49 protein-coding genes and 1 pseudogene (1 of these 50 running past the window's edge) are annotated in these 57671 nt (G+C 45.5%); 36 read left to right on the forward strand and 14 right to left on the reverse strand.

What is annotated here, in order from left to right; genetic code table 11:
* The 5 genes and pseudogenes from NBH03_RS15920 to NBH03_RS16270 form a co-directional block, all read left to right on the forward strand.
* On the forward strand, positions 1 to 274 hold a 274-nt coding region (locus tag NBH03_RS15920), incomplete at its 5' end, for a phage holin family protein (protein WP_284703465.1).
* A 633-nt stretch (positions 275 to 907) separates the two neighbouring features.
* Positions 908 to 1579, forward strand: a complete 672-nt coding sequence (locus NBH03_RS13020; protein ID WP_250799836.1) for a hypothetical protein — start codon at positions 908 to 910, stop codon at positions 1577 to 1579.
* Between the two features lie 266 nt (positions 1580 to 1845).
* Positions 1846 to 2166, forward strand: coding sequence for a hypothetical protein (locus NBH03_RS13025; RefSeq protein ID WP_250799837.1), 321 nt, complete (start codon positions 1846 to 1848; stop codon positions 2164 to 2166).
* Positions 2167 to 2206: 40 nt separating this feature from the next.
* On the forward strand, positions 2207 to 2626 hold the full coding sequence (locus tag NBH03_RS13030; RefSeq protein WP_250799838.1) for a hypothetical protein: 420 nt from the start codon (positions 2207 to 2209) through the stop codon (positions 2624 to 2626).
* 71 nt (positions 2627 to 2697) lie between these two features.
* Positions 2698 to 3480: pseudogene (locus NBH03_RS16270) on the forward strand (ATP-binding protein); the annotation flags it as partial.
* A gap of 104 nt (positions 3481 to 3584) precedes the next feature.
* Here NBH03_RS16270 and NBH03_RS13040 read toward each other — a convergent pair.
* Together NBH03_RS13040 and NBH03_RS13045 are read right to left on the reverse strand one after the other, a co-directional pair.
* Positions 3585 to 4289 (reverse strand): DUF6320 domain-containing protein, encoded by a 705-nt coding sequence (locus NBH03_RS13040; protein WP_117539696.1) that lies wholly within the window; start codon positions 4287 to 4289, stop codon positions 3585 to 3587.
* Positions 4289 to 5617 carry a condensation domain-containing protein gene (locus NBH03_RS13045; RefSeq protein ID WP_250799839.1) on the reverse strand — a complete coding sequence of 443 codons (1329 nt, stop codon included), beginning with the start codon at positions 5615 to 5617 and terminating at the stop codon, positions 4289 to 4291. The genes NBH03_RS13040 and NBH03_RS13045 overlap by 1 nt, the downstream gene beginning before the upstream one ends.
* Before the next feature lie 101 nt (positions 5618 to 5718).
* Here NBH03_RS13045 and NBH03_RS13050 point away from each other — a divergent pair, with 101 nt between their 5' ends.
* The gene (locus tag NBH03_RS13050) at positions 5719 to 6612 is read left to right on the forward strand and encodes an alpha/beta hydrolase (protein WP_117539692.1); all 894 of its coding nucleotides are present in this window, start codon (positions 5719 to 5721) and stop codon (positions 6610 to 6612) included.
* A 75-nt stretch (positions 6613 to 6687) separates the two neighbouring features.
* Here the strand turns inward: NBH03_RS13050 and NBH03_RS13055 are convergent, their stop codons facing one another.
* Positions 6688 to 8148: a nicotinate phosphoribosyltransferase gene (locus NBH03_RS13055; RefSeq protein WP_250799840.1), complete on the reverse strand. Its 1461-nt coding sequence runs from the start codon at positions 8146 to 8148 to the stop codon at positions 6688 to 6690.
* A gap of 78 nt (positions 8149 to 8226) precedes the next feature.
* Positions 8227 to 8706 (reverse strand): nucleoside deaminase, encoded by a 480-nt coding sequence (locus NBH03_RS13060; protein ID WP_015513075.1) that lies wholly within the window; start codon positions 8704 to 8706, stop codon positions 8227 to 8229.
* A gap of 370 nt (positions 8707 to 9076) precedes the next feature.
* Here NBH03_RS13060 and NBH03_RS13065 point away from each other — a divergent pair, with 370 nt between their 5' ends.
* The 22 genes from NBH03_RS13065 (at position 9077) to NBH03_RS13170 (ending at position 29468) form a co-directional block, all read left to right on the forward strand.
* Entirely contained in the window at positions 9077 to 9778 is a 702-nt protein-coding gene (locus tag NBH03_RS13065; RefSeq protein ID WP_015513077.1) for an MgtC/SapB family protein, read from the forward strand.
* A 253-nt stretch (positions 9779 to 10031) separates the two neighbouring features.
* The gene (locus tag NBH03_RS13070) at positions 10032 to 11198 is read left to right on the forward strand and encodes an ABC transporter substrate-binding protein (RefSeq protein ID WP_117539688.1); all 1167 of its coding nucleotides are present in this window, start codon (positions 10032 to 10034) and stop codon (positions 11196 to 11198) included.
* Between the two features lie 195 nt (positions 11199 to 11393).
* Positions 11394 to 12245: an ABC transporter permease gene (locus NBH03_RS13075; protein ID WP_117528894.1), complete on the forward strand. Its 852-nt coding sequence runs from the start codon at positions 11394 to 11396 to the stop codon at positions 12243 to 12245.
* Positions 12242 to 13042 (forward strand): ABC transporter permease, encoded by an 801-nt coding sequence (locus NBH03_RS13080; protein WP_250799841.1) that lies wholly within the window; start codon positions 12242 to 12244, stop codon positions 13040 to 13042. Before NBH03_RS13075 ends, NBH03_RS13080 begins: the two co-directional genes overlap by 4 nt.
* 14 nt (positions 13043 to 13056) lie before the next feature.
* On the forward strand, positions 13057 to 14064 hold the full coding sequence (locus NBH03_RS13085; protein WP_215690430.1) for an ABC transporter ATP-binding protein: 1008 nt from the start codon (positions 13057 to 13059) through the stop codon (positions 14062 to 14064).
* Between the two features lie 307 nt (positions 14065 to 14371).
* Positions 14372 to 15094 (forward strand): glycerophosphodiester phosphodiesterase, encoded by a 723-nt coding sequence (locus NBH03_RS13090; protein ID WP_117528885.1) that lies wholly within the window; start codon positions 14372 to 14374, stop codon positions 15092 to 15094.
* Positions 15087 to 16529, forward strand: a complete 1443-nt coding sequence (locus tag NBH03_RS13095; protein ID WP_250799842.1) for an ethanolamine ammonia-lyase reactivating factor EutA — start codon at positions 15087 to 15089, stop codon at positions 16527 to 16529. Before NBH03_RS13090 ends, NBH03_RS13095 begins: the two co-directional genes overlap by 8 nt.
* Before the next feature lie 18 nt (positions 16530 to 16547).
* Entirely contained in the window at positions 16548 to 17927 is a 1380-nt protein-coding gene (locus tag NBH03_RS13100) for an ethanolamine ammonia-lyase subunit EutB (protein WP_117528887.1), read from the forward strand.
* Positions 17927 to 18940, forward strand: coding sequence for an ethanolamine ammonia-lyase subunit EutC (gene eutC, locus NBH03_RS13105; protein ID WP_215690432.1), 1014 nt, complete (start codon positions 17927 to 17929; stop codon positions 18938 to 18940). The genes NBH03_RS13100 and eutC overlap by 1 nt, the downstream gene beginning before the upstream one ends.
* A gap of 15 nt (positions 18941 to 18955) precedes the next feature.
* A complete protein-coding gene (gene eutL, locus NBH03_RS13110; RefSeq protein WP_227082377.1) occupies positions 18956 to 19615 on the forward strand; it encodes an ethanolamine utilization microcompartment protein EutL in 660 nt (219 codons plus the stop codon).
* A 29-nt stretch (positions 19616 to 19644) separates the two neighbouring features.
* Positions 19645 to 21243 (forward strand): acetaldehyde dehydrogenase (acetylating), encoded by a 1599-nt coding sequence (locus tag NBH03_RS13115; RefSeq protein ID WP_117539680.1) that lies wholly within the window; start codon positions 19645 to 19647, stop codon positions 21241 to 21243.
* A 193-nt stretch (positions 21244 to 21436) separates the two neighbouring features.
* On the forward strand, positions 21437 to 21733 hold the full coding sequence (gene eutM / locus NBH03_RS13120) for an ethanolamine utilization microcompartment protein EutM (protein WP_015513086.1): 297 nt from the start codon (positions 21437 to 21439) through the stop codon (positions 21731 to 21733).
* 34 nt (positions 21734 to 21767) lie between these two features.
* Positions 21768 to 23207 (forward strand): phosphate propanoyltransferase, encoded by a 1440-nt coding sequence (pduL, locus tag NBH03_RS13125; RefSeq protein ID WP_015513087.1) that lies wholly within the window; start codon positions 21768 to 21770, stop codon positions 23205 to 23207.
* Between the two features lie 83 nt (positions 23208 to 23290).
* On the forward strand, positions 23291 to 23968 hold the full coding sequence (locus NBH03_RS13130) for a hypothetical protein (protein ID WP_117528890.1): 678 nt from the start codon (positions 23291 to 23293) through the stop codon (positions 23966 to 23968).
* Positions 23969 to 24052: 84 nt separating this feature from the next.
* Positions 24053 to 24343: a EutN/CcmL family microcompartment protein gene (locus tag NBH03_RS13135; protein ID WP_015513089.1), complete on the forward strand. Its 291-nt coding sequence runs from the start codon at positions 24053 to 24055 to the stop codon at positions 24341 to 24343.
* A 14-nt stretch (positions 24344 to 24357) separates the two neighbouring features.
* Positions 24358 to 25740, forward strand: a complete 1383-nt coding sequence (locus NBH03_RS13140; RefSeq protein ID WP_250799843.1) for a 4Fe-4S dicluster domain-containing protein — start codon at positions 24358 to 24360, stop codon at positions 25738 to 25740.
* A 4-nt stretch (positions 25741 to 25744) separates the two neighbouring features.
* A complete protein-coding gene (locus tag NBH03_RS13145; protein WP_015513090.1) occupies positions 25745 to 26293 on the forward strand; it encodes a BMC domain-containing protein in 549 nt (182 codons plus the stop codon).
* Positions 26294 to 26624: 331 nt separating this feature from the next.
* Positions 26625 to 26972 (forward strand): BMC domain-containing protein, encoded by a 348-nt coding sequence (locus NBH03_RS13150; protein ID WP_015513091.1) that lies wholly within the window; start codon positions 26625 to 26627, stop codon positions 26970 to 26972.
* A gap of 13 nt (positions 26973 to 26985) precedes the next feature.
* A complete protein-coding gene (locus NBH03_RS13155) occupies positions 26986 to 27435 on the forward strand; it encodes a EutP/PduV family microcompartment system protein (protein ID WP_015513092.1) in 450 nt (149 codons plus the stop codon).
* Positions 27436 to 27579: 144 nt separating this feature from the next.
* Entirely contained in the window at positions 27580 to 27915 is a 336-nt protein-coding gene (locus NBH03_RS13160) for a helix-turn-helix domain-containing protein (RefSeq protein ID WP_015513094.1), read from the forward strand.
* Positions 27916 to 28187: 272 nt separating this feature from the next.
* Positions 28188 to 28997: an Rpn family recombination-promoting nuclease/putative transposase gene (locus tag NBH03_RS13165; protein WP_250799844.1), complete on the forward strand. Its 810-nt coding sequence runs from the start codon at positions 28188 to 28190 to the stop codon at positions 28995 to 28997.
* A gap of 210 nt (positions 28998 to 29207) precedes the next feature.
* Complete coding sequence (locus tag NBH03_RS13170) at positions 29208 to 29468, forward strand: hypothetical protein (protein WP_250799845.1); 261 nt, start codon at positions 29208 to 29210, stop codon at positions 29466 to 29468.
* Positions 29469 to 29600: 132 nt separating this feature from the next.
* On the opposite strand, the gene arcC is transcribed toward NBH03_RS13170, so the two are convergent.
* The 4 genes from arcC to dpaL all read right to left on the reverse strand — a co-directional run bounded on the left by arcC (position 29601) and on the right by dpaL (position 34622).
* Positions 29601 to 30545: a carbamate kinase gene (gene arcC, locus NBH03_RS13175; RefSeq protein ID WP_015513113.1), complete on the reverse strand. Its 945-nt coding sequence runs from the start codon at positions 30543 to 30545 to the stop codon at positions 29601 to 29603.
* A gap of 105 nt (positions 30546 to 30650) precedes the next feature.
* The gene (gene ygeW, locus NBH03_RS13180; protein ID WP_015513114.1) at positions 30651 to 31847 is read right to left on the reverse strand and encodes a knotted carbamoyltransferase YgeW; all 1197 of its coding nucleotides are present in this window, start codon (positions 31845 to 31847) and stop codon (positions 30651 to 30653) included.
* A 113-nt stretch (positions 31848 to 31960) separates the two neighbouring features.
* Positions 31961 to 33274, reverse strand: a complete 1314-nt coding sequence (locus tag NBH03_RS13185; protein WP_250799846.1) for a YgeY family selenium metabolism-linked hydrolase — start codon at positions 33272 to 33274, stop codon at positions 31961 to 31963.
* 94 nt (positions 33275 to 33368) lie between these two features.
* Positions 33369 to 34622: a diaminopropionate ammonia-lyase gene (gene dpaL / locus NBH03_RS13190; protein ID WP_250799847.1), complete on the reverse strand. Its 1254-nt coding sequence runs from the start codon at positions 34620 to 34622 to the stop codon at positions 33369 to 33371.
* A 403-nt stretch (positions 34623 to 35025) separates the two neighbouring features.
* Between dpaL and NBH03_RS13195 the strand changes: the two genes are divergently transcribed.
* From NBH03_RS13195 to NBH03_RS13220, 6 genes are all read left to right on the forward strand, one after another.
* Positions 35026 to 36411, forward strand: coding sequence for a uracil-xanthine permease family protein (locus NBH03_RS13195; RefSeq protein WP_215690447.1), 1386 nt, complete (start codon positions 35026 to 35028; stop codon positions 36409 to 36411).
* A gap of 213 nt (positions 36412 to 36624) precedes the next feature.
* Positions 36625 to 37956: a putative aminohydrolase SsnA gene (gene ssnA / locus NBH03_RS13200; protein ID WP_117528476.1), complete on the forward strand. Its 1332-nt coding sequence runs from the start codon at positions 36625 to 36627 to the stop codon at positions 37954 to 37956.
* 101 nt (positions 37957 to 38057) lie between these two features.
* The gene (gene ygfK / locus NBH03_RS13205; RefSeq protein WP_250799848.1) at positions 38058 to 41039 is read left to right on the forward strand and encodes a putative selenate reductase subunit YgfK; all 2982 of its coding nucleotides are present in this window, start codon (positions 38058 to 38060) and stop codon (positions 41037 to 41039) included.
* A gap of 380 nt (positions 41040 to 41419) precedes the next feature.
* A complete protein-coding gene (locus tag NBH03_RS13210) occupies positions 41420 to 41992 on the forward strand; it encodes a carbonic anhydrase (RefSeq protein ID WP_015513120.1) in 573 nt (190 codons plus the stop codon).
* Positions 41993 to 42007: 15 nt separating this feature from the next.
* A complete protein-coding gene (gene cls, locus NBH03_RS13215; protein WP_250799849.1) occupies positions 42008 to 43549 on the forward strand; it encodes a cardiolipin synthase in 1542 nt (513 codons plus the stop codon).
* A gap of 197 nt (positions 43550 to 43746) precedes the next feature.
* A complete protein-coding gene (locus tag NBH03_RS13220; RefSeq protein WP_227082388.1) occupies positions 43747 to 44097 on the forward strand; it encodes an HD domain-containing protein in 351 nt (116 codons plus the stop codon).
* A 48-nt stretch (positions 44098 to 44145) separates the two neighbouring features.
* On the opposite strand, the gene NBH03_RS13225 is transcribed toward NBH03_RS13220, so the two are convergent.
* Both NBH03_RS13225 and NBH03_RS13230 read right to left on the reverse strand, forming a co-directional pair.
* Positions 44146 to 48534 carry an acyl-CoA dehydratase activase gene (locus NBH03_RS13225; RefSeq protein WP_250799850.1) on the reverse strand — a complete coding sequence of 1463 codons (4389 nt, stop codon included), beginning with the start codon at positions 48532 to 48534 and terminating at the stop codon, positions 44146 to 44148.
* A 19-nt stretch (positions 48535 to 48553) separates the two neighbouring features.
* Positions 48554 to 49018, reverse strand: coding sequence for a MarR family winged helix-turn-helix transcriptional regulator (locus NBH03_RS13230; protein WP_250799851.1), 465 nt, complete (start codon positions 49016 to 49018; stop codon positions 48554 to 48556).
* A gap of 531 nt (positions 49019 to 49549) precedes the next feature.
* On the opposite strand from NBH03_RS13230, the gene NBH03_RS13235 reads away from it, so the two are divergent.
* On the forward strand, positions 49550 to 50716 hold the full coding sequence (locus NBH03_RS13235; protein WP_250799852.1) for an aldo/keto reductase: 1167 nt from the start codon (positions 49550 to 49552) through the stop codon (positions 50714 to 50716).
* Between the two features lie 2 nt (positions 50717 to 50718).
* On the opposite strand, the gene NBH03_RS13240 is transcribed toward NBH03_RS13235, so the two are convergent.
* Genes NBH03_RS13240 through NBH03_RS13255 form a run of 4 tightly spaced genes read right to left on the reverse strand, consistent with a single transcriptional unit; the run spans position 50719 to position 54742 of the window.
* Entirely contained in the window at positions 50719 to 51852 is a 1134-nt protein-coding gene (locus NBH03_RS13240; RefSeq protein WP_250799853.1) for an aminotransferase class V-fold PLP-dependent enzyme, read from the reverse strand.
* A complete protein-coding gene (locus tag NBH03_RS13245; RefSeq protein ID WP_215690452.1) occupies positions 51849 to 52628 on the reverse strand; it encodes an acyl-CoA dehydratase activase in 780 nt (259 codons plus the stop codon). The genes NBH03_RS13240 and NBH03_RS13245 overlap by 4 nt, the downstream gene beginning before the upstream one ends.
* Positions 52629 to 52635: 7 nt before the next feature.
* A complete protein-coding gene (locus NBH03_RS13250; RefSeq protein ID WP_117539643.1) occupies positions 52636 to 53784 on the reverse strand; it encodes a double-cubane-cluster-containing anaerobic reductase in 1149 nt (382 codons plus the stop codon).
* 58 nt (positions 53785 to 53842) lie between these two features.
* A complete protein-coding gene (locus tag NBH03_RS13255; protein ID WP_227082393.1) occupies positions 53843 to 54742 on the reverse strand; it encodes a selenium metabolism-associated LysR family transcriptional regulator in 900 nt (299 codons plus the stop codon).
* Between the two features lie 257 nt (positions 54743 to 54999).
* Between NBH03_RS13255 and carB the strand changes: the two genes are divergently transcribed.
* Positions 55000 to 57671: the 5' portion of a carbamoyl-phosphate synthase large subunit gene (carB, locus tag NBH03_RS13260; RefSeq protein WP_250799854.1), read on the forward strand. Its footprint extends 553 nt past the window's final position; the window shows 2672 of its 3225 coding nt (coding positions 1-2672); it begins with the start codon at positions 55000 to 55002; its stop codon lies off the right edge, out of view.

Below are 57671 nucleotides of genomic sequence, written 5' to 3' on the forward strand. Positions count from 1 at the left end.
AAATAACATTTTTATAGAAATCCTGATGCTGGCTATCTGCGCGGATACACTGCTGGGGGTTCTTCGGGCCATCAAGTTTCGACAGTTCAACAGTTCTGTGGGTATCGACGGAGCTATCAGAAAACTGGCAGAGAAAATGATCGATGCCATTGTCAAAGTCATGAAGCCATCCACAGGCATCACTTATAACCGGGGAGTTGTGACAAAGACCCAGAGCAACGGCGCAGACTGGTATGGGGTTATCCGCGGGGCAGTATCAGGGGCAGCTTCATAGGGACAGGCGAAAAATGGCCCGGTTCGTTATGATTATATAGTTGAGCATGGCTTTCATGATAATCCCAAGGAATGTCTTTTCCTGTCGAAACAGGAGAATTTAAAAGCTATAGCGGAGGCCAAGGCGGCTGCAATAGCAGAGTATTTTGGTATTGGGAATAAAAAACAGTCAACAAATCAAAGCGGGCAGAGCAGTCAGAATGACTGGAATAATAACAGTCATCAGACAGATCAAAATACTTCGTCAGATAGTACGACATTAAATAAAAAGACAGCATATCTGGTAAGAGTTTCTGTTGACGATCTGAACATCCGGCAGGCACCCACGATTCACTCAAAGGCTGTGGGATTTACAGGCAAGGGGGTATTTACCATTACAGAAGAAGCAACGGGAATTGTCAATGCAGCCGGAGAGAAAAGCCGATGGGGAAAACTGAAATTAGGGCAGGGGTGGATATGCCTTGATTATGCCGAGAAAGTGACTTGAAAAGTTTGAAAAGAGTTTTAACCGGTTCAAGATCAGGGAATGAGATGCTATAATGAAAGAGACAGCGGAAGGGAATGAGCCTAAAACTGTCTCTTGAATATTAAAGGACATGTAAGATACTGTAAGTGTAATGGTAAAGGATGAAGTATGCAGAATATATTATTTGTTTTGGAAATTGCAGCAATATTTTTTCTAATGTCAAAAGGCTGCATATCGGTTTTATTGTGGGTTATGTCTCTTATATTATTTCAAATGTCATATGAAAAGGGAAATGAACACATTTATCTGGAAGCAATAGAAGACTATCCCGTTCAGGATTGTGTAAAGCCGAAAAAGTTTAGATTTTTATATAAGAAACTAGATAAGTTATCTTATAAAGGTATACCTAAAGAAATGTATTACTGTGAAACAATCAAAGTATATGGATTTATCATCTATTCTATATTGGCTTTTGTAATGCTTTTTATAGATATACAGATGACATATTGGCTTGGCGGAGCTTATATCACACTTTATGTAGGATTAAGTCTTTTGAGTGCAGGTATATTGAAAAGAAAAAGTTTTATTGCCAGATATAAATTATTGAACAGGTATAATTTAAAATACTTGTTGGGGCCAGAGGATGAACCTTATCCCAAACAAGTAGGAAAATGCCGGATAGAGAGCGTGTTTCGGCGGGGAAGAAGAGTTTTTGCGGTTGTCAGGATGATAGATACAGGAGAAGAAAAAAACAGAGTATTAGTGCTTGGAAAAAAGGAGCACAATAGAGATACGTTTTATATTCTGTACGAAATTTGTAATGTGTATTACATTGTCTGACACAAAAGCAGTATTTATGCGGGTAGAAGGGACAGAAAGGTTTATATAATTAAGAGTCAGCAGAATTGGCTGCTGCCTCAAAAAGATTTGGTCATGCCAGGGGGAAGAAAGTCGTGAAAGAAATAAGAGGCGGTTTGCCGGAGCAATATTCAAATAAGGGATTTTGTTGGTTTTTTATTGGGTTATTTATAGTTTGTGTTTTTTTTGGTATTCTGTTATGCAGGGAAGGAACAGGAATTTGTGAGACTGTTATAGGAATCGGGTTTATGTATTTGGTTGTGTTGTATATTTATTTGAGATTTTCAGTATCATATGTTATAGATGAAACGGGGGTTACAATCACGTATATTAATTTTAAAATATGGACAGTTCATTTCAACTGGGATGAGTACTATGAAGTGGAATTTGGAACAACGAGAAAAAATGAGGCTGGTGTAGATTTTGTCATGTCTTTTAAGAAAAAGAAGAAATGTCTGAGTGATTTTATATTTTCAGGAACGGTAGGATGTGAATGTACAGAAGAGACGTATGCATTGGTGAAAAGCTGGCTGCCGGAGAGTGTGAGGATGCCAAAGGTGAAATTCTGAAGGAGCATTTGTTACTGAGAGTGAAGGGGATGCATATTTTATGGAATATGTAGTTGAAACAGAAAAAGAAATTGTTCAAAACTATATCATAAAAAGTAAGCAGGAAAGAATTGAGTGGGAATTAAGTCATTCAAAGAAGCGAAAAGATATTATATGGCATTTCCATAAACCAGATATTTTTAAAGAAGCTTGTCTGCATGCGGTTGATTATATGGATAAAGAAGCGATGAAAAATTATCTTCATAAGCTAAGTGGTGCGGAAAATGTTTATTTTATTGGTGAAGATTATATAGGGGAAATGCTGTTGGAGCAAGCAGCAGAGAGGGCCAACGAAGGAGAAATTTGTATTATATATTGTGGAAACGGAATTGGATATTATCAAGGAGAGCAGGAAAAAGGTGCACCGCCAAGGTTTATGCTTTTGAAAGAAAAATGTTGCAAAATACCCTCTAAAACTTAAGAAAAATGTTACAAACAGCATTGAATAAAGCAGAAAAATGTTACAATACTTGTATCAGGAGGGTGAATCCGATGCTAAAAAGAGAGATATCAGAGCGTTTATATTCATGGAAGAATGAGAATAAGAAGAAAGCACTGTGCGTGATTGGCGCAAGACAGATTGGCAAAACGACGATTATCCGAGAATTTGCCCGGAAAGAATACGAGTATTTTGTTGAGGTAAATTTTATATTGGATAAGGGGGCCGGTCAGATATTTGATGGCAAATTGGATGCAGATACAATTATCGAGAATCTGACAGCTTTTAAGATGCAGAAACTGGAACCCGGAAAGACTTTGATTTTTCTGGATGAAATACAGGAGTGTCCGAATGCCCGGTGTGCCATTAAGTTCCTTGTGGAGGATGGAAGGTTCGATTATATAGAATCAGACTCTTTGCTGGGCGTCAAGTATAAAGAAGTTCCGTCTTATGCAGTGGGGTTTGAAGAAATTGTTTATATGTATCCTATGAATTTCAGGGAGTTCCTTGGAGCGAATGGCGTACAGGAGACGACATTTGCAGCTTTGCAGTCCTGTTATGAAAAGCACGAGAAAGTTCCGCAGGTAATGCACGAAACACTATTAAAACTATTTGCGGCCTATATTGTAGTTGGCGGTATGCCGGATGTTGTCCAGACTTATGTTAATACCCATGATATTGGAAAAGTTATTCAGGTTCAGAGAAACATTCTGGAATTATACAGGCAGGACATAGCCAAATATGCAGAGGGTTCGGATAAGAAAAAAATAAAAGTGATTTTCGACAGTATTGCCTCTCAGTTGGATGATAAAAACAGACGATTTGTTCTGAATCATATTGATGAAAATGGAAGAATGAACCGTTATGAATCAAAAAACAATCGTAAAAATTTACGATTGTTTTTTGACGTTTTTGAACGCGTAATTGTATGTGCGTATTTTTATATATGCATCCTTCTCCGGACTTCCTCCCTCAACCGGCTTCGCAGCAGGATAGTCACCAGTGTCACGTCGATGATAATAGCGCAGGTGAGGACAATGGCGGACCAGGAAAGAGCCATTGGCACGGCGTAATAACGGCGCGTCAGCAGTTCTACACAGACAGAGTAAATGCCGATTTCTGCCACGAGGATGACAGCCTGGGAAAGTATAGAGCTTCTTGGATGGCCCATACTGATGGCGAAGAAGAAAACTGCCAGTGTGCCCAGAATAATCAGGGGCAGGGCGATAGCTGTGTACCAGCCGTTGCCGGGATGGAGCCAGGCAATGATGCCGAAGTACATGGCGATGCCCAGACCGTCCAGAAGCAACGTGATTCGAAAGACGGCCTTGGTCGGAAAGAAAATCGGCAGGCAGAAAATCCACAGGACGATACAGGTGCCGATGACATAGAAGGACCAGTGGGAAAATGTGATAAAAAAAAGGTTCAAAAGTCCGCAGACAACTGCTGTTGTGGCCAGACAGACGGCCATGAGAATGGCGGTTTCCTTGCGGATGCCTGAATCCACATAGCCTTTGTCCACAGGATAGGGCTTTGGTGAAACAGTATCCACCGGTTGGTTGGGATTGATAACCTTGGTATTACACAGCGGGCAGACGGAGCAGGTTTTGTCCAGTTCCACACCGCAGTTGACACAATATGACATTAAAATTCACTCCTGTTCATATCACGGTTGGTTTCAATTTTGACATGCAGGCCTTCTTGGACTAATTTCCTAAAGAAAAAGCGTTCCACGTCGGTTTCGATAATAGTACTTGTAAAGTTGATGCTCAGGGTATCGCCGAAACTTCCTACAGCGCAATTGGTTCTCAGGGAGAAAGGCTGCCCCATCAATACGTCAAAATAATCGACAAATTCACGCATTTCTTCCGGCACATCAATGACACCCAGATTCGTCAGGCCGGCGGTGGACTGTTTGTCCTGCACACGGATATAAAACTGTTTCACAACGATATCTTTGACAAAAAGCGGCACAATACGGATCAGCGGGCTCTGCTGGGTAGAGGCGTTGGTGGTAATGTCGGCATTTAGAAACTTGTCATTAATGTAAAAACGCATGTAGTTGTGGACATGGGTGATGATTTCCTCAAAGGTATAGTCCCCCATGCGCGGGTCCACAGAAGGGTAAACCATGGCAATAAAATTCCGCAATGTGTCTGATGGAAAAATATTGCGCAGATTCACGGGAAGCGCCAGTGCCACGGGATGTTCCCTGAAAACATGGTCCGCTTTCTGTTTTTCTAATAAAGCATACAGAAGTACCGCATTCAAATATTCCGTCAGGGTCACATGATAACTGCGGGCTTTCTGCAGGACTTCCTGTACAGACAGCAGGCCATGGATGATATTCAGTGTGTAAAAGGGCTCCCTGTGGCCGCGGATGCGGTAGGCTTTGCCCTGACTGCGGGGGCGTTTGACTCTGGAGGAAGCATATTTGATATAGGCATCCTCCATTTCCTCCGGCCGAGGCGGTTCGTTGATATCCAGAACGCCGCAGGTGTTGGAAATCTCATGCCCTTTCAGACGGAGATAAACGGCTGTGATGGTTTTCAGCAGTTTCAGGGCACCGCTGCCGTCGGAAAGAGAGTGAAAGACTTCCAGCGAAATACGGCATCTGTAATAGTAAATTCGGATTAAATATCTGTTGTTAGATTTAAACAACATTGGCATGCAGGGATTAATGATATCCGGCATCACAAAGGGACCGGGATGGTCATTGGGTTCCAGATACCGCCAGAAAATACCCTTATGAAGGGCAACTTTGAAGGCCGGAAATCTCGGCAATGTCAGATCCACAGCCCTCTGCAGTGTGTCAGGGTCTATTTCCTCCTTTAAAACAACCGACAGACGGAACACATTGGAGAAGTTCCGGCGCTGAAGGGTCGGGTAGACATTGGCGGATAAATCCAGTTTATACCATGTTTTATGCTGTTTTTTTTCGGAATGATTCTCATATTTATTGATTGTTTTCATAATTTTTATTATAATGTTACTCATCATCAATAGCAAGAGTAAATACGTATAGATGTACAGGAATTAAATGTTTCGCATATAGAGCGGGAAGGAGAAAGTGAATGGCGATAAGTGAAAAATCTAATCAGGGGCTGATGAAAGCCATTAAAAGAATGCATACCCTTGTGGAGAGTGATGACCTTGAGAGAGTCCGGGCGTCCCAGGAGAATATCAGCGCCCTGTTGAAGCATAGAGAGTTGAATTATGAGCCTTTTCAGGTGGGGGAGATTCCGTCGGAATGGGTCAGTGTGAAGCGCAGCCATATGCGGAAGTTTGTGATTTTCTATTGTCATGGCGGCGGTTACAATACAGGCAGTTTTCATTATGCCAGAAGCATTACCAACAAATTGTCGAGTACCACTTCCATGGATGTGCTGAGCTTTGACTATCGGCTGGCGCCGGAACATCCTTATCCCTCAGCCACGGAGGATGCCATGGCAGTGTGGGATTATCTGATGCATCTGGGTTATGGTGCCAGGGATGTCATTGTAGCCGGGGATTCTGCCGGAGGCAATCTGGCCCTGTCCCTTGTCCTGAAGCTGAAAGAGCAGAAACGAATTTTGCCAAGGGGACTGATTCTTTTTTCACCGTGGACAGACCTGACAGGCAGCGGCAAGTCTTATGAGACAAAGGTGGACGTGGACCCGATCCTAAACCGGGAATATCTGGACAATGCCATTGCGGCCTATGCTTCAGGACAGGATTTGAAGAATCCGTTGATTTCCCCGCTTTTCGGCAATTTCACAGGTTTCCCGCCAACTTATATCCAGGTGGGCAGCAACGAACTGCTTTTGTCAGATTCATTATTGCTCAAAAAAAATCTGGAAAAATACCATGTCCCAGTACGTCTTGAAGAGTACAAGGGAATGTGGCATGTTTTCCAGATGTCACCCTTTAAAACTGCTTATGATGCTATGGACCAGGTTGCGGAATTTATCTTCGATATCTGTCGTTAGTACCATCGGACAAGAGCTATCTCCTGTCCGATACAGGCGGTTTGGCAAAAGTGTATGCGCAAACAAATTCTGCGGCTAATCTTTGATAGTGTGAGCGTCGTCTAACAACTGGTTCTTCAGGTCGTACAGCTTGCGGGAAAGGTCCACATAGACTTCCTGGGGATTGATGAGTCGTTTGGATTCATCCCAGAGAGTGGCCTTTTCCTGTGTGCAGTAAGCCTGAATGTCCATAACAGACGGAGATTCATAGACACACTGACCGTTTTTGAATATCGGAACAAGCAGTTCACGAATCGTATAAGTGCCGGCTTCCAGTCGGGTACGCTTCCATGTGGCCAGCGGATCGAACAGAGTCAGCGGCTGATCTTCTGTGAAGACCTCATCTTCCAGGGTGATCAGATCGGCTTTGATCTTTCCGCTGGCTTTGTCATAGATACGAAGAATTTTCTTGTTGCCCGGATTTGTGACTTTCTCAACATTCTCGGAGACTTTGATCTTCGGTATCTCTGTGCCGTTTTCATCGATAATGCAGGCCAGTTTGTAAACACCGCCGAAGGATGGGCAGTCTTTGGAGGTGATCAGGTTTGTGCCGACACCCCATGAAGTGATCTTGGCCCCCTGATTCATCAGACTATTGATCAGGTATTCGTCCAGATCGCTGGATGCGGAGATGATAGCATCCGGGAATCCGGCTTCATCCAGCATGATACGGGCTTTTTTGGTGAGATAAGCCAGGTCACCGCTGTCAAGACGGATACCGAAGAGCTTGGAGTGGATACCCTTTTCACGCATTTCCCTAAAGACCTGGATGGCGTGTTTGACACCGGAGTTCAGTGTGTCATAGGTGTCCACCAGCAACAGGCAGTTGTCCGGGAAGAGTTCTGCATACGTCCGGAATGCTTCCAGTTCGGATGGAAAGCTCATGATCCAGCTGTGGGCATGGGTGCCTTTGACCGGAATATCAAACATCTGTCCGGCCAGGACGTTGCTGGTGCCGATGCATCCGGCGATCACGGCGGCTCTTGCACCGTAGATACCGGCATCCGGACCCTGGGCACGGCGAAGACCGAACTCCATGACTCCGCCGCCAGCTTCCTGAACGACACGGGCGGCCTTGGTGGCGATCAGGCTCTGGTGATTGATGATGTTCAGCAGAGCGGTCTCAACAAGCTGGGCTTCCATGATTGGCGCGATGACTTTGACCAGCGGTTCCTTCGGGAAAATGATTGTTCCTTCGGGAATGGCATAAATATCACCTGTAAACCGAAAGTTTTTCAGATAATCAAGGAAATCTTCCTGGAAAAAGCCGGTGCTTCTCAGATAGTCAATATCTTCCTGTTCAAAATTCAGGTCTTTGATGTAATCAATAGCCTGGTCAAGACCGCAGGCAATGGCATAGGCACCGCCGCACGGATTCTGGCGATAAAAAACATCAAAGACAACATGTTCTTTGGAGTGAGTTTTAAAGTAGCCCTGCATCATGGTCAATTCATATAAATCTGTCAATAAAGTCAAATTTCTGCTATTCGTATTCATATCTCTTCCTCTATTTATTCACATGCTGCATGCCAAACCGCTTTCCGGGATCAAAGAGAGTGCGGTGCAGCAGGATGCTTATTTATTCCAGTAACCTTCGTGAACTTTGGCAGCGGCAGGTGCCAGTTCAGGGAAAGGCCCTGTGACTTCAATGGCCTTCTGACCTTTGGCGAAGACGTCGCGGCAAGGCAGATCGAAGGTCGGGTTCTGAGGATCGGCACCTGTCAGGGAGAGCAGATCCTTCTCTGTCATAGCATACACAACATGGCCGATGTTGCCCCAGTAAATGGCACCGGAACACATGGCACAAGGCTCTGCCGTTGTGTAAAGTGTGCAGTCCCAGAGAAATTCTTTGCTGTAAGCGTGGGATGCACGTTCTACCAGCTGTGTCTCTGCATGACCGGTACATTTATGCTCTGTTATCTCATTATTCATCTGTTCCATAATAATATTCCCGTCTTTATCAACAAGGAGAGCCGCAAAAGGTGTATTGCCGGATTCTCTTGATTTGACGGATAATTCAATTGCGCGTTTTAAGTAAGCTTCATGTGACTGCATGAGGTACCTCCCGTATTTTATTAATTGAAACTAGTATACTGCAATTTCAGGGAAAACGCAAATTTTGTACTTTTTCCAGTCCATTTTTGGAAAAAGATGGCAGATAATTAAACGAATATAAATGGAAAAAGAAAGGATATTTGGTTATAACTGGAATATTATTGAATAATTGCGGAAATATTTATGAATTTTTTTGAAAATTCATTTGATTTTCCTTTGGAACCGTGCTATCATGGCGACATAATAGATTGCTGTTTGGAACAGGACCTTATGGATGTCAATACCGGACATTTTGTCAGTCGGATCCGAACAGCTGCCAGACAATCAGGAAAGGGCAGGGTGAATCTACAGGAAGAAACGGGTGAAGTAAATGAAAGGGTTAGAGGTGATAGGTTCCTATCTGGATGAATGGAACATCGTGACGATTACCGTCAGACTGATTCTGGCGGTCGTATGTGGAGGTGCCATCGGTCTGACCAGAAGTGTCAAGCGTCGGGGAGCGGGTTTCAAGACTCATGCTCTTGTCTGCCTTGGCTCGGCACTGGTCATGATGACGGGTCAGTATATCTATGTGGACTTCGGTGCCATATCAGATATTGCAAGACTGGCGGCTCAGGTTATCAGCGGTGTTGGTTTTCTTGGGGTTGGAACGATCATGGTCACAAGAGATAACCATGTCAAAGGATTAACAACTGCAGCAGGGTTGTGGACTTGTGCAGGCATCGGGCTTAGTATCGGCATCGGCTTTTATAGTGGTGCAGCGATCACGACGATCCTGGTACTGGTGATCTATCGGTTTATGGGAAGGGTCGATGAGATTGCCTATGAGCATTCAAGGGTTCTTGATATTTATATTGAATTTGAATCAAGACGTTCAATCGCGCCATTTATCAGTGTTCTGAAACAGAATAACTACAAGATCGTGCAGATGGAACTGAACAAATCCAAGAAGAATAAGGAAGAGCTTGTGAATGCGACACTGGTATTGGAAGTACCGGAGAAGACGAAACACGGGATTGTGATCGATCTTCTCAGGGAAATTCCGGGAATAGAATATGTAGAGGAGATTTAATTTTACTGAAGCCGGTTTGAATTGACAAGTTGGTCAAAGTTTTATCAATTTTTTGAAATTATCTTGAATTTTACACATTCTTTACAGGAAATTTACTAGTTTGATGTTTACAGAATGACAAACTCATGGTATCATTTTGTTAAAACATAATGCTTTTAACGATGCTATTTGTTAAAAGTGCACAATTTATTCTTTATATTCATCCGCGGGGGAGAACGCAGGTGGATATATCTCAAAAAGGAGGAGTTAAAGAATGAAAAGATCTAAAAAGCTTATGGGCCTGACAGCAGTCATTATGGGCGTTGTGATGGCAACAGCAGCCTGCGGCAGTTCAGGCGGCGCAGCTGAGACAAAGGCAGCTGATTCAGCAGCTTCAACGGAAGCAGCAACAGAAGCAGCCGGCGGCGATACTTCTGCAGCAGGTGATCTCAACAGCAAGACCGTTGATGAACTGACAGAAGCAGCCAAGGCAGAAGGTGAAGTCGTATCTGTTGGTATGCCTGATGAATGGGCAGACTGGGCATCCCTGTGGAAGACAATGTCTGATACATACGGCATTTCCCACAACGATACAGATATGAGTTCTTCTGAGGAACTTCAGATGTTTGCGACAGAAGGCGAAAAGGGAACCAAGGATATCGGTGATGTTGGTTACGGATTCGCAGGACAGGCTGTATCTGAAGATCTTGTTCAGGGTTACAAGACCTCCTATTGGGATAGTGTTCCTGATTGGGCAAAGGGCGAAGATGGTAAGTGGATGGTTGCTTACACAGGTGTAACAACATTCCTTGTTAACACAGATCAGGTTGATAAAGTGCCGACATCATGGCAGGATATCAAAGACGGCGACTACAAAGTTGCCCTTGGACCTCTGACAGGTGGTAATGCTCAGGCTGCTTTCATCGCTTCCGCATATGCATTCGGCGGCGATATGAACAATCTGGATCCTGCTTTCGAGTTCTGGACAGAACTGGCGAAGGAAGGCAGAATCAATACACTTGATATCACTCAGGCGAACTTCGAATCCGGTGAAATTTCTGTTGGTGTTGTATGGAGCTTCACAGGTATCCCTTACAGCAAGAATATCAGCCAGTACAAGATGCAGGCCGTTGTTCCTTCTGATGGATGCTTACAGAATGGTTACGCTTCCGTTATCAACAAATATGCACCTCATCCAAATGCAGCAGCTCTGACAAGAGAGACAATGTTTAGTGATGAAGGTCAGACATACCTTGCTCTGGCAGGTGCAATCCCTACAAGAGAAGACTTCACAATCGCAGACGAATACAAGGATCAGGTTATCTCCAAGGATGATATTGCCAATGCAGTTCTGATCAGCGATGCAGATGCTTATTCAGCAGCATGTGAAACAGCTAAGACACGTTGGGAAGAAGAGGTTGCGCCATTACTGGTACAGTAATGCAGAACAGATAATTTCAGTCGAAGATGACATATGGATATTCGGCTTGAACTGAATGAATTTCAGGGGGTGCAAAGCCTGCACCCCCGTTTTTCGATTCTATTTAAGTCTCGCGCGCGCCCGACTTGAATTGAATAACAGGGTCTGATGCACCCGATGAATCAGAAGAACAGCATCAGACAGGGGTTGAATTTAATGAAGAAAAAGACATACATTTATTTACTTGCCCTGGTTCCATTCCTGATTGTGGCTATGCTCTATGAAATTGTACCTTTGATCACAGTGATCGTGAAGAGTTTTCAGCCGGATGGTGGAACAGGTTTCACACTTGAGAATTATCAGTCTGTTTTCTCGAAGCTGCTTTACCAGAAGGCGATCATCAACAGTATCAAGATTTCTCTGACATCTGCTGTTGCCGGTATTATCATTGCTTTTCTGGGTGCCCGTGCGGCACATCAGCATCAGGGCAAACTGAATCATGTTTTTATGACAGTTCTGAATATGGTATCCAACTTTGCAGGTATTCCGCTGGCTTTCGCTTATATGATTCTTTTGGGCAATGCCGGACTAGTGGTCAATATCGGCAAGGAATTGGGCATCAATGCTTTATCCACATACAATCTGTACACGATGAACGGCATGAGCCTGATCTATATTTATTTCCAGATTCCGCTTTCCACACTTCTTCTGATCCCGGCCTTTGACGGTGTGCAGAAACAGTGGAAGGAGGCCTGTACACTGCTGGGAGGTACACCGGGAATCTTCTGGAGAAAAGTCGGTATCCCGGTACTGATGCCGAGTATCCTCGGTACGTTCAGCGTTTTGTTTGCTAATGCTCTGGCAGCATACGCAACGATTTACGCATTGATGATGGACAATATCGCACTTCTGCCAGTTCAGATTGCGGGATGCTTCACAGGTGAAGTCAAGATTCGTGCAGGTCTGGGCGGTGCCTTATCTGTTGTGATGATGGCGATCATGGTTATCATGATTCTGATCACCAACGGCCTGAGCAGAAGATTCCAGAAGGGAGGCAATAGAAAATGAAAAAGAAAAGCGCAGGATCTGTAGCGATTATGCTGCTTGTCATGATCTATCTGCTGATCCCTCTTGTAATTTCTATTATTTATTCTGTATTCCATAAGTGGACAGGGGTTATTCCTGAAGGATTTACCCTTCACAACTATGTGGACCTGTTTATGGACAGCAATTTCCTTGCGTCTGTTGGACGATCTATCGCAATGAGTATTATTCCGATTATTGTGACGATCGTGATCGTCCTTCTGGCATTATTTGTAACGGCGATTTATTTTCCGAAACTTGAGAAATATGTACAGATCATCTGTATGATCCCTTATACGATTCAGGGTGTTATCCTTTCAGTCAGTATCCTGTCTCTGTATGTCGGTTCCAGTTCGATTCTGAGCAACCGTCTGGTCATGCTGATGGGTGCGTATTGTATCGTGATTCTGCCATATATCTATCAGGGTATCCGAAACGGTATGCGTGCGGTGAATATGCCGACACTGATCGAGGCAGCGGAGATGCTTGGTGCATCCAAGATCTATGCATTTTTCAGAGTTGTCGTACCGAATATTCTTTCAGCGATTATTGTATCGTCACTTCTGGCAGTCGGCATTATCTTCGGTGATTATGTACTGATTCGAAATCTTGCCGGAACATCTGCGCCGAACATGCAGATTTTCCTGTATCAGACAATGAAGAGCGACAGTACAAAGGCCAGTGCCGTATTCGTTGTTATCATGTTTGTTACATTTGTGATCACAGCCATCGTTCTGTTTATGAAGAGCCGTGAAGCAAAGGGAAAAACACACAGAAAATAAAGGAGTGAGGAAACATGTCATATATTCGTTTTGAAAATATTGTCAAGAGTTTTGGCAGTAATACCGTATTAAAAGATATCAATCTTGAGGTTGAAAAGGGACAGCTGGTGACGCTGCTTGGCCCGTCCGGATGTGGTAAGAGTACATTGCTTCGATGTCTGTCCGGTCTTGAGACAGTGACATCCGGTAAGGTTTATCTGGATGACAAGGATATCACCGATGTTAATCCGAAGGACAGAGATATCGGTATGGTTTTCCAGCAGTACAGCTTATTCCCGAATATGGATGTCGCACAGAATGTGGCATTTGGTCTGAAGATGAAGAAAGTGCCGAATGCAGAGATTGATAAACGTGTCAAAGAGATGGTAGATATCGTGGGCTTATCGGATCATCTGCATCATTATCCATCAGAGCTGTCCGGCGGTCAGCAGCAGAGAGCAGCCCTTGCAAGAGCTATGGTGACGAACCCGAAGGTACTCCTTCTGGATGAACCGTTATCAGCCATTGATGCCCTTTTGAGGCATTCCCTGCAGGTTGAGATCAGACGTATTCAGCAGGAACTGAATATGACAGCTATCTTTGTTACCCATGACCAGGATGAAGCCATGGTTATGTCCGATGTGATCCATCTGATGTACAACGGCAAGATTGAACAGTCCGCTACACCGACAGAGATGTATACAGAACCTGTTTCCAAGTTTGCAGCAACATTCATCGGTCATTACAACATGGTGCCGGTTGATGCATTCAAGAAGATGACAGGCGTTGACGGTGAAGGTACAGACGTAGCATTCCGTCCGGAAGTCATTGATATCAGCACAAAACCTGTTGAGAGAGAAGGCTGCGCGACAATCAAGGGACATGTTGTTGTCAGTCTGCCTCATGGCAATGTTCTGCGTTATGCCGTTATGTGCGGTGACCATCAGATTGATGTGGATGTTCTGTTTAAGAAAGCAACTATCATTCCGAATGGTACAGATGTTTATCTGACATTGAAGCAGGATGACTGTATTTTCCTTTAGAATTGAATTTGAAATCCTTATTGCAAAGCACTCAAAACAGATTTTGGCATTGCAGCTATGAGAATACCAGACGGCTGCAGATGGAGGAGAAGAATGCAGCAATACAATTACATAGACAGCGCGTGGGAGAAGAAGAGCAGCGGGATAGACGGCCGATAGGGGCTGCCTGTTTCGCTGCGCTTTTTATGTTGGACTGTGGAGAATGTTTTCACGGCAGCCGTATTTATGTAAGTGTAAGCAATTTATCGCGCAGATAACTGCATTCAGTGCTGAAATATGGTAAAATGGAAAGCAGGAGATGATAAATATGACTAAAAATTTTGCGCACCGCGGTTTCAGCGGTAAGTACCCTGAGAATACACTTCTGGCTTTCAGCAAAGCCATTGAAGAAGGAGTGGACGGTATTGAGAATGATGTCCATCTGACCAAGGACGGCGTTCTGGTTGTCATGCATGATGAACTGGTAGATCGTACAACGAATGGCAAGGGCTATATCAAGGATAAGACTTATGAAGAGCTGGCCCAGTTGGATGCTTCTTATATTTTCAAGGAGTATGGACCACAGAAAGTGCCGACACTGAGAGAGTATCTGGAGCTGGTGAAGGATACGGATATTATCACGAATATTGAGTTGAAAACCGGTGTCTTTGAGTATACGGGTATTGAGCAGAAAGTCTATGACATGCTCAGAGAATTCGATATGGTGGACCGCATTATTATTTCTTCCTTCAATCATTATTCAGTCCTTCGTATGAAAGCCATTGACCCGGCTATCAAATGCGGTATGCTGGAGGAATCCTGGCTGATCAATGCGGGAGCTTACGTGGCTTCAACAGGTGTGGAATGCTTCCATCCGTTCTTCAAGAACATGACGCCGGAGAATGTGGCTGAGGTGAAATCTCACGGACTGGAGATCAATACATGGACAGTGAATGAAGAAGAAGATATCAGGGAGATGTTCAGAGTCGGTGTAGATTCCGTCATTGGCAACTATCCGGACCTTGTGAACAAGATCAGAAACAATGGCTGATAAAACAGCAATTCTGAGTGTTGGTATCGATGTAGGTACTTCCACTACCCAGGTGGTTTTCAGCAAACTGCAGATGGACAATGCGGGGGGATATTTTTCAGTTCCCAGAGTGGCTATTGTGGACAAAGAAGTGGTCTATAAGAGTGAAGTCTATATGACCCCTTTGAAGACAGATGTGCTGATCGATACGGATGCCCTTCGGGACATTGTGGCTGCCGAATTCCGTAAGGCCGGTTACAGGCCGGAGGATACGGACAGCGGTGCAGTGATTATCACCGGCGAGTCTGCAAGGAAGGAGAATTCCGATGCGGTGCTGAAAAGTCTGTCGGATTTTGCCGGAGATTTTGTTGTTTCGGCAGCAGGGCCGGATATGGAATCCCTGATTGCAGGAAAAGGCAGCGGAGCCTGGCAGTACAGTATGGACCATCATTGCCGGGTAGCCAATCTGGATATCGGCGGCGGCACCACCAACGTGGTTCTCTTCGAGGACGGAGAGACCCTGGCCAGAGGCTGTCTGGATATCGGTGGCCGGTTAATCTGTATGAACCCACAGGGCATCATTACGAAAGTCAGTCCGGCGGCAGCGGTGATGGCGCAGGCGACAGGCGTGTCCGTTTCTGTAGGAGACAGATGCGATGAGTTGAAATTGACGGCAGTGACGCGGCAGATGGCAGCGGCGCTGAATGCGTATCTGGGAGTTGGCACCAAAGATATTGATGCAATTTTAAGGCAAATTAAAACCCCGGGAAGCAGTGATTTTCCGGTGCCGGAGAAAGTACAGGCGGTATTCTTTTCCGGCGGTGTGGCGGATCTGATTTACCATGAGTCTGCGGATACATGGGCTTATGGTGATATCGGCGTTCTGCTGGGCAGAGCCATTCGGGAAAGTCGTTTATTTACGGATTTTCAAAAAATGGAGCCAGGAGAGACCATTCGTGCCACGGTTGTGGGTGCCGGGACATATACAACGACGATTTCAGGAAGTACCATTACTTATTCCGATGATATTTTTCCATTGAAAAATATTCCGGTGATCAAGCTGGATGAAGAATTGCAGGAAGCCTGCTTTGCCGGTGAGACAGAACCTGTTATCCGGCGGATCCAGTGGGTATTGGGACAGAATGATGAGGAACACTTTATTTTGGCGATGCCTGGCAAGAGAAACCCGGGATATATGGAAATGAAGCGGGCCGCAGCATCGATTCGGCAGATTATGGACAGGGTGCAGCCGCCGGGGGAACCGATTCTTCTGGTGATAGAGAGTGATATTGCCAAGGCCATGGGGCAGATGATCCGGCAGCAGCCGGATTTGAAGCGTCAGGTGGTGGCCATTGACAGTATTCATGTGGAAGACGGTGAATATGTGGATATGGGAAAGCCGATGATGAACGGCATGGTCATTCCTGTGGTAGTGAAAACATTAATTTTTGGATAAAAGAAAGAGGGTGATGGAGTGAAATTGGCAACAGTGCTTTCGGGGCAGGCATTTATTTTTCGTTCCCTGAAAGAGGTTCTGGCAAAGGCCAATGAGCTGAAATCCGGCGATGTGCTGGCCGGTGTAGCGGCATCCTCGGATTTGGAGAGAATTGCGGCGAAGGAAGTGCTCAGTCAGCTGCTTTTATCAGATTTGCGCAATCATCCGGTTGTTCCCTATGAAGAGGACGAAGTAACCAGGATTAATCAGGATGGAATTGATGAGACAGTTTATCAGCGCATCAAAAACTGGACGGTGGCTGAGCTGAGAGAATATATCCTCAGCCATGAGACTACGGAAGACGACATTCATCTGTTGAGCAAAGGTCTTACCAGTGAGATGGTGGCGGCGGTCTGCAAGCTGATGACCAATATGGATCTGGTGTATGGGGCCAGTAAAGTGCGTGTGCCGGCTCACTGCAATACCACTATCGGTCTTCGGGGTACATTGGCGACACGACTTCAGCCAAATCATTCCACGGACAATGTGGAGGGTATCACGGCATCATTATTTGAAGGCCTCAGTTACGGCTGCGGGGATGCACTGATTGGTCTGAATCCGGTCAATGATACGGTTTCCAGTCTTTCAGAGGTGCTGAAGCGTTTTGATGAAGTGAAGAACCGTTTTGAGATTCCGACACAGATCTGTGTGCTGGGACATATTACAACTCAGATTGAAGCCGTCAAAAACGGTGCTCCGGCGGATATGATCTTCCAGTCTATTGCCGGAAGTGAAAAAGGCAATAGAGCTTTTGGTTTTAGTGCTGAGACGGTGGAAGAAGCCATGGCACTTCTGAAGGAAAAAGGTACCGGAGAAGGGCCGGATGTAATGTATTTTGAGACAGGACAGGGCTCAGAATTGTCATCGGATGCCCATTATGGCGCCGATCAGGTAACGATGGAGGCCAGATGCTATGGCTTTGCCAGAGCGTATCATCCCTTTATGGTTAATACTGTCGTTGGTTTTATCGGGCCGGAATATCTTTATGACAGCCGTCAGGTGATCCGTGCCGGACTGGAAGACCATTTTATGGGAAAACTGACAGGTATTCCGATGGGATGTGACTGCTGTTACACCAATCATATGCAGGCTGATCAGAATGATATTGAGAATTTGTCCATGTTGCTGGCATCGGCCGGGGTTAATTATATTCTCGGTGTGCCTACCAGCGATGATGTCATGCTGAATTATCAGACGAATGCCTACCACGATGTGTCTACTATTCGTGAGATTCTAGGGCTTCGTCCGATTAAAGAATTTGACCAGTGGCTGGAAAAGATGGGTATTAGTGAAAATGGCAAGCTGACAAAATATGCCGGCGACCCGACTTTATTTACAAAGAGGGGAGGCGGTATCTGATGAATATAGATGAAGCGTTGATTGAACGGATTATCCGTGAAGTTGTTTCACAGGTTGTGGCTGAGAAAGCGGCCGGGGGCGGACAGAATCGCTCTGCTTCAGGAAATAATCAGAACAGCATGCAATCAGTGAATTTGGGACAGATTGAACAGCTGGTGAAAAATGTTGCTTCCGGTGATAGACAAACATCATCTGGTGGACAAACATCGAATGCCGGTGGATATCATCCAGAAGAGCCAGTTCATGATGTGGATATCGAGGAAGATATTACTTCCCGTGAAGTGAAGAAACGTCCACTGATCGATCAGCCTCAGGACCCGGAGGCGTTGGAAAGGATGATGCGTCTGACAACAGCCCGCATCGGTGTTGGCTGTGCTGGACCAAGGCTGAAGACCCAGACGTTGCTGACTCTCAGGGCAGATCATGCCAGAGCAAGGGATGCGGTTATGCTGGATGTGCATCAGGATGTTATTGACAATCTGAAACTTTTCAGTGTCCAGACCCGCTGTCAGGACAAGAATGAATTCCTGACCCGGCCGGATCTGGGACGAAGACTCAGTGAAGATGGGGTTCAGAAAGTCAAAGACCAGTGTATCGAAGGACCGGATGTGCAGCTGATTGTGGCAGATGGCCTAAGTTCCACCGCTATTAATGCCAACATTGAAAATGTGCTGCCGGTGCTAATGGATGGTCTTTCTGCTGCAGGATTGAGAGTTGGAACACCATTTTTTGTCCGTTATGGTCGTGTGGCTGTGGAGGATGAGATTGCAGAGCTTGTGGGGGCAAAGGTAGTCTGCATTTTCGTGGGTGAGCGTCCGGGACTTGGAACGGCGGAGAGTATGAGTGCGTATCTGGCCTACAATGCGAAGATCGGTATGCCGGAGGCACGCAGAACCGTTGTTTCCAATATCCATAAAGACGGTATCACGGCTGTAGAGGCCGGTGCTTATCTGACGGATCTTATTCAGAAGATTCTGGATAAGAAGGCCAGCGGCGTTGAGTTACAGAATTAGGCAGGGGGAATACATATGAAAAATGATCCGATCAGGACAAAGGTGCTGAGTATCAGGCTGATTCCCAATGCTGACAGATTTCTGCTGAAGGCGATGCAGGTGCAGGAAGGGCATAGAAGTCTTGGCCTGATCACAACGGACTGTGATGATGTTTCCTATGCGGCTCTTGATGAAGCGACCAAGAAGGCAGACGTGTCGGTGGCCTATGCAAGGAGCATGTACGCCGGTTCATCCAATGCCAGTACGGCTCTTGCCGGTGAGTTTATCGGTATTCTGTCCGGTGAGAATCCGGAGGATGTGAAAAGCGGGCTGGCGGCAGCCGTCAGTTACATAGAAAATGATGCCTGTTTTTACAGTGCCAATAATGATGACAGTATTGTTTATTTTGCCCAGTGCATATCAAGGACCGGCAGTTATCTGTCGGAGATGGCCGGTGTGCCGGAAGGAACGGCAATGGCTTATCTGATCGCACCGCCGTTGGAAGCGGTGACGGGACTGGATGCGGCATTGAAAGCGGCAGATGTGGAAATGAACCTGTTCTATGGGCCACCTACAGAGACCAACTTTGCCGGAGGGCTGCTGACAGGTGATCAGGCAGCGTGTCGGGCGGCCTGTGAAGCATTTCGTGAAACCATATGCAGGATTGCAGAGCATCCTGTTGAAAACATAGATTAAGAGACTTTTGGAAAAGAAGGTGAAACAGAGTGGATTTTGATAAGGACCTCCAATCGATTCAGGAAGTGAGATGGCTTGTTGCGAAGGCAGTTGTAGCTCAGAAAGAGCTGGCAAAGATGTCACAGCAGCAGGTGGATGGGATTGCAAAAGCGATTGCTGATGCCTGTGCGGCTCAGTCGGAGCGTCTGGCGAAGATGGCCGTGGAGGAAACCGGATTTGGTATATGGCAGGATAAGGTATTGAAAAATCTGCTTGGTTCGGCGATTACATGGGATAGTGTCAAGGACATGAAAACTGTGGGTATCATCAAAGATGACAGGCAGAATGGGCTGATGGAAGTCGGCGTACCGATGGGAGTTGTGGCAGCATTGATCCCATCCACGAATCCGACATCCACAACGATGTACAAGTCGATTATTTCAATCAAAGCGGGCAATGCCATTGTCATCAGTCCGCATCCGAATGCCAAGAATTGTATTATTGAGACTGCAAAGGTCATTTGTGAAGCAGCCAGAAAAGCCGGTGCGCCGGAGGGTATTGTGCAGTGCATCACATTGCCGACCATGGAAGCCACAGATGCACTCCTGAAGAACAGAAATATTGGTATTATTCTGGCAACAGGCGGCGAAGCCATGGTGCGTGCAGCTTACAGTTCAGGTAATCCGGCCCTTGGCGTTGGCCCGGGCAACGGTCCTGCTTTTATTGAAAAGTCAGCGAATATCCCTGTGGCTGTCAAGCGTATTATGGACAGCAAGACATTTGATAATGGTACGATCTGTGCATCAGAGCAGAGTATTATTACGGAGCGCTGCATTGAGCAGAAGGTGGTGGATGAAGTCAGCCGTCAGGGCGGTTACTTTATGACACCGGAAGAATCTGAGAAATTGTCTAAATTTATCCTCAGAGCTAATGGCACCATGAATCCGAAGATTGTCGGAAAGAGTGCGCAGACACTGGCAGATATGGCGGGCATCCGTATTCCTGCCGGTACAAGAGTACTGGTTTCAAGACAGAGAACCGTGGGTAAGGACAATCCTTATTCCAGAGAAAAACTTTGTCCGATTCTGGCGTTTTATGTGGAGGACGGATGGGAAGAAGCCTGCCGTCGTTCCATTGAAATTTTAAATAACGAAGGTGCCGGTCATACAATGACCATTCACAGTGAAGATGCAGATGTTATCCGTGAATTTGCCCTTCAGAAACCGGTGTCCAGACTGCTTGTGAATACACCGGGAGCTCTTGGCGGTGTCGGTGCAACAACCGGTCTTCAGCCGGCATTAACGCTGGGCTGCGGTTCTGTCGGCGGCAGTGCCACCTCAGATAATGTCAGCCCGCTGAATCTGATCAACAGACGCCGGGTGGCATGGGGACTTTGTGAACTGGAAGATCTGAGAAAACAGCAGGAGCAGATGACAGGCGTATCTGCTGCACCACAGAGTACTTTTGGTTCAGGCAGTCATGCAGGAGGCAGCTGTGGACAGAGTTCTGTATTTGGCAGTGGTTCTAATGCCGGAGCAGCCTGCGGTAATTCCAATAATGGAGCGGCTTGCGGCAGTCCGGAGATTACGGAAGACGATATTGCCAGAATTACAAAGGCAGTACTTCAGAAACTGGGCGCATTAAATTAAAACGGCACCAAAGGTGCGAATCATGATATAATGAGCGTTAGTGAGCGGGAGCAAGCAATGCTTGCTCATCGCGAACGGCGAATGGCGATCATGATAGCTGCGTACGCAGCGTCAAGCACCAAAGGTGCGAATCATGATATAATGAAAACAATTAAATTCGGGATTTTCCCGCAGAATTACGGAGGTAAATATTATGGCAGACAGATTATTAGCATTAGGTATGATTGAAACAAAAGGTCTTGTAGGTTCTATTGAAGCAGCAGATGCAATGGTTAAAGCAGCGAATGTCAACTTAATCGGCAAGGTACATGTTGGCGGCGGTCTTGTAACTGTTATGGTAAGAGGCGATGTAGGTGCTGTTAAGGCAGCAACAGATGCAGGTGCAGCAGCAGCTTCCCGTGTCGGTGAACTTGTTTCTGTACATGTCATCCCAAGACCACACGAAGAGATCGAATACATTCTGCCGACACTGACAACTTCTGACAGATAGGACAGGCTTTTGGCCTGACAGCAGGTGAGCATAGATGGAGATTTTAACAGATATTGCGCTGCGGGCCCACTGGTTCCGCAGCCATGAGAAAGCGTACCATGTATCAAAGGATACGATGCTGACGCCTGCAGCGAGAGATTTTATCAGAGAACACGGAATCACGCTTATATATGAAGATTCAGCGTTGGAAGGACAGCCGGAAGTTGAAGTTTCCTCTGTACCGGAATCAGTTAAGGCAGTGAATCAGCTGCCGGATGCGGCGGAATCTGTTGGTGAACCGTATAAGGCCATGCCCATGGCGGCTGTTCCGCAGGGAGCCGACCACAAACCGCAGTATGTCAATGGAGAGACAGGAGAAGTTCTCAGCGTGAAGCCTGAGAATATGACCCATCTTCATGGCAATGTTCTTGTACCGAAGACCCATCCGCAAATTGCTTTTCGCGGGATGCTGGACAGCCTGGAAGCGAAGATTATGTCTTTGCAGGTGGTGGCTTCTGAGAATGGATTGCATCGACTGACAGATGCACTGGATGAAGTGCTGGCATATGTACGCCAGATTCTCAGCGCAGAAGTTTTGGACAAGGAACTCGGAGAGATCCATCTGCTTGGTTTGGACAGTGCGGGACTGCGTTATGAGTCCCATCATATCAAGGAGATTTATGGTATTCCGCATCCGATGCCGGAATACAGAATGGGTCGGATATGTATCGGCCTGAATGAGCTTAGAACTTTTGTCAGAGAGACAGAATTGGCGGCGGCCAGAGCTTTCCAGTCCGGGGATACATGTACACGGCCGGATATTGTGGAAGCCATGAATCGGCTCAGCAGTGTCATTTATATTCTGTTCTGCAGGCAGCTGACGGGCAGGTGGCCCGGTCAGCAGGAGCCGTCAGAGATGAAAGATCTTCCGGGATTTCTTGTGGAAGCATCCGGGCGCCATGTGCATCTGACGCAGCAGGCGATTGATGTGCTTTTCGGGGAGAATCTGCATGAGAAGAGTCCCCTCAGCCAGCCGGGACAGTATGCATCCGAAGAACGTGTCCGTCTGGTGACAGCCAAGGGTGAGATTGACAACGTGGTTGTTCTGGGACCGCCGAGAGGTGCTGTTCAGGTGGAGATGTCTCTGACAGATGCCAGAATCCTCGGTATCACGATACCTGTGAATCTTTCCGGTGATCTAAAGGGGGCCGCAGACGTGATACTTGTGGGACCGAAGGGTATTTACAATGCTGTGGGTTCCGTCATTGCATCCAAGGCACATATTCATATGACACCGGAGGATGCCAGATTATACGGTGTTGAAGATGGGGACAGTGTGGCTGTACGATTGGAGACAGAGCGTCCGGTGACGATTGATGATGTGATTATCCGTGTCAGTGAGAAATTCTCGTTGGCGATGCATATGGATTATGATGAAGCCAATGCCTGCTCCTACAAGAAGGGTGACATGGGCTATATTATCAAGAAGAATTAGGAAAATTCAGAGGCGTTGTTTCAGGAGAATGTCTTTGGATATCTATAGATGAAACACCCGCTTTAGGGGAGGTTTTTGAGAAAATGGATGAAAAGTTAATGAAGCAGATTGTGGAGGCTGTCATGCAGGAATTGATGGCACAGCGGTCGAATGCTTCGGCATGCACGGAAGGGCTGGACAAGCTTCTGGTGATTGGTGATCTGCAGGCAGTGCCTGCGGATATGGCTGAGAAGTACCAGATTTTCCTGATTGACGACTATATTCAGAACAAGAATATTCATCGTTATCAGAAGATCCTGATCACCAGCCTGACATTGGTGCAGATGTCCGATATTGCTCAGGGGAGAGACGGTTCGCCGGAGGCTTGTGCAGTGATCCGTGGACTTCTGAATGGTTTAGATGTGTGCATGGCAGAAGCGGCTTTTCCACATAGGAAATATGCAGGAAAGAGTAGTAGCCGTCTGTATGAAGTCATTGAGAATAATGCGCGGATGTTGCAGTCCTTTGGCATTAAGCTGTTGAAAGAATGCAAAGTTGGAGTATCTCCAATACCGGCGAAGCCTCCGAAGTATCAGGCACCGCCGATCGAAGTACCAAAGGGCACCGGCCATACGACAACAGATCGTCTGATTACAGAGGATGTTGCCCGTTCTTTAATTGACGGCGGGAATACGGCAATCTGTCTGGCAGCCAATGCCATCGTTACACCGTCTGCCTGGGATTTGTTTAAGCAGAAAGGTATTGAAGTTATTAGAAAGTAGTCTGAACAGGATTGTTTTAGAAGTATTGATTTTTAGACAGGGTGCAGCCTGAGCAGCTGCACCGTTTGAAAAGGGGAGCACGGAATGCTGATATGTAAAGTTGTCGGTCATGTATGGGCGACGAAGAAGGAAGAGGGCTTAGAGGGCCTGAAACTGATGGTCGTACAGGAAATCGACGGTACCGGAAGAAAGAAAGGCAATACTTTTGTGGCTGCAGATGTAGTCGGTGCCGGTATCGGAGAACAGGTGCTGACTGTCAGCGGCAGTACGGCACGAAAGGCTTTTGGAAGAGATACAGTGCCGGTGGATGCTGCGATTGTGGCCATTATCGATACTGTTGAAGTGAATCGGGAAGCTGCCAGGGGCAGTGAATAGAGGTGCATGCATAAGTGGATCTGATAAAACAAATATTTGACAGCGGCGTTGTGGGATGCGGCGGTGCAGGTTTTCCAACCCATGTGAAACTGAAGGCATCACCGGAAATCCTGATTATCAATGGAGCGGAATGTGAACCGCTACTGAGAACAGACCGATATCTGATGATTCATGAGGCTGAGAAGCTGGTGTCAGGAGTGGACCTGATCTGTCGTGAATTGTCGATACCTGAAGGCAGGATTGCCTTGAAAAAGACATATACCAAAGAAATCGAAGCACTGACAGCAGCTATTGAGAAGCTGCATTCGAAGGTGCAGCTGCATTTGATGGATAGTTTTTATCCGGCGGGTGATGAGCAGGTGGTTGTTTATGAAGTAACTGGCAAGGTGGTTCCTCCTGCAGGAATTCCGCTGGATGTGGGTGCTATTGTTGATAACGTGGCAACTATTATTGCCGTAGCTGATGCAGTGAGTGGTATACCTTTTACGGAGAAATATCTTACTGTGACAGGAGAAGTCAGGGAGCCGTCGGTTCTGAAAGTGCCGGTGGGAACTTCCTTTGCCCAGTGTATTGAGATGGCAGGCGGAACGACATCGGACAAAGTGATGGTTGTTTCCGGCGGTCCGATGATGGGGGCACCGATGTCCTGGGAAGCAGCCATGAATGCGTCTGTGACAAAGACAACTTCCGGCATTCTGGTTCTTCCGGAGGATGGCGCTATTGACCGACGCAGGAAAACACAGCTGAATCATATGCTGAACCGGGCGAAAGCTGCCTGCATTCAGTGCACATTCTGTACGCAGCTCTGTCCGAGACATATGTTGGGACATCCGCTGCAGCCGCACCGCATTATGCGGAAAATGGCTATGAACATGCCGCATCAGGATAATAATGAGACGACAAAAGACCACTGGATTTTGCCGGAACTTCTGGAGGACAAGGATATCCGGCAGGCAGCCATCTGCAGTGAGTGTGGTGTCTGTGAAGTTTATGCCTGTCCGATGGGGCTTCAGCCGAGAGTGGTCAACAGTCTGATCAAAGGTGAGCTGGCGCAGGCAGGGATCCGCTACAGCAGAGAGGGCGATACCTGGGAGGCAGATGCTAACCGGCCATACCGTAAGGTGCCGACGAAGCGGATTGCGGCCAGAGCCGGTGTTGGTGATTATTATCATATTGATGGACATACATATAAGGAAGGAACGGCTTCAAAAGTTGTACTTCCGTTGAAGATGAACATCGGTGTACCGGCTGAACCTGTGATTTCAGATGGTGCACATGTTGAAAAAGGGCAGCTCATTGCAGCCTGTCCGGAGGGCAAATTAGGTGCAAATCTCCATGCCAGTATTTCAGGAACTGCGCATTTAACGGGAAATGCCATTACAATAACAGAGGTGTAGGCAGATGTTAGAAACAATAGGATTTTTGGAATTGAATAGTATCGCTAAAGGCGTAGAAGCTGCCGACCTCATTTTGAAAACAGCTGAGGTAGATTTGATTTTTGCCAAAGCCGGATGCCCGGGTAAATACTACATTCTTTTTACCGGGGAAGTGGCAGCAGTCAAAGCATCACTGGATGCAGGTGCGGCTATCGGCGGTAATCATACTGTAGACAGCTGTGTCATTCCGAGGGTACATCCCCAGGTCATCAAAGCCATTAATCTGGCAGCAGAACCGGGAACGCCGGGAGCTATCGGCGTTATGGAATTTTTCAGCGTGACAGCTTCTGTTTATGCGGCAGATGCGGCAGTCAAAGCAGCTGATGTGGACTTAATCGATGTCCGGTTGGGAACAGGTATCGGCGGGAAATCCTTCGTCGTACTGACGGGAGAAGTCGCGGCAGTTCGAGAAGCCATCGAATGCGGTATTCATACGGAGAACGCAGAAGGAATGGAAGTATCACACGTGGTGATTCCAAACCCACGCAAAGAAATTTTCGATTCGCTTTTATAGGGGACCATGGCCGCTCAGGAGGCTGAGAACACAGCTTATGGCATCATATACTTTTTGTACATCACTGCACAAGGACGTTCCGATGAGCCCCGAACAAAATCGTGTTCAGCAAAGACTTCCACGATTTGGGTCTCATCTCCACAGTGCAGAATATGTACAGAAAGTATATGTGCCATAAGCCGTGTATCCAGGTGTATTGAGCGGCGAATACACTCTTATAAAAGAGAATCTGTTGGTAGAATGAGTTGTGGTCTGCGGATAGCAGTTTTGGATGTTACAATTTGTAATACATACGAGATTTATTGCTCACAACGTCCGAAAGAGGTATAAAATGGAACAGGAAAAACAAAGAATTATTCAGGAGTTTGTGCCTGGTAAACAGGTGACTTTGGCGCATGTGATTGCGAATCCTGACAGCAGTTTATATAAGAAGCTGGGTGTTATCGGTGATTATACCGGAGCGCTTGGCATTATGACGATCACACCCAGTGAAGGTGCGATTATCGGTGCCGATGTGGCGATGAAGGCTGCCAATGTGGAGGTTGTATTTGTGGACCGTTTCAACGGTTCTCTGATTATCAACGGAACGGTGGCTGATGTGGAGGCAGCGGTGAAAGATGTATTAAATGTTCTTGAGAATACACTGCATTTTGCGCCGACAGTGATTACGAAGTCGTAAATCAGGTGAGGATATGAAGAAAATTATTTTAATCGGCAATGTGGCCTGCGGCAAAACGACGATTTGCCAGTATCTGAACCACATGGAAATCAAATACAAAAAGACACAGGCGCTGGAGGTCTATAACACGACCATTGATACGCCGGGGGAATATCTTGAGAATCGCGGTTATCTGCGGTCGCTGATGGTAACAGCTACAGAGACAGATCAAGTTGTTTTTGTGCAGGACGCCAGCAGAGATCAGTTCTTTTTCTCACCGGGACAATCCAGCGCTTTTACATTGCCTGTAGCCGGGGTTGTGACAAAAATCGACATCGCGACACCAAAACAAATTGCGGATGCAGTTGAATTGCTTCAGTTGGCCGGAGCGGATCCGATTTTCAAAGTCAGCCCGATGACGGGTGAAGGTATGGAAGAACTGGTGGCTTTTCTGGAGGAGAAAGAGGCTGTAGCGGAAGCATGATAAAAAAGAAAATCATGCATTAAATGGAAAATAATGTAAAAAAGAAAAAATATATTACAAAACCGATGTATAACAGAACACTTCTGTATAGCATTGTAAACGTAACTGTCGAAATTTGTTATGATGAATGCAGAGGTGATTCGAATGAAGAATGAGAATGAACGATTTGTAGAAATGGGAAAAAGAATCAAGGCGAGAAGGGTAAGCCTGGGAATGAAACAGATGGAGTTGGCGGAACGGATAGATATATCCAACAATCATATTTCATCCATCGAGAGAGGAATTGAACGTCCCGGTCTTGAATCTTTTATCAGGATATGTGATGTATTGGATGTGACACCGGATTATTTATTGCTTGGTTCAATGAAAGCCAATGATATACCAAAGAACATTACAGATAATCTGAAGTTGTGTACAGATGAAGAAGTTCGTTTTGTGGAAGCGATGACGCAGTATATGATTGAGCAGCATAAAAAATAAGTAAGCCATGAACATTTTAGTGGCGTAATGTAGAAATAATTGAACAACACAGATGAAAAGACTGCTACTTTATTGAAAAACAGGATTCATTTATATATGTATCATGAGAATTTGATAAAGTAGCAGTCTTTTGTGTTTTTAAATGCTGGAAGTGGAATTTGTAAAGGAAGTAATAATGCGCCTTTGCCAATTATTTCTATTGTTTCGTGTCGGCGTGGAGAGTATAATAGAGTTATAGGATTCCTCTTGCAAGTTTATGTGGGAGGAAATAGATGAGAAAAAGACTACAAGACTTAACGATTAAAGATGCCTTTATGTTTGCGGCAGTGATGTCGGATGCAGAGCAGTGCCGCCACCTGCTAGAATTGGTACTGGAAATGAAAATTCTGGAAGTAAATGTTGTGGCTGAGAAGACCATCAGTTATCATCCGGAGTATCATGGTGTGAGATTAGATGTCATGGCAGAAGAAGCTGGAACAAAACGCCGATTTAATGTTGAGATGCAGGTGAAGACAGAAACCGCATTAGCTAAACGAAGCAGATATTATCATGCGCAGATGGATATGGATGCATTACTTACGGGAGAGACGTATGACCAATTGCCAGATACATATGTCATCTTTATATGTGATTTTGTACCATTTGATAGTCGTTTGTATCGGTACAATATCCGCAATGTAGTTCGTGAGACAAATGAATTATTGAAGGATGGTAATCAGACAATTATCTTGAGTACACAAGGAACGAATCCATCGGAAGTACCGGTGGAATTGGTGAATTTTCTGAAATATGTTGGTCAGGATACGGATGAAGCGGAAACGAACGATGATTATGTAAGATTATTGCAGGAACAGATAAAACGCATAAAACAAAACCGTGACTGGGAGGGAAAGTATATGCTGTTAGAAGAGATGATGCGCGATGAGCGAGAAGAAGGCAGACAGGAAGGCAGACAGGAAGGTCAGGAGCGAATGAGCCAGTTGATTTTGTTGTTGTTAAAACAAAATAGAAATGAAGATATCGCAAAAGCAGCTGCTGACAGAGATTATCAGGAGCAGCTATTCAAGGAGTTTAACTTGTAAAGGGATACTGTGCGAGTATCTGATGGATGAAGAAGAATTACTTGAGGACATAAGATAAAATATAGAATGAGAGTGAAATAAAATGTATAAAAAAGTAGTAAACAGTTTACTTGAAGTATGAGGCAAGAGGAATCCTGTTTACGAAAGATAAAAGCACTATAATTAAGGCGGAGAAGGATATAATGCAAATTAACTAAGGAGGCGATGCTGATGAAGACTTTCAAAATTATTCGAATGGTACTGACAGTTGTGGATGTGGTGTGTTTATTGGCCGTGTTGTTTGTTCCGGCTCTTGAGGCAGCGAAGCATAACTTCTTTGCCTGGCTGATTCTGGGACTTCTGACGTTGTATGTTCTCTTTATGTGGCTTGTGTTAGGCAGAAGAAACACCAACGGTTATGATGCAGAGAGTGACCGTGAGGCGGATATTTCGAAGGAATTACTTTCTCAGAGGAATAAGTGGTATATGTAGAGTGTAGATGATGAATAATAAAAACACCCCGACGTATGATAAATGTGAGAAGGATCATACATCGGGGTGTTCTTAAATAATAAGGTAGGAATTTACTAAGCAAAATATGCTTTGTTAATGAAGTATTTTGTTTTACAGATGGAATCTTGTTCCTGTTTTGCCCTGGATACCGTCTTTGGATTTCTCCAGAAGTGTGATCAGAGCTGTACGGCCTTCCTTGGAGGAAGCGAAGTCAACGGCTGCCTGTACTTTTGGAAGCATGGAGCCAGGTGCGAAGTGACCTTCTTCCATGTATTTCTTTGCTTCTTCAACTGTCAGATCTTCAAGCCACTGTTCGTTTGGTTTGCCGAAGTTGATGGCAACCTTTTCAACAGCTGTGAGAATGATGAGGAAGTCTGCATCCAGTTCCTGAGCCAGAAGACAGCTTGCGAAGTCTTTGTCGATAACTGCGCTGGCGCCCTTTAAGTGGTTGCCCTGACGGGTAACAGGAATACCGCCGCCGCCGCAGGCGATAACCAGGTCTCCGGATTCAACCATTGTACGGATAGTACCGATTTCAATGATTTCTGCAGGTTTTGGAGAAGCAACAACACGGCGATAGCCTCTGCCGGCATCTTCTTTCATGATGTAGCCGTATTTTTCTTCCATCATCTTCGCCTGTTCTTCGTTGAAGAACTTGCCGATCGGTTTGGATGGATTGTTGAAAGCTGGATCATCTTCATTGACACGAACCTGTGTGATCATGGTTGCAACAGGGATATCTGTGATACCGCGGTTGAACAGCTCTTCACGCAGGGCGTTCTGAAGGTCGTATCCGATGTAAGCCTGGCTCATGGCAACACAGACAGATAATGGTGTGTTTGGCTGCTGTGCATCTTCATGTGTCAGTGCGATCATCGCATTGTTGATCATACCAACCTGTGGGCCATTGCCGTGTGTAACAACAACTTCACAGCCTTCTTCGATTAAATCTACAATAGCTTTGGAAGTTACTTTTACAGCTGCCATCTGCTCCGGCAGTGTATTCCCCAGTGCATTGCCGCCAAGTGCGATAACGATTCTTTTCTTCTTATTCATTCTAAATATTTCCCCCAAAATAAACAAAATAACGGTTTTTGCGATTTATATAAGGCGGAGGTGAATCCCCGCCTTATATGTTAAGTTGTTAAGTTAAATTTAATCTTATTTGAAGATTCTAGGCATAGATCTTTCTTCGAGTTTCTTCAGGATTTCCTGTGGATTTTCGAATTTAGCAAGGAAGATCATAGCTGCGATGATGTATGGCTTGTAGCTTGCTTCTTTGTAAAGAGGATCTCTGTAACGATCGAATACGGAAGCATCAACTTCGCCTTCTTCACAGCTTACGCCTGTGATGTCAGCTGGCAGGCAGTGCAGGTAAAGTGCTTTGCCGTTCTTTGTTGTAGCCATAAGTTCTTCTGTACAAGCCCAGTCTTTGTGTTCTGCGTTCTGAGCAAGGAGTTCTTTTTCAAGAGCTTTGATACCTTCTGTATCGCCGTTGCCGTAGAGTTCTGTACGTTTTTCCATAGCAGCGAAAGGAGCCCAGCTCTTTGGATATACGATATCAGCATCTTTGAATGCTTCTGCCATGTTGTTTGTCTTTGTGAAGGAACCGCCGGATTTCTTAGCGTTTTCAGCTGCAACAGCTTCAACTTCTGGGAATACTTCATAGCCTTCCGGATGAGCAAGTACAACGTCCATACCGAAACGAGTCATCAGACCGATGATACCCTGAGGAACGGAGAGAGGTTTGCCATAAGATGGAGAGTAAGCCCAGGACATAGCGATCTTTTTGCCTTTAAGGTTTTCAACACCGCCAAATTCATGGATGATGTGAAGCATATCAGCCATAGCCTGTGTAGGATGGTCGATATCGCACTGAAGGTTAACCAGAGTAGGTTTCTGCTCAAGGATACCGTCTTTGTTGCCCTGTGTTACAGCGTCAACAACTTCATGCATGTATTTGTTGCCTTTGCCGATGTACATATCATCACGGATACCGATAACGTCAGCCATGAAGGAGATCATGTTAGCTGTTTCACGAACTGTTTCGCCATGAGCAACCTGAGATTTGCCTTCATCCAGATCCTGAACTTCAAGACCAAGAAGATTACATGCGGAAGCAAAGGAGAAACGTGTACGTGTAGAGTTATCACGGAATAAAGAAATACCAAGACCACTTTCGAATACCTTTGTGGAGATGTTGTTCTCTCTCATGTAACGAAGCGCATCAGCAACTGTGAAAACAGCTTCAAGTTCGTCGTCTGATTTTTCCCATGTCAGGAAGAAGTCACCGTTGTACATTTCTTTGAAGTTAAGTGCGTTTAATTTGTCGATATAAGCCTGTAATTTAGCATCCATTATAATAATCCTCCGTTTGATTAAGTGCCGTGCACCGGTTAAAAATTGTCCGATGCACGGAAGTTTTATTGGTTTATAATACGTTAACTTTTATAGTATAGTCTTTTTTGAAATTATTCGCAATAGGACATTGGCAGAGCAGCGTAAACAGCAGCACATGTAACCAGATCCTGTTTCCATGTCATTTCGTTAGGAGCGTGAGCCTGAGCTTCTGCACCTGGTCCAAAACCGATACATGGGATACCGTTTCTACCCATGATAGAAACACCGTTTGTGGAGAATGTCCACTTATCTGTCAGTGGGCGAGCCTGACGCATTTCAAGTGTGTCAGCAGCACCGATTCTCTTATCACCGTAAAGACCATGGTAAGCAGCTTCCAGTGCTTTTGTAACCTTGTGATCCTTTGGAATCGCCCATGTTGGGAAGTAGCATTCGATTTCGTATACACAGCCTGTGTAGGATGGACGGTCATAGTTGTACATGGAAACAACAACGTCATCACCGTATTTCTTTACGCTAGGCAGGTTGCGGATTTCTTCCAGACAGCTTTCCCATGTTTCGCCGAATGTCATACGACGGTCAAGAGATACTGCACAGGAGTCAGCAACTGCACAACGGCTTGGGGATGTGTAGAAGATCTGAGATGTTGTAACTGTACCGCGGCCAAGGAAGCGAGCTTCTTCCCAGTCAGGGTTGTATTTAGGATTCAGCATCTTAACAAGACCTTTGATCTCTGTTTCGTCTGCATCATCATTTTCATTCAGTGCACGAACATCCTGAAGGATATCAGCCATCTTGTAGATTGCGTTGTCACCACGTTCTGGAGCAGAACCATGGCAGGAAACACCCTTAACATCGATACGGATTTCCATACGTCCGCGCTGACCTCTGTAGATACCGCCGTCTGTAGGCTCTGTAGATACTACGAATTCAGGACGAACTTTGTCTTCGTTGATGATGTACTGCCAGCAAAGGCCATCACAGTCTTCTTCCTGAACAGAACCAACAACCATGATCTTGAAACCTTCCGGAATCAGGTTGTAATCTTTCATGATCTTAGCGCCGTAAACAGCAGATACAACACCGCCGCACTGGTCAGATACACCACGGCCACCGATTTCTGTTTCGTTCTCATAACCATCATATGGATCGAATGTCCAGTTGTTGATATTGCCGATACCTACTGTATCAATATGGCCATCGAAAGCAATGATCTTGTCGCCTGTACCCATGTAACCGATGACGTTGCCCTGTGGATCGATGACAACTTCGTCGAAGTCCAGTTTCTTCATCTCAGCAGCAATTGTCTCTACATGCGCCTTTTCATCACAGCTTTCGCCAGGATTCTTAACGATGGCACGTAAGAAAGCTGTCATATCAGCCTGATAGCCCTGTGCTACTTCTTTGATTTTGTTAAAGTCTAACATTTTTTTACCCTCCATAATGTTCATATATTGTAACGTTGCAAAATGGTTTCTCTATTTATATGTAATAACTGTCAAAGGCAGTTAAAACGAATGCTTAGCTTTCCTGAAGATCAGCAAATGGTTCTTTGTCTGTGCCGCATAAGCCTTCCCATACGATTTCACGATAACGGTCAGGATCTGTATCGCCTTCAGAAGAAACAAGAAGTACCTGAGAATTCTCATCCAGTTTCAGTGCTTCCTTGAGTTCCTTTAATTCAGGTTTTGTCATGATCGCTGCAACCAGACCCATTGTAACGGAACCGGATTCACCGGAGATAACTCTTTCGTCACCTTTCATTGGTGAGCTGTAAATACGTGTACCGTTGGCACTTACCCAATCAGGACAAGATACGAATGCATCTGCATGATTGCGAAGAATATCCCATGATACAGTGTTTGGTTCGCCGCAGGCAAGACCAGCCATGATTGTGAGCATATCGCCTGTAACATCTACGCGGCTGCCGTCACCCTTGGAAGCAGAGCGGAAGAGGCAGTCTGCAGCCTTGGCTTCAACAACTGTCATGATCGGCGGATTCTCTTTGAATCTGTTGGCGAAGTAACCAACAACTGCACCGGCCAGTGAGCCAACGCCTGCCTGAATGAAGATATGTGTTGGACGGCAGTTGTCTTCTTCTAACTGATGATCAGCTTCAAGTGCGAGTGTGCCGTAACCCTGCATGATCCATGTAGGAATCTCTTCATAACCTTCCCAGGCTGTATCCTGAACCATGATGCCGTGTTCTGTTTCAGCCGCTTCCTTTGCAGCCATACGAACACATTCGTCATAGTTAAGATTCTCAATAGTAACTGTTGCATTTTCCTTTGCAATATTATTTAAACGAGTCTGTGTTGTGCCCTTCGGCATTCTGACTACGCATTTCTGTCCAAGCTTATTCGCTGCCCATGCAACGCCGCGGCCGTGATTACCGTCTGTTGCTGTGAAGAATGTTGCCTGACCGAAGTCTTCCTTGAGTTTCTCAGAAGTTAATACATCATAAGGAACTTCGCTGACATCCTTGCCAAGCTGCTGTGCCATGTATCGTGCGATTGCATAAGAACCGCCGAGAACCTTGAAAGCATTCAGACCGAATCGATAGGATTCATCCTTTACATAAAGTTTCTTAAGTCCGAGATATTCGGCCAGATGCGGAAGTCCTGTAAGAGGTGTAACTGAATACTGAGGAAAGCTCTTGTGGAAATTGTTTGCTTTCGACATCTCCTCCAGAGACATGTTAGCGACCTGTTTGTCATCGCTCTTCGGCATCTTGTTTAATACCCATTTGATTTGATTATCTGCTTTGTTAGCCATTGCTGAACCTCCATAAAACCATGCTTGATAAGTCTCATTTTGTCTCCCTGTAATCATCATAACAGATAATTTGAAAATTGCAAGAGGAAAATCAAAAAATTTTTAGGAATCAAAAAAAATTTTTAGAAAGTGCTTGTGTTTTGTCTAATATAATGTTAAAATGACAATCAGAGAATATTTCTTTTGGTGAACTTGAATAAACGCGCATCCATGAGGGAGGGAAATATTTTTGTTATTGTGTAGCAAATGAGTGGAAGTCTCCCTATTTGTTAATCAAATGTCAAAACAACCCGACATAGTCTGGAAGCTGTTCGGGGATTATGCATGATGTCCTTATCATATGCACACGATAAGAAGGAAAATACATAAAAGTATAGACTTTTAGGGAGGTAGGTGTCACAAGATGAATAGCAAAGAAGATCTTGGACGGAAGAAAGGCAGAAGGCTTTCAGCTGATGACTTATTTAACATGGAGGGTAAACCCTCATTTTTACAGGCATTTCCATTGTCATTGCAGCATGTAGCTGCTATGATAGTAGGATGTGTTACACCGGCGATCATTGTAGCCAATGCGGCAGGTCTTTCCGATTCTGATTCAGTTATTTTGATCCAGGCAGCGTTGTTTGTTTCAGCATTGACCACATTGCTTCAGCTTTATCCGCTGTTCCATGGCAGTGCGTATGCAATCGGTTCGGGTTTACCAATGATTATGGGTATCAGTTTTGCGTATGTTCCGACGATGCAGGCTATAGCGACTCAGTATGATGTGGCGACCATACTGGGGGCACAGATAGTCGGCGGTATTGTTGCTTTATTGGTTGGCCTGTTTATTAAACAGATCAGGAAGTTTTTCCCACCGTTGATCACAGGTACGGTTGTATTTGCCATTGGTCTTTCGTTGTATCCGACAGCCATCAATTATATGGCCGGTGGTACATCCAATGAGCATTACGGTGCATGGCAGAACTGGCTGGTAGCAATTATTGTATTATGTATCGTTACATACCTGAACCATTATGGCAAAGGTATTTTCAAGCTTGCTTCTATATTAATAGGTATTATCATTGGTTACATTATCTCCATTTTCTTCGGAATGGTGGATTTCTCATCTGTAACCGGTGCATCACTGATTAGTATTCCTCAGCCACTGCATTTTGGCATTAAGTTTGATCCGTCTGCATGTGTTGCCATCGGTTTACTGTTTGCGATTAATGCGATCCAGGCGATCGGTGACTTCTCGGCTACTACAACAGGCGGTCTGGACAGAATGCCGACGGACGAAGAGTTAAAGGGCGGTATTGTGGCTTATGGTATCAGCAATGTTGTGGGTGCGGTTTTTGGCGGTCTGCCGACGGCAACCTACAGTCAGAATGTAGGCATTGTTGCCTCTACAAAGGTTGTAGCAAGAAAGGTATTCCGTATTGCGGCAGTGATTCTGCTTGTTGCAGGTCTGGTGCCGGTATTCTCAGCAGTTTTGACAACGATTCCTTATTGTGTATTGGGCGGTGCAACAATTTCTGTATTTGCATCCATCACAATGACAGGTATCAAGCTGATCACAACTCAGCCATTGGATTTCCGCAATACAACAATTGTCGGTCTGGCAATTGCCCTTGGTATGGGTGTGACACAGGCGAATGCAGCATTAGCAACATTCCCAGCTTGGGTAACAACTATTTTTGGTAAATCACCGGTTGTATTGGCGATGGTTACAGCTGTTGTGCTGAATCTGCTTCTTCCAAAGCCGAAGGGCAGTGCAGTTGAACCTGCGGAAGAAAAAGCCGAGTAAGATTTATGTATATTATAAGGTAAATAAACATTTTGTAACTGTTCAGAGCCAGGCAAAATTTCAAAAACAGGTATAAAATGCTTGCATTTTTAAAACTGTTTTTGAAATTTTATTTGGCGGATACGCCACACCGACGAAATGCGTAGCATTTTGGAGGTTGGCTCTGAACAGTTACAACATTTAATTTAAGTATTAAAGAAGGAGGCAGGAATGATGCTGGTTATTGGTAATGGTAAGTTATTTACAAGAAATGATGAGATGCCCTTTGTTGAAAATGGTGCTGTTGCGATTGAGGGGACAAAGATCGCTGCTGTGGGGGAAACAGAGGCTATAAAGAAACAGTATGGGGATGCAGAATTCATTGATGCAAAGGGCGGCGTGATCATGCCGGCATTTATCAATACGCATGAGCACATTTACAGTGCGATGGCCAGAGGATTAAGTATTAAGGGGTATAATCCGAAGGGATTTCTGGATATTCTGGATGGTCAGTGGTGGACGATCGACCGCCATCTGACACTGGAACAGACGAAATACAGTGCGGTTGAAACATTGATTTCCTGTATTCGCAATGGTGTGACGACGGTTTTTGACCACCATGCAAGTTTTGGACAGATTGGCGGCAGCTTATTTACAATCGCTGATGTGGCTAAGGAATTAGGTGTTCGTGCCTGCCTCTGTTATGAGATTTCTGATCGTGATGGTATGGATAAAGCCAGAGAATCTGTTATGGAGAATGCGGAATTTATCCGTTATGCACTGAAAGATGACACAGATATGATCGCCGGTATGATGGGTATGCATGCACAGTTTACAATTTCCGATGCAACCATGGAACTGGCAGCTGCGAACAAACCGGATGAAGTCGGCTATCATATCCATGTGGCAGAAGGCATTGAAGATCTGCATGACTGTCTGAAGAAATATGGCAAACGTATCGTGGACAGACTGATGGATTTCAACATTCTCGGTGAGAAGACGCTGCTGGGTCACTGTATTTACATTAACCCTCATGAAATGGATCTGATCAAAGATACCAACACAATGGTGGTACATAATCCGGAATCCAACATGGGCAATGCCTGCGGATGCCCGCCAACCATGGAGCTGGTTCACAGAGGTATCCTGACAGGTCTTGGTACAGACGGTTATACACATGATATGATCGAATCTTATAAGGTGGCCAATGTACTGCACAAACATCATCTTTGCGACGCCAATGCGGCATGGGGAGAAGTTCCGAAGATGCTGTTTGAGAACAATGCAGCCATTGCAAATCGTTACTTTAAGACACCGCTTGGTGTTCTGAAAGAGGGCGCAGCCGGTGATGTCATCGTTGTGGATTACAACCCACCAACACAGCTGGATGCATCCAATATCAACGGTCATATTCTGTTTGGCATGACAGGCAGAGACGTTGTGACAACGGTTGCCAACGGCCGTGTATTGATGAAAGACCGTGAGATTAAAGTAATTGACGTTGAAGAAGCAATGGCAAAATGCAGAGAAGAATCTGCAAAGCTGTGGCACAGCATCAACGGTTAATCAGATTGGGGACAGGTGCAGCATCTGTTCAAGCAGATGCTGTGGATTTAAAGGGAAGATAGAATTAATAGAGATTGAAAGAGAATACAGGAGGTTTTCTCATGAGTGATAGAATGACAGGTATGTCTTTTGACCAGTTAATGAATTGGGTAACAGAAGAATTAGAGAATCATGGTACGCTTTTTGGGCTTCATCGTGCTTATAAAGCGCCTGAAGAAGCGCTGACAATTTTTGGCAGAGACCTTGAGACTCCGATTGGTCCTGCAGCCGGCCCTAACAGCCAGTTAGCTCAGAATATTGCGGCTTCTTATTATGCCGGCAGCCGTTTCTTTGAACTGAAAACCGTTCAGATCATGGATGGTGATGAACTGGCAGCATGTGTCAACAAGCCATGTATCAAAGCGGATGACGAAGCTTACAACTGTGAGTGGTCTACCGAGCTTTATGTTCCTCAGGCACAGGATGAATACATTAAGGCATGGTTTCTGCTTTCCTTTATGGCAAAGGAATACGGCCTTGGCAGTATGGATGGTTTCCAGTTCAATATCAGTGTTGGTTATGATCTGGAGGGTATCAAGTCTGAGAAAGTCAACACATTCATTGAAAGTATGAAGAATGCAGCTGATACAGAAACCTTCAAAGTCTGTAAGCAGTATCTGCTGGATCATGTAAGTGAGTTCAAACATGTGACAGCAGAAGATATTGAAGCTATCAGACCGGATATCTGTAATTCCGTTACACTTTCCACACTGCATGGCTGTCCTCCGCAGGAAATCGAACGTATTGCAACCTATCTTTTGACAGAAAAGAAACTCAATACATTTATCAAATGTAACCCAACACTTCTTGGCTATGAATTTGCCAGAGAAACACTGGACAAGATGGGTTATGATTATATTGCATTCGGCCGTTTCCATTTTGAAGATGATCTTCAGTATGTGGATGCCGTTCCGATGCTGCAGCGACTGATCAAATTATCCGGCGAAATGGGTCTGGAATTTGGTGTGAAGATTACAAATACATTCCCTGTAGATGTTAAGGCAGGTGAACTTCCAAGCGAAGAAATGTACATGTCAGGTAAATCCCTGTATCCTCTGTCCATTTCACTGGCAGCAAAACTGTCACGTGAATTTGATGGCAAACTGCGTATCTCCTATTCAGGCGGTGCAGATGCTTTCAATATTGACAGAATCGTCGGATGCGGTATCTGGCCTGTAACAGTTGCAACAACGATTCTGAAGCCGGGCGGCTACCAGAGATTACAGCAGATGGCAGATTCTCTTGAGGCAATGGGCGTCGGCGAATTCAAGGGTATCGATGTGGCGGCACTGAATAAACTGGCAGAAGATGCCATTACAGATGCGCATCATGTGAAACCGGCCAAATTGCCTGCATCAAGAAAATCTAATGAGACAGTTCCGCTGCTTGACTGCTATACAGCACCTTGTCAGGATGGATGCCCGATTCATCAGGAAATCCCGACTTATGTTGCATTAGCCGGTGAGGGCAAATATGAAGAAGCACTGAAAGTGATTCTGAACAGAAATGCACTGCCATTTATGACTGGTACCATCTGTTCCCATCCTTGTCAGGGTTATTGTACACGTAATTTCTATGAGAAATCCGTGCAGATCCGAAATACAAAACTGGAATGTGCTGAGCAGGCTATGGATGCTATTATAGACTGCGTATCTGTAACTGGTGATTACAGCGGCAGTGTTGCTGTCGTGGGCGGTGGTCCTGCAGGTATGGCAGCGGCTTACTATCTGGCAAGACTTGGCGCAAAGGTAACAATTTATGAAAAACGTGAACGCCTGGGCGGTGTTGTCAGCGCTATCATTCCTAACTTCCGAATTGATGACAGTGTCATTGCAAAGGATGCTGCTTTACTTGAAAAATTAGGCGTGAAAGTTTTATATAACACAGAAGCACCTGCCGTAGATGTTTTGAAGAAAGAATATGACAGCGTAATTCTTGCTGTTGGTGCTTACAAACGCGGTGAACTCAAGCTTGAGGGCGGTGAAGCACAGAATGCACTGGCATTCCTTGAAGATTACAATCGCACAAATGGCAAGATGGCCATCGGCAAGAATGTGGTTGTCATCGGAGGCGGCAATACAGCGATGGATACAGCTCGTGCAGCAAAACGCTGTGATGGTGTTGAGCATGTGTATCTTGTTTATAGAAGAACAAAACGCTACATGCCTGCTGATGAACATGAATTAGTGCTGGCTGTAGAAGATGGTGTAGAGTTCAGAGAACTGTTGGCACCTGAGAAACTGGAAAATGGTCAGTTGATCTGCCGTGTCATGAAGCTTGGTGAACTGGATGCATCCGGTCGTGCAGGCATTGTTGAGACGGATGAAACAGTGGCTGTACCTGCAGACCGCGTGATCGCAGCTGTTGGTGAAAAAGTGCCGACAGATTTCTATGAAGCGAATGGTCTTCAGGTAGATGACAGAGGCCGTGTGAAAGTCAGCCCGACTCTGGAATCCAGTGTAGAAAATGTATATGTCATCGGTGATGGTCTGTATGGCCCATCTATCGTTGTCAAAGCAATGGCTCAGGCCATCACAGCAGCAGAAGCTATCTGCGGCCGTGAAATCTCAGGCAGCTGCGACATCGCAGCAGATCCGGTTTCCATCTATGCGAAGAAGGGTATTCTGGCTGAACCGGGTGATAAACCGGAATCCGAACGTTGCCTTGGCTGTTCAACCGTATGCGAAAACTGTGTAGATGTATGCCCGAACAGAGCCAACATCTCAATCAAGGTACCTGGTATGGCAAAAGCACAGGTCATCCACGTAGACTACATGTGCAACGAATGCGGCAACTGCAAGAGCTTCTGCCCATACGCAAGTGCACCATACCTTGACAAATTCACGTTATTTGCCAAAGAAGCCGATATGGCTGACAGCAAGAACGATGGATTTGCCGTTATCGACAAAGAAGCAGTTACAGCGAAGATTCGTTTCTTCGGAAAAGAAACAACATGGACAAAAGGACAGGAAAGCAGCGTGCCATTCGGCCTGCTGAAAGTCATCGAAGCTGTTTGTGCAGATTATAGTTATTTACTTCCATAAAACCATATAGGCGGAGACTTCAAGTACCCTGAATCCACTCTGCCTGTGACTTACCTCTAAAAACACGCTCATTGCGAAATGTTTTCAGAGGTAAGTCACAGGCAGAGCGGAATAGAGAAGGGAAAAGAGTCTCCGCCATTTTTATGTGTAGAAATAACTATAATCTGCACGGCAGGCGCAGGAGGGCTGGAAATAAAGGCAGGGGTTTTAATGTTTGGACATTCTGGCAACAATATGGTAAAAATGTCGTCTTCGCAGGTACTTTTGGGTTGAGCTAAATCTCCAATAATGCTAAGATATACTATAAAAGTTAGATACGACGGTTCATAAGAAAGCTAAGGGACCAGAGCAGTCCCGGTGATAGACAGGAGGTTTTAGCGATGATCCATCATATGATCATGACAGCCGATGAGGCGATTGAGAAGTTAAAGTCAGGCAACATGCGGTATTTGCTGATGAACAGTAACAGTGGCAATGTGTCAGCGGCCCTGCGCAAGTTTACTTATGAGCACGGTCAACATCCCCATGCGATTATTGTGACTTGTTCGGATTCCAGAGTGATTCCGGAGACGATTTTTTCGGCGGGTCTGGGTGAGCTTTTTGTGATCCGTGTGGCGGGCAACGTCATTGATGACCATCAGCTGGGCAGCATTGAATATGCGGCCGGACATCTGGGAAGTCCTGTGGTTGTTGTGCTGGGGCATACTCATTGCGGTGCAGTTGATGCAGCCATCAACAGTGATCCGGAAGGGTATATTAAGTTTATTACAGATGAGATTAAGCTGGCGATCGGTGATGAAACCGATGATTACAAAGCTTGCTGTCTGAATGTGAAACGCAGTGTAGCTTTGATTGAGCATAGTCTGGATATTCAGCAGATTGAGGAGCAAGAAGGGTTGAGAGTCGTTGGCGCCATGTATCACATTGAAGACGGCAGCGTAGAGTTTTTATAAGAAAGAAGAGATAAAATGAGAGAAGAACAAAAGGGTGCTGTAAAAAACAGTATCGGCCGTATTTTTATTACTGCGCTGCTGATATTGATACAGGTTGTCTGGCTTATTGAATTGTTTATCAGGCTTAATAAGTATTCCACTGGAATTTCATTGGTATCCAGTGCGATTGCATTGATTGTGGTTATTAAAATATATGGCCGGGATATGAATTCCGCCATGAAGATGCCCTGGATGATTTTGATCATGGCATTTCCGGTGGCCGGTGTCGGTATTTACCTGTTATGCGGGCATTCCGGAGTGAATATCGGTATCCGCAAACATTTTCAGGCATTGCAGTCAGAATTGACGCCTTTATTGCCGGATAAAGAAGATATTTTGCAGAAAATGTCGGATGAGGACAGGCAGACAGCTAATATGGCGCATTATATCAGTCATTCGGCGGGATATCCGGTGTATGACAACACGGATCTGGAATTTTATCCTGAAGCGGTTGATGGCTTTGAAGCTCAGAAGGAAGCATTGAAGCAAGCGAAGAAATTTATTTTTATGGAATACCATGCCATTGAGGATGCGCAGTCCTTTGCGGGCATGAAAAGTATTCTCTTTGAGAAGGCAAAGGAAGGTGTGGAAGTCCGTCTGATTTATGATGATGTTGGCAGTATGGGCTTTATCAATACGGATTTTGTCAAACAGATGGAAAGCCAAGGTATTCAATGTCGAATTTTCAATAAGATTGTGCCTTTCGTCAATATGTTTATGAATAACAGGGATCACAGAAAGATTACGGTCATTGATGGACAGGTTGGTTTTACCGGCGGCTACAATCTGGCGGATGAATATTTCAATATTACCCATCCTTATGGCCTTTGGAAAGATACCGGTGTGCGGATGGAAGGAGATGCTGTACGGAGTCTTACAGTTATGTTTCTTGAAATGTGGAATGCCATTAAGAAGACGGACACGGATTATACGGCATATTTTCCGGAGATTACATATACAGCAAAGCAGACAGGCTATGTACAGCCTTATGCAGATAATCCACTGGACGATGAGCATACCGGAGAAAATGTTTATATGAATGTTTTGAACAGTGCACGGGAATATGCGTATTTCATTACACCGTATCTGCTGATCAGTGATGAAATGAAAAAGGCTTTTACTCTGGCAGCCAGAAGAGGCGTGGATGTGCGGATTATCACACCGGGCATACCGGACAAGAAGTTTGTTTATCAGGCAACACGTTCTTATTACAACAGACTGGTAAAAAAGGGTGTGCGGATTTTTGAGTATACGCCGGGATTTTGCCATGCCAAGCAGTGCGTATCGGATGATAAGGCAGCGGTTGTGGGTACCATCAATCTGGATTACAGAAGTTTATATCATCACTTTGAAAATGCGGCAGCTTTTTATCATAAGGACGCAGTTGCGGGTGTGAAGGCGGACTTCGACCATCTTTTTGAAGAATGTCATGAAGTGACAGAGCAATATCGAAGCCATCGTTCAACAGCATTGAGAATTGGGCAGTGTATTCTGAGATTATTTGCGCCGCTTCTGTAAGGTGCGTCTACCATTTTTATAGAATTTATATATGTGAAGAGGTAAATTAAGGGGCGATAACAACGATCGAATTAGATAGAAATAATGGAATCTCAGATGAAGACGATGCTTTAGAGCGTTTAATACATTTATATGGTCAGGACATTCTGGCCTCACCAGGTATGCAGTCGGAGAAAAATTTCAGGCAGCATGGCAGAATGTCGGTGTATGAACATTCCCTGGCGGTGGCCAGGATGTGTCTGAGAATTGCGAAATATTTTCCGGGAGAAGTGGATATGCGTTCTTTGGTGAGAGGTGCCCTCCTGCATGATTATTTCTTATACGATTGGCATATACCGGATGAAAGTCATAAATGGCATGGCGTTACCCACGCGGGAGACGCCTTGAAGAATGCCAGGCGGGATTTTGAATTGAATGAGATTGAGCAGGACATGATACGAAAGCATATGTTTCCGCTGAATCCAGTCCCGCCGAAATATCGGGAGAGCTGGATTCTATGTATGGCGGATAAGATATGCGCCTCAAAAGAGACAGTTAAAAGACATTAGAATTAGCATATATTCGTGTAAAAATCAATGAATATATGCTATTAAATATTAATTTTTATCCTTAATATTCCCACTTTTTGCGTTCATAATCAGCATTTGCAGTCGGTTTTCGATGTTGGCAAAGCTGACATCCGGATCATAGTCCAATGGCAGGATCTGTGCATCCGGGTACATTTCTTTCAGGCGTTTGCTGATGCCTCGGCCTACAACATGGTTTGGCAGGCAGCCAAATGGCTGAAGGATGACAAAGGAACGGCAGCCGTCTTTGGCATGGTGCAGGATTTCTCCCGGAATCAGGACGCCTTCGCCGGCATCAAATGTATGATGGATGATCGGGTCGCTGGCTTTGACAAGGTCAGGCATTCGGCAGGCCGGTGTATAGAGGGGATGCTTTTTGGCGATAGCATCTGCCATATTGTGAGCCATGTCGAAAACAGTGTCTACTGTCGAAAACCATATTTTTTTGTTTAAAGGTTTCTTTAATTTATATTCTTTAATCTGCGCATCCAGATAGAAATAGGATTTCTGGATGACGTCTGTCATGTGGGCTTCAATGATTTCGAAGCCGTTATGTTCCAGATAATTTTCAATATCGTGATTGGCACCCGGATGGAAGTTCAACAGGTATTCACCGACAATCAGGACCCGTGGACGACGGTTGGTGCGGTCATATTTTACCTGGTTCATCAGGTCAATAGCCTTTTTAAAGCCTTTTTTCAGACCGCTGATACCGTGAAGCTCAAGGCCTTCCACAATGGCATCCATACCTTTTTCAAAAGCACGGTTAGTGCTGCCGGCCACCTTTTCATAAGGTCGGATTTTGCGCAGCAGTTCTTCCAGTACGTCAATCACAGGCAGAGCAAAAGCCAGACGGATGGCGGAACCAAGGCTCATTCGGAAGCCGGGATGCATATTGTGGTAATCTACATCATCGTTGGTCAGAATCGGCACATCATGGAATCCGGCGTCATCAAGGGCTTTGCGAAGAAGGGCACTGTAATGGGTCAGACGACAGTCGCCGATATATTTGCCCATACCGATGGCCACTTCTTTGCCGTCGTATTTGCCGCTCTTTAATGCAGCCAGTGCTTCACCGATCACAATCTGACAAGGGAAACAGATGTCGTTGTGGACATACTGTTTGCCAAGGCGGATGGCTTCTTCACGGCCGATTTCCAGTGGTTCTGCCTGAATATGCTGTCCTCGCATGGCGGCTGACATAATTCGACAGAAAGCATGGGAGGTATTCGGAACAAGGACAATCTTTTTGCGGCAGTCTTCTTTGGTGAATTTCACCGGGTAAGGATCTTCCAACGGGTGAATATCCAGTTCCGGATGAATGGCATGGTTCATGCTGACCGTTTCTGTAAAAGAACGGACACGGATACGCAGCGGACCCTGGATATCACTTTCGTCCAGTTTCAGAACCAGCGGTGTCTTGCCGGAAATTTCCTTCATCAGGCGAATGATTTCATCGGAAAGGTAAGCGTCATGTCCGCAGCCGAAGCTGACAATCTGCACATATTCCAGATGTGGATTTCTGGCAGCCAGAATAGCAGTGGACAGCATGCGGGCATGATAATTATTGACAATATCCAGTCGGCTCATGCTCAAATCCACATGGTCGGCTTCTTCCAGAGAATCTGCCGTCAGCACCGGAATGCCGAGACTTGTAAACATTTCCGGAAGGTCATGGTTCACAAGGGCATCGTTCTGATATGGCCTTGAGGCCAGAATAACAGCATAGCTGCCATTGGCAGTGACTTCATCAAGAACAGCTTTTCCTGCCCGATGCATTTCATCATGAAACTGTTTTTCAGCGGCATCGGCGACGTTAATGGCCTGTCGGGTTTCTGCCGGGGAAATGCCGAAAGTCTTCTCCATATAGCCGGTGAGCTGACGGTTTCTGTCCTCGCGCTTGTACCAGTGGAAAAGTGGTGCGTCAAATGGTATATGCCAACGCTTTTCAGGGTTATCGGAGTTACGGATGACAATCGGATAGCCTTTGACGATGGCACACATAGATTCGCTGGTGCTCTCTGTATTTTCAGAGGTTACTGTTGTGATGGATGGCATGAAAATACGATCCACACCTTTTTTTACCAGATTGCGCAGATGACCGTGCACCAGTTTAGCTGGGAAGCAGACGGTATCGGAAGTGACTGCGGACAGTCCGTCTTCGTAAATTTTGCGTGTGCTCAGATCGGACAATTGAATCTTAAATCCCAGAGCACGCCAGAAGGTGGTCCAGAATGGCATGGTTTCCCAATAGGAAAGCACCCGGGGCAGACCGATGGTGATGTCACGTTCTTTAGCAGCTTTCGGATAAGGGTAGTCTTTAAACAACAGTTCCTGTCGAAGTTTGAAGAGATTTGGTGTCTGTTCACGGGATTTCTTTGCATCTGCAAGCTGCTGTCGGACAGAAGCATCCTTCGGATCACCGAGGATTTCGCCGCGTTCGCACCGGTTGTTGGTTACCCAGGAATTGCCGTTGGAAAAACGGACAATGGTTCGTTTACAATGGTTGGCACAGAACGGGCAAGGGGCGTTGGCTTCTTGTGTATAGGAAAAATCAGCCACACCGTCAATGCCGATAAATGTTTTGGCTGGGTGATTCTGTTCAAAGCGTTTCTTAGTAATGAGAGCAGCGCCGATGGCACCCATAATGCCGGGATAAGGGGCACGGATGACTTCACGACCGGTGTACTGCTCAAGGGCACGAAGTACGGCATCATTTCTGAATGTACCGCCCTGGACAACAATCTTGCCGCCCAGACTGTCCAAATTGGAGATTCGGATAACCTTTGTAAAAACATTTTCAATGATGGAACGGCACAGGCCGGCCATAATATCTGCAGATTGTTTGCCGTTTCGCTGCTCCGTGACAATGCTGCTGTTCATGAAAACCGTACAGCGGCTGCCAAGAGAAGCCGGATGTTTGGATGAAAAAGCGGCTTCGGCAATTTCTTCCACAGGAATATGTAAAGATGAAGCAAAGTTTTCAAGGAAGGAACCGCAGCCTGAGGAGCAGGCTTCGTTGACAACAATATTGGTGATAATGCCGTTGTCGATCCAGATGGCTTTCATATCCTGACCGCCGATATCAAGGATAAATGTGGCATCTTTGATATACTTGTCGGCAGCCCGGGCGTGGGCAACGGTTTCCACAACATGGCATTCTGTGCTGAAAGCTTTTGAAAACAGCAGTTCGCCGTAGCCTGTTGTACCTGCGGCAATGATATCCAGTTTGGCACCAGCCTTTTCGTAGCGGTCATGGATGGTCAACAAGGCTGTCTTGGCAATAGTCAGCGGATCACCTTCATTTGGTGCATAAAAAGAATCGAGAATATTTTCATCCTCATCCATCAGCACAAATTTCGTGGTCGTACTGCCGGAATCAATGCCAAGATAAGCATGGACCGTTTCGCCCTTTTGCGGTACATAAGGTGTAAATTCCGGGAGTTGATGGCGTTCATTAAATGCACGATGTTCTTCTTCGGATTCGAAAAACAGCGGACCATCTGCAGAAGCTTGCAAATGGGCACGAAGTTCCGGATTCTCCAACAGCTCAAGATAATGTTTTGGCATATACCATGAAGAATTGCCTGCAAACATACCGTCCAGAGAAAGAGCTGCGCCATAGGCAATCATAATCTCAGGATGGGTTGGACGCAGTGTTTCCTCTGGTGTGAGGCCCAGACGTTTTGCAAAAACATTTACCAGTGTTGGGTTAAAGGTCAGCGGACCACCCTCAAAAACAACAGGTTTCTGGATATCCAGACCCTGAGCCAGACCGCCGATGGTCTGTTTGGCGATAGCGTGGAAAGAAGACAGTGCCAGATCCTGGCGGGAAATACCCTGATTCAGCAGGGGCTGGATATCTGTCTTGGCATAAACACCACAGCGGCCGGAAATATCATAAATGCAGCTGCCCTGAGAGGCCAGTTCATTGAATTCTTCTACAGGTACCTTTAGTATAGAAGCAATTTCATCGATAAAAGCGCCTGTGCCGCCGGCACAACTGCCGTTCATACGCATATCCGCCACATTCAGTGTCTGTGTGGCCGGGTCACGGCGGAAGAAAATCATCTTTGCATCCTGACCGCCCAGTTCGATGGCGGTTCCCACATTGTCATATTCCTTCTGGAGGGCGATGGAATTGGCAACAACCTCCTGAATATAGCAGCAGCCAAGGGCTTCAGCCAGATGCTTGGCACCGGAACCTGTCAGGGCCAGACGGATACGGGCATTTGGAAATTTATCCTCAAAAAATGCCAGGGCATCCTGTACACTCTGGGCCTGGGCTGCGTTGTGGCGTTTATAATTAGATAATAAAATTTCATGCTTTTCGGGATTGATGGCAACGATTTTGGTGGTTGTGGAACCTACATCAATACCAACGAAAAGCTGTGTATCATTTGTAGTAAGATTAGACATGATAAGACTCCTATATCTTTTAACTTTCGGGATCCATTTGTGAATCCTGGTGTGGAATCAGATTCTGCTGGACGCGGGTCAAAAGCGTGAGCAGGATTTTTTTCTCATTTTCAGAGAGGCCTTCTGACATATGGTCGAAGACATGCGTCATATGGGCTTCTGCATTGCAGCAAATATTCTTTCCTGCCACAGTTAATGCAACAATTTTGATGCGCTTGTCATCAATGCTTTGGGTGCAGGTGACAAAATCTTTCTTCTGCAGCCGTTTAACAAGACCGACGGTGGTGGACTGTCCAATCTGCAGCTGTTTTTCAAGTGCTTTAAGTGTAAGTGTGTGCATACCATCAGGGGCATGATTCAGCGCCTGGAGCAGATAAATCTGAGAAACCGTCAGGTCCATTTCACGGAGCTTGTTGTTGGCTTCTTTTTCCATAGCACAGTGAATATGTCGAATCAGGGGGACACATTGTTCTGTATAAGTCATGCGATTTTCCTTTTTATTTGGAGGGTGCGAAACTTCAGGTGCTTTGAAAAATCTGCTAATCAGCTGTTCACAGCAAGCACGTTCGCACTGCCTAACATTGGCAACGGTACATAAGGTGCTAAAGGACAGCACCTAAGTACCGGCCATGTTAGAAGCACCTGCTGTGAACGGCTGATTAGCAGATTTTATCCAAGGAAGTTGAGTTTCGCAACTGACTAAAGACCTAAAATATGTATTTTTAGGTTGAATAGGTTAATATTTCATTATAAAGATTTAAATATAATGTAAGCATGTTAGAGTATAGCATTTCCAGATGAAAAATTCAATAGCATGGCATTGAATGAAGGGCGAAAAACTGTTAAGAAATGGTTAAGAAATGCTTTAGATGGAGAGAATATCTGATATAATGGGGTGATAATATGTCTTATGAAAGGTTGTATGTGCGGTTGATTTCCGGCAGGCGCTTATGATGCAGTTGGTACATGGCGGTGTGGGATGACGTTTTATTGATGAGTTGATGGAGGATTTTGAATGGAGTATAGACAAAATGACTGGTCGATTCTTGGGTTTGGGTGCATGCGGTTCCCGAAAAAGGGTGGCAGTGTGGATATGAAGGAAACAGAGCGGGAGCTGGCCTATGCCATTGCGCATGGCGTGAATTATTTTGATACGGCTTACATTTATCGCGGCAATGAAAAGGTGTTGGGGGAGTTGGTGGCAAAGAATCACTGGCGGGCGCAGATTCAGATTGCCACAAAGATGCCGCACTATCTCATTCACTCTATAGATGAGTTGGAGAAGCTTTTTTGTGAACAACTAAAGCGTTTGCAGACGGATTATGTGGATAACTATCTGATGCATATGCTGCCGGATGTGCATATCTGGAAGAAATTAGTCCGGATGGGAATTCTTGACTGGATCAATGAGAAAAAGGAAAACGGGAAGATTCGTCGGATTGGATTTTCCTACCACGGCAACAGTCAGAATTTTATAGCGCTTTTGGATGCCTATGATTGGGAATTTTGTCAAGTCCAGTATAATTATATGGATATTCACAACCAGGCCGGTGTGGAAGGTGTTGCTTATGCAGCGAAAAAGGGCATTCCGGTGATTATCATGGAACCGCTGAGGGGCGGCAGGCTGGTCAACGGTTTGCCGAAAAAGGCTAAGGATTTGTTTGCGGCAGCCGAACCGAAGCGCAGTCCGGCAGAATGGGGGCTTCGCTGGCTCTGGAATCAGCCGGAGATTAGTGTTGTGCTGTCCGGCATGAACAGCATGGCAATGATTCAGGAAAATATAAGGATTGCAGATACAGTGAAAGTCGGAGAAATGACAGAAACCGATGGTGCGATGTTTGAAGATGTCAGAAATGCTGTGAATGAGAAGATGAAAGTACCTTGTACCGGTTGCGGTTATTGTCAGCCCTGCCCATATGGCGTTGATATCCCAGGGGCATTTAGATGCTATAATGTGCGTTATACCGATAACTTTTTTACAGGGATGCGGGAGTATCTGATGTGTACGACTTTCAGGGCAGAACGGACCAATGCGTCTTTGTGCAGACAATGCGGCAAATGCGAACAGCATTGTCCGCAGGGGATTGCTGTCCGCAAAGAATTAAAACAGGTGGTTCGTCATATGGAGAACCCGGTTTATAAAGTTATTGCATTTTTTGCCAAAGACATGTTTAAAAAATAAAGTTATTCTGCGATTTCATGCATTGCCTGAATAGCCGTATCAATTTCAGCTTCGGTGTTAAAACATGAAAAGCTGAAACGCACGGCCCCCTGTTTCTCTGTGCCAAATGTTTTGTGCATCAGGGGTGCACAGTGGGCACCGGCACGGACACAGATTTCGTAGTCTTCCCAGAGAATATCGCTGACGGAGGCAGAACTCATATTGCCGATGTTCAGTGAGATAATCGGTGTACGAAGAGGTGCATCTATATCACCGTATAGTTTCAAATCAGAAATGTCGGAAATACCATTTACAAAGCGGCGGGCCAGAGAAATCTCTTTGGTATGAATGTTTTTGACACCAGTCGATAGAATATAATCCAATCCGGCATTCAGTCCGGCGATACCGTGCCCGTTTAATGTGCCGGCTTCTAATGCTGTGGGCATATCTGTCGGATGCTGTCTGTCGAAACTGTGGATACCGCTGCCGCCGGACTTCAAAGGCGAAAGAGTTAAGCCTTCACGGACATAGAGACCGCCGGTTCCCTGAGGACCGAAGAGCCCTTTGTGTCCGGTAAAACAGAGAATGTCAATGCCCATTTTTACCACATTGATAGGCAGACTTCCGGCTGTTTGCGAAGCATCCACAATCAGCAGCAGTCCATGTTTTTTTGCAAAATTCGACACAAAAGCCAAATCTGTGACGTTTCCGGATAAATTGGAAGCGTGAGTCAGGACGATGGCGGATGTGTTGGATTTTACGGAAGATTCCAGTAAATCATACCGGATACGCCCTTTTTTGTCAGCCGGGATAATGGTTAGTTCAGTGCCTTCTTTTTCTTTCAGATAGAGTGGACGAAGGACAGAATTGTGTTCGCATGCGGTTGTGATAACATGTTCACCGGGATGGATAGCGCCATGAATGGCAATGTTCAGGGCTTCCGTGGCATTGCATGTAAAAGCAATGCGGGATGGGTCCGGTGTGCCAAAGAGTGCAGCCAGTTTTTCGCGGGTATCATAAATAAGCCGGGAGGCGTTCAGGGTCGGGGCATGAGCGCCTCGACCGGCATTGCCGATGGTATTAAAAGAGCGGAAGACGGCTTCCGCCACTTGAGGCGGCTTTAGAAATGAAGTGGCCGATGAATCCAGATAAATCACACTAAATCCCTCCTTTTGGCAGCTGTCAGTGCGGCACCCAGAGCACCGGCATATCTGGCAAATGCGTCGGTTTCAACCTTGTGTTCGAGTTTGTCGGAAAGTGTCTGAATAAAATAAGGACTTTCACAGAGACCGCCGGTGAGAACAATATTTTCTTCAACACCGAAGCGTGCTGCCAGATTGGCAACCCGGTTGGCAACGGAGTGAATGACACCGGCCGCGATATCTTCACGTTTCTCACCGGAGCCGATGTGGCTGATAACTTCTGATTCTGCAAAAACCGTACACATGGCGCTGATAGCCAGAGGCTGTCCTTTGGCTGCCAGTTCATACATTTCATTCAAATCAGCTCCCAGACGAGTAGCCATGACTTCGATGAATTTGCCGGTACCGGCGGCACATTTGTCGTTCATTAGAAAATCTGCCACCTGTCCGTCAACAACTTTGATCATTTTGGTATCTTGTCCGCCAACATCGATAATGGTCATATTTTTCTTAAAAATGGCCCATCCACCTTTGCCGTGGCAGGTGATTTCCGTAACAATTTTGTCAGCATAATCTACACAGATACGGCCGTAGCCGGTGGCAACGCAGCGCATGTCATCTGCATAGCCCCGGCTTTTGAGCTGTTCCAGAATGGCATTGGCGGTTTCGCGGCCATTCCATCCTGTGGGCAGTACAAAATAATCTTCAATTTTACCCTCTTTCAAAACAACCGTTTTAGAAGCGGTCGAACCGATATCAATACCGGTAAAATAAACAGGTGTTGTATTCATTGATTTATTATTTCTCCAATGTTTCAAGAAAAGCTTCCAGACGGGTACGAATCTGGCCTTTATCCGCCTGGGAATAATCAGTTTCAATCATCAGGTAGGATTTTCCTTTATTTGTTACAGTCTGTTTCACATAGTGGGATTCGATATTGTAAGTATGACAGGCCTGAAGGATAATTTCGATGACGCCGTCTACCTGATATTCGTCAATCATTTCGTCAATATACTGCATACGGCTGTTGTTCGGGCTCATAACAGAGCAGTTGATATTGAGGTATTTTTTTGCAAGGGCGTCATAAATCGGCATATTTTCGTCAACCGGTTCTACTTTTTCACGGGTACCGTTGCAGCAGTCGAAAGCCACCACATCTGCGCCGAGTTCCTCAACGGTTTTGATAATTTTGTCACGGACACCGCTGTTTGGACATCCTGTAATCAGGAGCCTCGGACGATCACTTGCTTTACCTTTATAATTAGCTTCCCAGTCTGTCAACACTTCTTTTGTGCGTTCCTCGATAATAGCAATACGTTCTTCGAGATTAAAATTAAAACCAAGACCGTCCAGGCGGGTACCCATCTCATAACCGCTGATTGGTGCAGGATTCAGTTTGCCCAGTTCAAGGAAACCAAGCATGGCGCGGCGTTCGTGATTTTTCAGACGGATGGCATCACGAATGTCTTCTTCCGTAATGGTGATATGGTAAAAATCTTCCAGTTTTTCTTTTAGACGGATGACTTCCTCGGTCCAGGAACGGAGCGCTGCGTCGTCTCTGGAGTGCGGCAGCTGCATAACGTAAGTTTCTTTTAACTCGTTCATCAGTTCAAACATCTTGCGTTTGCCGTCACAGGTGGTTTCACCCACAATGAAATCTGAAAAATAGAAATAAGGACATGTGTCTGTCAGTGCGAAACCGTAGCTGGCTTTGATCAGCGGACAGAGATTGCGAGGCAGTTTCGTCTCGGCAGCAGGAATCGGTTCATCGCTGGAAGCGCATAAAGGCGCAGCGGCAGCACCGGCAGCCATCAGAAGTTCCTGAGGAACAAAAGAGCAGTAAACCCCCACGATACGGCCGCCATTGTCTTTGATTTCTTTCATCTTCATAAAGCCGGATTTGCGAGCTTCAGCGTAAGTTTCAAAATTAGCTGGTAAATTTAACATTGTAAAATCCTCCTTTGGGGAATTGTTTTCATAATTGCCTGATAAGTATCATGAAAAGTTACTGTTTATAGCAATGTTCTAAGTATTTTATAAACTCACAAACGTAGTCTTTTAAAATAAAATCCTTATGATAGATGATATAAAATTCTCTACCGGCGATATGTCCCGGCAGTTCGAACTGCAGTAGTCTTTTGGCATCGATATAGTCATGGACGGCTTTTTCGGAGACGATGGAGACGCCGAGGCCGCCGGCAACAAGGTTTTTGATGGCTTCCTGATCATTGATGCGGGCAGCAATATGGAGTTTATCTTCGGGAATGCCGATTTTTTCGAGAAAAGCAGAAGCCGATTTGCCGGTGCCGCTGCCCTGTTCACGTAAGATGACAGGCTGCTCCTGAAGGACCTTCTCAAGGGAAAAGCTGCCAGTATCCTTCATTTCCAGAAAATAGTCAGTGACAGGTGCAATCAGAACCAGATGATCCTGATAAAACTTTTTGAAAACAAGCTGTTCGTCATCGGTTTTCATGCCCACAAGGCCCAGATCATAACTGCCTTTATGAACAGCATCAATAATGCCGCGGCTGTCGCTCTGGGTAACAACAAAATAAATATCATCGTGGCTTTTGCCGAATGTCGGCAGTACTTCCGGAAGAATATAGGCGGATGGAATTGTAGAAACGCCAAGACGAATCACCTTGGAACCGTGACCGTTCCAGCGGCTGACCATGTCATCTCTGAGTTTCAGAATGTTTTGGGCACATTCAAAAAGTTCCATGCCTCGAGGGGTGACTTCAAAGCTTTTGGCTGTGCGTACGATGAGCCGTGAATTTAATTCTTCCTCCAAAATTCGGATATGAGTGCTGATGGTGGGTTGTGAGATGCCCAGTTCTTCGGCTGCTTCCGTGAAACTTCTGCAGCGGACAACGGAGATAAAAGAGTGTAATTGTTTAAAATCCATAGGGGCCTCCTGTAATCGTATATAAGTCGTTAGTAACAGTATACAATTTATTATTACGAAAAGCAATGAATATATTTGAAATATTGATAAAACGCGTCGAAAATGTTGTCGAAATGGGTGAAGGACTGCCATTTAAACGGTTTATAATGTAGGGTAATAAATAATACTTTTACAATTAATTACAATTCTGGAAAAAAAGCTTGTGAATAGGTACGACCTATGTCTATAATAGTAATTAAAATAAGGAGGATTTTATCATGCCACAGAGAACAGACATTCATAAAGTACTTATTATTGGTTCTGGTCCGATTATTATCGGTCAGGCCTGCGAATTCGATTATTCAGGCACTCAGGCCTGCAAGGCATTGAAAAAACTGGGTTATGAGATTGTTTTGGTCAATTCCAACCCTGCAACTATTATGACAGATCCTGAGACAGCGGATGTGACGTATATTGAACCGTTGAATGTGGAACGTCTGGAAGAGATCATTGCAAAGGAACGTCCGGATGCGCTTTTGCCGAATTTGGGCGGACAGTCCGGTCTGAATTTGTGTGCAGAGCTGAATAAGGCCGGTATTTTGGATAAATATCATGTAAAAGTTATTGGTGTACAGGTGGATGCCATTGAGCGTGGTGAAGACCGTATTGAATTTAAGCATGCGATGGACAAACTTGGTGTCGAGATGGCGAGAAGCGAGGTCGCTTACAGTGTGGAAGAGGCCCTTGCTATTGCAGATAAACTGGATTATCCGGTGGTCCTTCGTCCGGCTTATACAATGGGTGGCGCCGGCGGCGGCCTTGTTTATAATAAAGAAGAATTAAAGACTGTTTGTGCCAGAGGTCTTCAGGCCAGTCTTGTGGGCCAGGTTCTTGTAGAAGAGTCCATTCTTGGATGGGAAGAACTGGAACTGGAAGTTGTCCGCGATAAAGATAACAACATGATTACGGTATGTTTTATTGAGAATATCGACCCTCTGGGTGTGCATACCGGCGATTCTTTCTGTGCAGCACCAATGCTGACAATCTCTGAAGAATGCCAGAAACGTCTTCAGGAACAGGCTTATAAGATTGTTGAATCTGTTGAGGTTATTGGTGGTACAAACGTACAGTTTGCTCATGATCCTGTGACAGACAGAATTATTGTTATCGAGATTAATCCACGTACATCACGTTCATCTGCTCTGGCTTCTAAGGCCACAGGTTTCCCAATCGCTCTTGTGTCTGCAATGCTGGCAACAGGCTTGACACTGAAGGATATTCCTTGCGGAAAATATGGTACCTTGGACAAATATGTACCGGATGGAGACTATGTGGTTATCAAGTTTGCACGCTGGGCTTTTGAGAAATTCAAAGGCGTTGAAGATAAGCTTGGCACACAGATGCGTGCGGTCGGTGAAGTTATGAGTATTGGAAAGAACTACAAAGAGGCCTTTCAGAAAGCCATCCGAAGTCTTGAAACAGGCCGTTACGGTCTTGGTCATGCAAAGAATTATAATACCATGACAAAGGAAGAACTTTTACATTTGCTGATTAATCCGACAAGTGACCGTCATTTTATTATGTACGAAGCTATCCGCAAGGGTGCAACAACAGAAGAGATTTTCAATCTGACCAAGGTGAAGACATACTTTATTGAGCAGATGCGTGAATTGGTTGAGGAAGAGGAAGAAATCCTTAAGTCCAAAGGTCATCTGCCGGCAGATGCACTTTTGATCCAGGCAAAGAAAGATGGCTTCTCTGATAAATATCTGAGCCAGCTGCTGGAGATTCCAGAGGAAGAAATCCGCAATCACAGAATTAGTCTTGGGGTTGAAGAAGCATGGGAAGGTGTTCATGTCAGTGGTACAAAAGACAGCGCGTATTATTATTCCACTTACAATGCCAAAGACAAGAATCCTGTGTCTGAGGCAAAACCGAAGATTATGATTCTCGGTGGCGGTCCAAACAGAATTGGTCAGGGTATCGAGTTTGACTATTGCTGTGTACATGCAGCTCTTGCCTTAAAGAAGCTTGGTTTTGAGACCATTATTGTCAATTGTAATCCGGAAACTGTTTCTACTGATTATGACACATCTGACAAGCTTTATTTTGAGCCGTTGACACTGGAAGATGTTCTCAGCATTTATAAGAAAGAAAAACCATTGGGCGTGATTGCCCAGTTTGGCGGTCAGACACCACTGAATCTGGCAGCAGAGCTTGAGAAAAATGGCGTAAAGATTCTTGGTACAGCACCTGCAGTCATCGATCTTGCAGAAGATCGTGATCTGTTCCGTGCCATGATGGAAAAACTTGACATTCCGATGCCTGAATCCGGCATGGCAACAACCGTTGATGAAGCACTGGAGATTGCAAATAAGATTGGTTACCCGGTTATGGTACGTCCTTCCTATGTTCTTGGCGGCCGCGGTATGGAAGTTGTCTATGATGATGAGAGCATGGTCGGCTATATGGCAGCTGCAGTAGGTGTGACACCGGACAGACCAATCCTGATTGACCGTTTCCTGAATCATGCTACAGAATGTGAGGCAGATGCCATCAGCGATGGTACACATGCCTTTGTACCGGCTGTTATGGAGCATATTGAACTGGCCGGTGTTCATTCCGGTGACTCTGCTTGTATCTTGCCTTCTGTGCATATTTCACCTGAAAATGTGGCAACCATCAAGGAATATACAAGAAAGATTGCTGAGGAAATGCATGTCAGGGGCCTGATGAACATGCAGTACGCCATTGAGAACGGCAAAGTGTATGTTCTGGAAGCCAATCCGAGAGCATCCCGTACAGTGCCGCTTGTATCCAAAGTCTGCAATATCCGTATGGTGCCGTTGGCAACAGATATTATTACATCAGAATTAACAGGTCGTCCGTCACCTGTTCCGGAATTGAAAGAGCAGAAGATTCCATATTATGGTGTCAAGGAAGCTGTCTT

Source organism: Coprococcus intestinalis (assembly GCF_023656595.1).
GTDB lineage: Bacteria > Bacillota > Clostridia > Lachnospirales > Lachnospiraceae > Coprococcus_A > Coprococcus_A intestinihominis.

Bases quoted from the DNA above. Each gene is read 5' to 3' on its own strand.
- NBH03_RS13020 (WP_250799836.1), top strand. From the start codon at position 908: ATGCAGAATATATTATTTGTTTTGGAAATTGCAGCAATATTTTTTCTA.
- NBH03_RS13025 (WP_250799837.1), top strand. From the start codon at position 1,846: ATGTATTTGGTTGTGTTGTATATTTATTTGAGATTTTCAGTATCATAT.
- NBH03_RS13030 (WP_250799838.1), top strand. From the start codon at position 2,207: ATGGAATATGTAGTTGAAACAGAAAAAGAAATTGTTCAAAACTATATC.
- NBH03_RS13040 (WP_117539696.1), bottom strand. From the start codon at position 4,289: ATGTCATATTGTGTCAACTGCGGTGTGGAACTGGACAAAACCTGCTCC.
- NBH03_RS13045 (WP_250799839.1), bottom strand. From the start codon at position 5,617: ATGAAAACAATCAATAAATATGAGAATCATTCCGAAAAAAAACAGCAT.
- NBH03_RS13050 (WP_117539692.1), top strand. From the start codon at position 5,719: ATGGCGATAAGTGAAAAATCTAATCAGGGGCTGATGAAAGCCATTAAA.
- NBH03_RS13055 (WP_250799840.1), bottom strand. From the start codon at position 8,148: ATGAATACGAATAGCAGAAATTTGACTTTATTGACAGATTTATATGAA.
- NBH03_RS13060 (WP_015513075.1), bottom strand. From the start codon at position 8,706: ATGCAGTCACATGAAGCTTACTTAAAACGCGCAATTGAATTATCCGTC.
- NBH03_RS13065 (WP_015513077.1), top strand. From the start codon at position 9,077: ATGAAAGGGTTAGAGGTGATAGGTTCCTATCTGGATGAATGGAACATC.
- NBH03_RS13070 (WP_117539688.1), top strand. From the start codon at position 10,032: ATGAAAAGATCTAAAAAGCTTATGGGCCTGACAGCAGTCATTATGGGC.
- NBH03_RS13075 (WP_117528894.1), top strand. From the start codon at position 11,394: ATGAAGAAAAAGACATACATTTATTTACTTGCCCTGGTTCCATTCCTG.
- NBH03_RS13080 (WP_250799841.1), top strand. From the start codon at position 12,242: ATGAAAAAGAAAAGCGCAGGATCTGTAGCGATTATGCTGCTTGTCATG.
- NBH03_RS13085 (WP_215690430.1), top strand. From the start codon at position 13,057: ATGTCATATATTCGTTTTGAAAATATTGTCAAGAGTTTTGGCAGTAAT.
- NBH03_RS13090 (WP_117528885.1), top strand. From the start codon at position 14,372: ATGACTAAAAATTTTGCGCACCGCGGTTTCAGCGGTAAGTACCCTGAG.
- NBH03_RS13095 (WP_250799842.1), top strand. From the start codon at position 15,087: ATGGCTGATAAAACAGCAATTCTGAGTGTTGGTATCGATGTAGGTACT.
- eutC (WP_215690432.1), top strand. From the start codon at position 17,927: ATGAATATAGATGAAGCGTTGATTGAACGGATTATCCGTGAAGTTGTT.
- eutL (WP_227082377.1), top strand. From the start codon at position 18,956: ATGAAAAATGATCCGATCAGGACAAAGGTGCTGAGTATCAGGCTGATT.
- eutM (WP_015513086.1), top strand. From the start codon at position 21,437: ATGGCAGACAGATTATTAGCATTAGGTATGATTGAAACAAAAGGTCTT.
- pduL (WP_015513087.1), top strand. From the start codon at position 21,768: ATGGAGATTTTAACAGATATTGCGCTGCGGGCCCACTGGTTCCGCAGC.
- NBH03_RS13130 (WP_117528890.1), top strand. From the start codon at position 23,291: ATGGATGAAAAGTTAATGAAGCAGATTGTGGAGGCTGTCATGCAGGAA.
- NBH03_RS13135 (WP_015513089.1), top strand. From the start codon at position 24,053: ATGCTGATATGTAAAGTTGTCGGTCATGTATGGGCGACGAAGAAGGAA.
- NBH03_RS13145 (WP_015513090.1), top strand. From the start codon at position 25,745: ATGTTAGAAACAATAGGATTTTTGGAATTGAATAGTATCGCTAAAGGC.
- NBH03_RS13150 (WP_015513091.1), top strand. From the start codon at position 26,625: ATGGAACAGGAAAAACAAAGAATTATTCAGGAGTTTGTGCCTGGTAAA.
- NBH03_RS13155 (WP_015513092.1), top strand. From the start codon at position 26,986: ATGAAGAAAATTATTTTAATCGGCAATGTGGCCTGCGGCAAAACGACG.
- NBH03_RS13160 (WP_015513094.1), top strand. From the start codon at position 27,580: ATGAAGAATGAGAATGAACGATTTGTAGAAATGGGAAAAAGAATCAAG.
- NBH03_RS13165 (WP_250799844.1), top strand. From the start codon at position 28,188: ATGAGAAAAAGACTACAAGACTTAACGATTAAAGATGCCTTTATGTTT.
- NBH03_RS13170 (WP_250799845.1), top strand. From the start codon at position 29,208: ATGAAGACTTTCAAAATTATTCGAATGGTACTGACAGTTGTGGATGTG.
- arcC (WP_015513113.1), bottom strand. From the start codon at position 30,545: ATGAATAAGAAGAAAAGAATCGTTATCGCACTTGGCGGCAATGCACTG.
- ygeW (WP_015513114.1), bottom strand. From the start codon at position 31,847: ATGGATGCTAAATTACAGGCTTATATCGACAAATTAAACGCACTTAAC.
- NBH03_RS13185 (WP_250799846.1), bottom strand. From the start codon at position 33,274: ATGTTAGACTTTAACAAAATCAAAGAAGTAGCACAGGGCTATCAGGCT.
- dpaL (WP_250799847.1), bottom strand. From the start codon at position 34,622: ATGGCTAACAAAGCAGATAATCAAATCAAATGGGTATTAAACAAGATG.
- NBH03_RS13195 (WP_215690447.1), top strand. From the start codon at position 35,026: ATGAATAGCAAAGAAGATCTTGGACGGAAGAAAGGCAGAAGGCTTTCA.
- ssnA (WP_117528476.1), top strand. From the start codon at position 36,625: ATGCTGGTTATTGGTAATGGTAAGTTATTTACAAGAAATGATGAGATG.
- ygfK (WP_250799848.1), top strand. From the start codon at position 38,058: ATGAGTGATAGAATGACAGGTATGTCTTTTGACCAGTTAATGAATTGG.
- NBH03_RS13210 (WP_015513120.1), top strand. From the start codon at position 41,420: ATGATCCATCATATGATCATGACAGCCGATGAGGCGATTGAGAAGTTA.
- cls (WP_250799849.1), top strand. From the start codon at position 42,008: ATGAGAGAAGAACAAAAGGGTGCTGTAAAAAACAGTATCGGCCGTATT.
- NBH03_RS13220 (WP_227082388.1), top strand. From the start codon at position 43,747: ATGTCGGTGTATGAACATTCCCTGGCGGTGGCCAGGATGTGTCTGAGA.
- NBH03_RS13225 (WP_250799850.1), bottom strand. From the start codon at position 48,534: ATGTCTAATCTTACTACAAATGATACACAGCTTTTCGTTGGTATTGAT.
- NBH03_RS13230 (WP_250799851.1), bottom strand. From the start codon at position 49,018: ATGACTTATACAGAACAATGTGTCCCCCTGATTCGACATATTCACTGT.
- NBH03_RS13235 (WP_250799852.1), top strand. From the start codon at position 49,550: ATGGAGTATAGACAAAATGACTGGTCGATTCTTGGGTTTGGGTGCATG.
- NBH03_RS13245 (WP_215690452.1), bottom strand. From the start codon at position 52,628: ATGAATACAACACCTGTTTATTTTACCGGTATTGATATCGGTTCGACC.
- NBH03_RS13250 (WP_117539643.1), bottom strand. From the start codon at position 53,784: ATGTTAAATTTACCAGCTAATTTTGAAACTTACGCTGAAGCTCGCAAA.
- NBH03_RS13255 (WP_227082393.1), bottom strand. From the start codon at position 54,742: ATGGATTTTAAACAATTACACTCTTTTATCTCCGTTGTCCGCTGCAGA.